This window comes from Alteromonas antoniana, from assembly GCF_019249295.1.
GTDB classification, from domain to species: Bacteria; Pseudomonadota; Gammaproteobacteria; order Enterobacterales; family Alteromonadaceae; genus Alteromonas; species Alteromonas antoniana.
The window spans coordinates 173,015-218,013 of the sequence record NZ_JAESDH010000007.1 but is presented as its reverse complement, the minus strand read 5'-3'; the positions used below and the strand labels follow the sequence as shown (position 1 = coordinate 218,013).

Sequence of the window (44,999 nt, the reverse complement as noted above, 5' to 3'; positions counted from 1 at the left end):
AGACTGATATCGGATTTTGAAGCCTTGAAAAGATCGGTCAACCGATCATCAAAATAATCTTAACTGATCGGCATTAGGACATGGGTCCGGCTTTTTATTTGGTGTTATCGGTTGTTAGTTAGCAACAACACTTTCGTTGGTAATTGGCAACATCATGGCTTCGCTGGCAATATAGCCGGCGACTTCACGCTGCATTTCTTCCGTCGCCGCAGCACTTGGTGCCGGATTCAGGCTTGAAGCATGTGCACCTTCAAGGAACTGCACCCATCCGCTTACCGTCTCACCAGTAGGCTCAACGGTTGAGGAGACTTGCTCAAGACCAAGCACACCAGCAAAACCAGCTTGGCCTGACAGTGGCAACGCCGTTGTCACAGGAATTACCTGGTCAGGCAGGTTCTCACCACCGTCACCAACAACAGTCATCATGTGTACTGGCGTGGTTGCAGCCAAAGTAGTTGCGTAGTTATTAGGATCGCCTGAATCAAGCGCAGTTTGTGCGGCAAAAGCAAACTCATTAAAGATAGCATTCACCTCTGCGGTCTGCTGGGCATCCAGTGCATCGAAAAATGCTGATACTGCTGCCACTAACTGCGCTTCTGTTACATCTGTAGTCTCATACAATTGCATCAGCAACGCCTGGAAATCAGGTGAAGCCTGAGACAGTAACAAGCCTTTGATCAAAGGACCGAAGGTCGGCGATTCAATAAGATACTGCGATAAACCACCACCAGGAGACTCAAGCGATGCTGCATTCACGGCATACATACCGTCCAGTGCACCCAGCTGCTCACCCATCGTTGTGTTTGCCACTGCAGTAAAATCAGCGCCGGTAATAGCACCCAGCGAGACCCCCATAAAGGAAACTCGAGACAGATTAAAGTCCACTGCCTGAGTACTGGTTGCATCAACGACCGCATTAAGACCTAAACGCAAGCCAAGCAAATCCGATACGCTTTGACGCAGGTTATCACGCGCCGTTGGCAGACTACCCAGATTCATATAGTGCGTTGCGCTGACCGTAGTGGCATTGATATCGTCAGTGCCGTCGCCATCCAGATCAAACCCACGGCTACCGTGTAGTGGCTGATCAATAGCGACAGACGCAATACCTGCTAGCGCCAGCGTGCCAGTTATAGCCAGCATGTCTTCTTTTTTGCTGGTGATACCGTGAGCCAGAATCACTACCGGCCAGCCAGCGTCAGGCTTGGTAATAGGGAATCCCAGCCCGGTAGCAACGGCTACGTCCGGAACAGTAATCTGAACATCAAGCGTCTCATCACCCATATTGCCACCCTGAGGTTGCGGGAACGGGTTGAACTTCGTGATGTTTCTGGCACTGTCGAGCATTTCGCCATTTACACGTAAGTCAGCAAGACCAAAGTTAGAGCACATCTCATTATTCGGACCCGGCGTAGCAGCGGCAAGCACCTCATCAGGAGCACCCGCTAACACGATCCCACTGTCACAGGCGGCTTTCCAGAACTGATTGACTGGCGCCAATGGATTCTCGGCGCTGGGTACACCCAGGAAGTAAGGCAAAGACACCGTAGCTTCGTAGCGCTGCGCTGCGCAGAAAGGACCTACCTGGCCTAAAATTCCGGTAGATACCTGAACCGCAAAGCCATTTACGTCGCCCCACATCGATGCCATCGCACCCGATGCCGTGCCCAACAGGCCACCACAAGTTTGTAACGCACTGAAATCCGTCGCTTCAATTAAAGGAATCAATGGTTCAGCTTCAGGAGGAAGACTGGCAATACCCTGCTGAATTGCGCCAGCCAGCGTTGCGTCGTCAACCAAACCCAGGGTTTCCATGACATTCTGAGCACCATCTGCATCTGTCGCCACAATAACCGGAAGTGCTTCGCCCGCATTCGGATCGCCCGCCGCGGCGCGTGCAGCAAACTCACTTACCATGACCTGCTTGATAGTATTTAACGCCACGCCAACAGATTGCGTGGTGAACGCAGAAACGTACGTGATTTCTTCGCGATCGTAGCCTGCATTCAGCAACGGTCCAAGGTAACTGTTAACAATGCCCTGCAACTGTAACTGTGAATCTGAAGACAAAGGCATGGTATTAATGTCCTGACGGACCAAGTCCCACGTTGTAGAACCTTCAACAGACTTTCCAGAGCTGTCTTTCAGCCCGGTCGTCATCACCAGCATGTGGCCCTGACCAGATTTAAGCGGACGCAGTGGTACAACACTGACGGTATCACCGTCGACCAGAGACAGCACAAAATCGACGCCGTATTGCAGTTGGTCGCCAAGCAAACAACCTGCAGAAGGAATTTCAATTGCTGCACACTCTGGCACGCTCTGGTCAAGACCCAGTGTTGCCTCGTAAATATGGATACCGGCTGATAACGTGGAGGCATCCAACGTCACGCCATCGGGCGTACTGACATCAATTGTAAACGGATGCTGCGTTGACCAACCATCAAGCACGTTTAACGCGTTTTGTGGGTCGCCAAAGTCTGTAGGATCCGCTACAGGAATATTCAGTGTGTAATCAAAGAAGCCGTCATCACCTGGCAGCATCAATAAATCGTTAGGTACGTTCAGATTTCCAGCGGCCGGATCAAAGACAATACGAGAAATGGGTGTTTGAACAGGCGTGTCAGCCTGGATATCATCCAGTGTTTCGTTTGAGCCACCACATCCTGCTAGACCCAGCGCCAAGGCAACACTGGAACTGATAAAGAGTTTTCTCATTCTTTCTCCCTACAAAAACTTTGTTGTTATTCTGTGTTTAAAACCCGGACCAGACTGGTTTCCCGGTCAGGCCACATCCCGTTGTTAACACAATGTCAGGATAGTTTTAAACATGTTAGACCAGTTGTATATAGCCCAATCTTATTGACTTTGCTGGAACTTTGCAAAGGTTTGTTAACTATTTGTAAGCGTCTTTTTGCAAACACAGATTATTTTGCCCTTGTGGTTTACTTCATATCACCACCGGGTATCATCAGCGTAATTCACGCAGACATTATGTTTTGCGTACGCTTATCTACTCTTCCACAGATATGGAAACCCGATTACATGAATAACTATCAGGCTCCCCAGGATTTACTTGCAGGTAAAGTTATTTTAATTACTGGTGCTGGTGACGGCATTGGTGCTGAAGCGTCAAGAACCTTCGCTGCGCATGGTGCGGAATGCATCTTGTTAGGCAGAACAGTCAGCAAGCTTGAAAAAGTATACGATGACATCATGGCTGCCGGTGGCAAAGAGCCGTCTATCGTTCCACTGGACCTCAAAGGAGCGACTCCGGAGCATTATAAAGGGATGGCAGACACCATTGCCGACCAGTACGGTAAGCTTGATGGTGTCCTGCACAATGCGTCGGTGCTGGGTCATTTAAGTGTGTTTAAAGATATCCCTGTGGATGAGTGGCAGGAAGTAATGCAAATTAACGTGAATGCTGCCATGTACATGACACAGGCATTGTTGCCGGTGCTCGAAAAGTCCCCTTCAGCGTCGGTAGTCTTCACAACCTCAAGTGTTGGACGCAAAGGCAGAAGTTTCTGGGGTACCTATGCCGTATCGAAATTCGCCACCGAAGGCATGATGGAAGTACTTGCCGATGAATATAAAAATAAGTCAGTTCGTTTCAACTGCATAAACCCGGGTGCTACCCGCACATCAATGCGAGCCAGTGCCTTCCCGGCAGAGAACCCTGAAACGCTGAAAACGCCTTCAGATATTATGCCACTGTATTTGTACTTAATGGGCGACGAAAGTGCTGAGGTGAATGGCGCATCCATGGACTGTCAGCCCAAGTAGCCCGGAACGGAGCCTGACTCTACGGTGTGTCCCCACCGCTAATTTACACCGGCGATAGCATATTGCCGGTTGTGAAGTAACGTGATGTCATACCGGCTTGTCTGAAAACTGCGGACACAAAAAAGGCTGCGTTTGCAGCCTTTTTTTTAATCGGGTACTCAATTGAAACGATTAATCACCGATTTTTGCCCAGGTGTCGCGCAAGCCAACAGTCTGATTGAATACCGGCAGGGTATCCGTGGTATCCGGATCGACACAGAAATACCCCGTTCGCTCAAACTGCCATGCGCCAGTTTCAGGGATATGATTATGTAAGCCGGCTTCCACCCATCCCTTTTTCACCTGGAGAGATTCAGGGTTAATCGCATCGACAAAATCATCCTGTGCAGCAGGATTCGGCACGTTAAACAAACGATCATAGAGTCTGAATTCAGCTGCCTGTGCGGTAGCCGCATCCACCCAGTGTATAACGCCTTTGACTTTACGCCCATCAGCAGGATCTTTGCCCAGCGTGTCCGGATCGTAAGTACAATAAACGGTTGTGACGTTCCCCTGCTCATCTTTTTCAACGCGATTCGCTTTCACCACATAGGCGTTACGCAGGCGCACTTCTTTATCCAGCACCAGACGCTTGAATTTTTTATTGGCAGACTCGCGAAAATCTTCCGCCTCAATCCAGATTTCCCGGCTAAACGATATTGTGCGTGTACCCATCGATTCATCGTTTGGATGATTAGGCGCAGTTAATTGCTCTGACTCACCTTGTGCAAGGTTTTCAATGACCAGTTTGATAGGATCGAGCACCGCCATCGCCCGTGGAGCATTAACGTTCAAATCGTCGCGAATACAGGCTTCCAGCATGGACATTTCGACCATGTTATCCATCTTTGTGACGCCAATCCGCTTGCAGAACTCACGCACGGCCCCCGGGGTATAGCCACGACGGCGCAAACCCGCAACAGTCGGCATACGCGGATCGTCCCACCCACTGACATGGTTTTCATCGACCAGCTGAATCAGGCGACGTTTGCTCAGCACCGTATATTCAAGATTAAGACGTGAGAACTCATACTGACGAGGCGTGCAGTCGATGGAAATATTCTCAATTACCCAGTCATAAAGACGGCGGTTATCCTGAAACTCAAGGGTACATAATGAATGCGTGATCCCCTCAATCGCATCTGAAATACAGTGAGTAAAATCATACATAGGATAGACACACCATTTGTCACCGGTTTGGTGATGGTGCGCGTGTTTAACCCGATAAATTACCGGATCGCGCATGCACATAAACGGCGACGTCATATCGATTTTGGCACGCAAACTACACTGCCCTTCACCGTATTCGCCCGCTGTCATTTTGGCAAATTCACGCTGGTTAGTTTCTATGTCGGTATCACGGTAGGGGCTGTTTTTGCCGGGTTCCGTCAGCGTACCGCGCATCTCGCGCATCTGTTCCTGCGTTGAAAAGTCGACGTATGCCAGGCCTTTATCAATCAGTTCATTGGCGAAGGCATGTAATTGATCGAAATAATTAGAGGAGTAGCGCGCTTCACCGTTCCACTCAAAGCCCAGCCAGTGTACGTCTTCTTTGATAGAGTTCACGAAGCTGATGTCTTCTTTTGCAGGGTTGGTATCATCAAACCGCAAGTTACAGGAGCCCTGGTAATCTTCTGCAATACCAAAATTCAGGCAGATAGACTTCGCGTGACCGATATGCAGAAAGCCGTTTGGCTCTGGCGGGAAACGCGTTTTTATGCTCTCGTGCAGACCTGATGCCAGATCCTTATCGATTATTTGACGAATGAAGTTGGTCGGACGGTGTTCAGTCTCGGCCATTCGCTGTTTCCCCTTATTCTTTGTGTGAGTCGATTAGGCAACGAGTATAACATCAGCCGATCTCTCGCAACCATGTTTTCTTTTCGTCTCAAAAGCTTTTGTCTAAATTTGCAGCAAGATAGCTAGAATTACCGCATTTTATCCCGACTCCAGACTAAAAACACTGACTGTGAAAAAAACTATGGTAACCTCTTTACACATTGACGCATGCTCGTCGTAATAGAAATTGGTGTTCATGAAAGAGAAAGCAACATCGTTTGATATCGCCCACAAAGCGGGCGTATCACAATCTACAGTGTCTCGCGCACTCAGTAACAGCCCGCTGGTTAACAAAGAAACCCGCGAACGTATTCAGCGCATCGCCAGAGAACTGAATTACAAAGTCGATAAAAACGCGAGCAACTTACGTAAACAGAAGAGCAGCACTATAGCCCTGTTGCTCTTTGAAGATCCCACATCTGACGACTCGATGATAAACCCGTTTTTCCTGTCCATGCTGGGAAGTATTACCCGCGCCTGTGCGAGCGCCAGATACGATTTACTGGTGTCCTTCCAGAATTTAGAGGACGACTGGCACGCTGAGTATGAAGACTCCAACAAGGCAGACGGCATTATTTTACTGGGTTATGGTGATTACACCACTTACCGCACGAAACTAAGCCAGCTGGAAGAACAAGGTACCCACTTTGTTCGCTGGGGCGCGCATGATGAGGAGCACCCCGGCATTAGCATCGGTTGTGACAATTATCAGGGGGGCTATGATATTACCCGACACCTGCTCTCTCTCGGCCGCAAACGCTTTGCTTTTGTTGGCGACGCTGGCGGGCATGCACCGGAATTTATGGCGCGACATCAGGGTTACCTCGACGCACTGAGTAAAGCCGGTGTACTAAAGGAAGATACGCCACGTATCGATGCGATTTCCACAGAAGAAGCCGGCGTTGAGGCCATGCAGACACTGTTGAAAATGCAGACGCCTCCCGACGCTGTCGTCTGTGCATCAGACTCTATCGCAATGGGCGTACTAAAAGCCTTGCGTTATTCAGACCTGCGCGTACCTGAAGATATTGCTGTGGTCGGTTATGACAATATTCCGGTATCAGCTTTCACAACACCGAGCCTGACCACCGTTCAGCAAAACACAAAGCTGGCTGGCGAGTTGCTGGTAAATGCGCTGTTGGATGCGATTAACAACAAGCCAGTTGAAGATTATCTTATGCCAGCGGAGTTGATTATCAGGCAATCCTGCGGCAGTGCAGAGTAACCGCTGACGCCGAGTGGTCTGTTCTGAGAACAAATTGACACATATTTATCGCACTTCCAGGTATACAGTGATTGCCATAAACATGAAATAGGGAAGAGGTATGTTCAGGCAATCAGGCTCGCTCTTACTGGCCGCAATGTTACTTAACGCATGCAGCAGCGACGATGAATCCAGTGAGGTAAGACAGTTGAGTATCCAAAGTCACAAAGTAGTTTGTGAAGCTGTTTCACAGCAATTGTGTCTGTCAGCATCCGGCCAAAACGATCTCACGGCGTTTTTTCCTTTTTACGAGGACATCCGTGATTTTCAATTTCAGTGGGGTCATCAATACTCCCTGACGGTAGAAGTGTCCAGAGTAGAAAACCCGCCTGCCGATGGCAGTGATCGCGAATACACCCTACTGTCTGTCGATTCTGAATCTGTCGATACTGCAGGTACTCTGTATTTTTATTCTGATGTTGAGCTATTACAAAACACCTTCACCAAAGATGGCACAGACTACACGTTTTTAGGTCAACCTTTTAGTTGTTTACAGGCGGTTGAGTGTGACAGCCTGGTATCGATGAGCGGCTCAGGCGGTATACTTGATGAGCTGGTTTTTCGTTATCTTGGTGAAGGGAAAATACAACTGGAACGCTGGCTCTGACACGTTACCCCACCATGCGTTCGGGCTCACGTTTTCATGCCTGCTGCCTGCTTTCTTCTTTTTTCACTGCTTACTAAGCGGGCATTGTGAACCGTTTATGGCTTGATAAAACACGGAAAATCGGTGTCGTGTCCTGCCGCTAAAATGCGCGGGCCATCGTCTGAACATCGGTATCAATGCTGATAGCCGCCATGCAAATGACTACCCTTCGGGCTGAACCGAACTACAGCATTGCATAAAAAAGCCACTTACATACTGAAGTGGCTTTTCATTGAGTGTTGTCATGTTGTGGCGCCAGATCCTCTTACCGACATGACCCTGAGCATCATCTCTGGCTATTGTACCTGCATCTGTGCAGTCATCGCGGCAATCAGAGACGGTGCTGTGACCTCCCCCTCACGGACCCACACCTGAACCCCATTAGCGCTAACGGTTGAAGACAGACTATCTCCTTCAGCAATTGTGAGCGATTTACCAGATAACTGTTCCTGCCACTGTCCTTCCTGAAGAAACTGGCTGACTGACATTGTCGCCGGTTCATCTCCCTTGTTCAGCAGTACCAGCGCTGTCTGCGCGGTATTCTCATCCTGCAGTACGCGATAAAATACCGCTTCATTGCCCTGCAATTTGACATTCACCTGCAGTCCGCGCTGCAGTGCAGGCACCTGTTTACGTACATTCGCTATCGCTTTCAGAGACTGGTAAATGTCACTCTGCGGAGCGCTGTCAATGTTGTCCTGTCCCAGATAATTGCGGTTACCCGCATGTTCTGCCGTGCCGCGCATAAACCCAATTTCGGAGCCCTGGTACACCACCGGTATCCCCCTGACGGTAAATAACCAGTTATGCGCATTAATAAAGCCTTCATCTGTCGCATTCATTCTTGGCATATCATGGTTATCGTAGAATGTGGTCAGATCGTACGGGTTATTGTATGGCCCGTGCGTCAAATACAGCACGTCTTCCATTTCTGCAAAATCGGATTCAGCAGGCTTTTCGAATACACTTAACATGGCTTTTTGCATGGGGAAGTCCAGAACGCTGATGCCCCCGTTTTTCGGCAGAGTATGTTGCGCAATGAAATTGGCATCATACTGGAAGCTCTCACCAAACATGTAAAAGCCCGGGTGTTTCGCTCTGATGCGATCTGACGCCTCACGCCAGAAAGCATGGGGGACGTGACGGATAGTATCAATTCTGAAAGCGTCCGCGCCCTGCTCTATCCAGTACAAATAGCTGTTAATCAGATAATCCCTGACATCCGGGTTGGTATCATCTAGGTTAGACAATTTCACCAAATCAGGATAATCGTGAAAAAACGCGTGCAATGGGTTCGTGTCAGGCGAGAGCTCTTCAGGATGCAGATTCTGATGATCTGCCACCAGATTACCGTCTTTATCATAAATTTCACCATATCCGGGCTGATCCTCAGGCATGGTAAAACTTGGCGTGCCGTGATTCGCGACTATGTCGAATACAGACTTCAGACCAAACTCATTTCTCATTTTATCGGTGTATTGCTTAACGGTCAGCGACTCGCTTACCCAGTGCTCATCAGGCTCATAAAAGTTAGTCGCCCAATATCCGTGGTAGCCGGTTTTTCCACCGTCTTTAAACTGGCCACCGTAAGTGATTTGTTCATCCCCGGTAAAGGCCTGATCAGGGTTAGCCACCAATGGCGTTAACCATACCGCGGTAAAGCCCATATCGCTGATATATTCAGCATTGTCTATCACCCCCTGTAAATCGCCACCCATGTAGCCGACATTCGCATACTTACCATCCGGACCGTCCAACCTAAGCTGCCAGGTCGGGTGATCGCCCCCCTGCTCCTCATAGTTATTATTCGGATCGCCATCCACAAAGCGGTCGGTCATAACAAAATATACCGCCTCGGAGGTAAAAGGTTCTGTGGTGCCATAGAACTCAGGTTTCGCCTTAACAATGTCGTCAGTCTGGGTAGCTGCACAACCTGATATCGATATAGCAATTGCCGTCGCAATCGCCGTTCTGCGAATAAAGCGCATTACTTTTCTCCTTCCAAAACCGGGGGTGGCAGCTGTTCAGGCTCTTTCACAAAGAACACCGCCAGTGCTCCGAGCAGCATCGAGACACCTGCCACTACGATGATGTATTTCGCTTCGTTGTCGAATACCGAGCTTAAAATCCAGCCAGCGGTCAGGCCGGATACAATCTGCGGCGCCGCAACCGTAAAGTTAAAAATTCCCATATACACGCCGGTCTTGTTAGGCGGAAGTGCACCCGCCAACATCGCATAAGGCATCGCCAGAATAGCAGCCCAGGCGATACCAATGCCCACCATTGGCAATAACAGGTTAACTGCGCCGGCAGGTACCGTCACTTCTGTAATCAGAAGATTAACGTTGACAGCGTTCAGATCCTGGAACATCAGGAAACTGACATAGCTAATACCACCTAGTGCCAGCGAGCCTGCATAAATGAGTTTACGGCCAAATTTATCCGCCAGACGCGCCAGGAAAACAGAGAATACTGCGGCAAATACCGAATACGCAGCGAACAGGATCCCTACCCAGTCACCGGCTGCACCTTTAGCGGCAACAATGGTTTCGGGAACCATTGGCACGGTGGCAATATAAGCCGGGTCAAACCATTTTTTGTCAACATTCCAGATATGCTGAGTGATGGCTGGAGTGGTGTATACCCACATAATGAATAACGCAAACCATGAGAAAAACTGCACAACTGCCAGTTGCTTCATGGTGGATGGCATCTTTACACACAGATCGATAAAGCCTTTGAAACGCTCAGACAGTGGTGGCTTTTCCTCAACCTGTTCAATCTCTTCTGGTTGCACGCCCTTATACCGGTAGTAGTCTTCCGGGGCGTATTCTTTGGTTCTGATCACGGTCCAAATGACCGTGCCTAACAGTACGGTTGCACCAATATAAAATGCCCACATAACTGATGGCGCGACTTCACCAAGCTGAGCGGTATTCTCAAGGCCGACCACATTGGTCAGTACAAACGGCAAAATCGACCCTATCACCGCACCGATATTGATAAGCAGCGACTGCACCGAATAACCAATGTTACGCTGCTCGGCGGGTACCATGTCGGAAACCAATGAACGGAAAGGTTGGAAACAGACATTAAAAGAGGCATCCATCAATGCCACCATAATGGCACCCATAATCATCGGAGCCATGAACGCCACAAAAATCGGTGCGTTAGGCAGCAACACCATACCGACCACAGCTGCAACGGCACCTGCGAGAATAAAGGGACGGCGACGACCCAGCCGGTTCCAGGTGCGATCAGATGCCGAGCCCACAATGGGCTGAACAATCAGCCCCATGATTGGCGCTACCAGCCAGAACAATGACAGCGAATGCAGATCTGCACCTAAATCCGATAGGATCCGGCTTACATTGGCATTTTGCAGGGCAAAGCCGAACTGCACTCCCAGAAAGCCGAAGCTGACATTCCATATCTGCCAGAAATTTAAACGTGGTTGTTGTGCTTGCATAATTTTCTCTTGTTATTGTTGTCGGTTTTTCCACGGTACAACATAAGGTTAGTCGATAATCCAGACACTGGGGGCGAAGGCAGGCACGGTTAGCGTTTCAGGCATGGCCTGCGTAGCTCCTGAAAGCCGGGTGATGGCAGAGTGCCCCTTCAGCATCGCAGAGAAGCGCGCCAAATCTAACGATGCCGGCTGCTTATTTTTATTCAGTACCACCATTAATTTGGTCTCGGGTGAATCGGCATTATGACGAAAATAGACATATACCCCATCCTGTGGCGTGTAGTGCGTCAGTTTGCCGGAAAACCACTCTGGTTGCTCGTGGCGTAAGTGTAGCAATGTTTTTATCCGCTGCTTCGCCCATTTTTGCTCGTCAGTCAATCCGACACCCGTAAACGCATTTACCTCGTCACCCTGCCAGCCTCCGGGAAAGTCACTGCGGATAATGCCATGATCAGAACTTCCGGTATGACTCATCAGAATTTCTGTGCCATAAAACACCTGCGGGATACCACGCGTGGTCAGCAGGTATGTCATCGCCATATCCCATAGCGCAGGCTGCTCGTTTACCTGCGTAAACACCCTATCCATGTCATGGTTGTCTGCAAACACCACCAGGTTGTACGGATCGCCGTATACAAAATCGGTAGCCAGTATCTCGTACAGACTGCGTAATCCACCTGACCAGCTCTCATCATCTTTAAGTGCCTGTATCAGAGTGGCCTGTAGCGGAAAGTCCATCACACTGGGCAGTGCACTGACATAATCATCATGTCTTCTGGAACCCGCCTGCCAGTAGGACGTGATCAGCGGATTCACCGACCATTCTTCCCCCACAATATTTAAATTGGGATATTCCTGCATGAGCCTGGTAGTCCATGCAGACAGAAACGCTTTATCTGAGTACGAATAGGTATCCACCCGAATGCCGCTTAAATCGGCATATTCCACCCACCATATGGCATTTTGAATAAGATAAGTGGCAAGGTGTGGGATAGACTGATTCAGATCCGGCATGGTAGGAACAAACCAGCCATCGGCAAACGCCGCCGCATCTTCTTTGATACCGTGAGGATCATGAAGCGCCTCGCGGAAATGAGTAGTCTGGACAAAGTTTTGTCCATGATGGATCCAGTCCTCAGACGGCGCATCGCTCATCCAGACATGCTCACTGCCAATATGATTAAGCACCATATCCATGATGATGCCGATACCGGATTTTTTTGCCTCTTCACTGAACGCCCGATACAGAGAGTTTGTTCCAAAGCGCGGATCTATCTGGTAATAATCGGTGGTGGAATAGCCATGATAGGAATAGCTGTCCATGGCGTTTTCCAGCAAAGGCATAGTCCAGATTTGCGTAAATCCCATATTACTGAGATAAGGCAGGTTATCCATCATGCCCTTAATATCGCCGCCATGACGCCCGCCCCGGTTATCTTTTGCTAGCGTATCCACGTAACCTTTGACACTGTCGTTTGCCGGGTCGCCATTGGCAAAACGATCAGGCGTGATTAGATAGATAGCATCTTCAGGACCGAATCCCTTCCGCATTGCTGAATTTTCGCGCCTCTCGTTAATGGTGTACTGAAGTACCTTTTTGTCACCATTAACAGCAATGATATCAAACGATAGCTGTCCGGGGCTGACATCACTCAGGTCCAGTGTAAGAAACACATAGTTGTCACTGTCCAGGGTCTGCGACTTAAGCAGCCGGGCGGTGGGATGAGATAAGGTGATCTCCGCATTGGCAATACCGGGGTCGTGGATCATCAACTCCACGGTAGGTTGCGCCATATTGGCCCACCAGTTGGGAGGAGAAACTTCAGCAGCCTGCAGTGGTAAGCTGGCAATAAGCAGCGATAGTAGCCCTGATTTGTACATTTTCAGATTTCTCCTCTTACGACACCGATAACCGCTTCGCGCCATAGGGTGTTCAGGTAGCAGCAACCAAGCTATAAACAGACAACGCCGCCTGGCACCGATGTTACCGGCAACGATCCGGCGGTTTCACGACGCCAGATACTATAATTCCTGTTACCGGTCATCACGGATATTAACCTTGCCTGAGAACTTTTCTTTTACAGGTGTTAACAGGACGTTAAGATGATAGCTGATACTACCTGTGACGCGCGTGGTAACCAACCTGCTGCATACGTATTCAGCAACAGGTTAGTGTGATATCGGCGGCAATTGCCCATAATGTGCGCACAAAAAAAGAAGAAAACGACGAGATAGTTGCCATGACAAGACGCATTGTGATTGCAGGAGGTGGTTCAGCTGGCTGGATTGCCGCCAGCTTGTTCCAACACCATTTTACAGGCACAGACACGGAGATAACGCTGGTGGAGTCAGACAATGTGCCGGTCATTGGCGTTGGGGAAGGCTCGACACCACACCTGCGACAACTGTTCTCGACGTTAGGCATTGCCGAAGATGACTGGATGCTGCATTGTCATGCGACATATAAAAATGGTATTCGGTTTGAAGGCTGGCAATCGGACCACGCCCCGGGCTATTTTCATCCTTTCCCAAGTGCCCCGGACAGGCATACCGCAGGCGCCTTTTTGCAAGCTTGCGAAAGGCGACGACAACGCATCAATCTTGCCTGTCTTCCGGATGATTACTTTCTGGCTAACTGGCTGACTACCCATCACAAAGCACCTCTACAGCGCACGGGTTCGCTGACCATTCCGCTTAACTATGCCTATCACTTTGATGCCTCCAAGCTAGCCACACTTTTAGCAAACCACACGACAAAACAAGGGCTTAAGCACATTCGGGGAACCGTAAATACGGTTACGCGGCACCAAAGCGGTGATATCGACGCCTTGTTGCTGGACGATGGTCAGCGGATCCCGGGGGATTTCTTTGTCGACTGCACCGGGTTTCGAAGTCTGTTACTGCAACAGACGCTGGAAGTTGGTTTTCTATCCTATGCTGATGCGCTATTTAACGATGCCGCTGTCGCCTGCGCTTCAGTTCGCCATGAAAATCCGGTTCCGGCTACGCGTTCCGTTGCGATGGAGAATGGCTGGCGGTGGGAAATTCCCCTTACTCACCGCACCGGAAACGGCTACGTCTATTCCTCACAATTTGAAAATAAAAATAATGCTGCAGCACGGCTAAGTGAGGTGTTAGGCAATCAGGGCAACGCTGACGATATCAGACACATTCCGATGAAAGTAGGTCGAGCCGCTTCCAGCTGGGCTAAAAACTGCCTCGCCGTCGGGTTGAGTCAGGGGTTTATAGAGCCGCTGGAGGCTACTGCGCTCCATCTGGTTCAGGAAACAACAGAGCAGTTTTTATCTGCCTGGGAAGCGGGTAGCTACACTCCCCTGCATCGGAATGAATTTAACAGCCGGATCGCCGGGCGTTTTGACGGTATTCGCGACTACATCGTCGCACATTATGTCCTGTCTAAGCGGCCCGGAAAATACTGGGATGCGGTTCGAGCTGAGGCAAAACGCTCAGACACGCTGACGGCACTGCTGCAATGCTGGAACGATGGTGGCAACCTTGTTCAGTTCATACAGGATAATCAGATTGGTCACTATTATTCAGCCGTGTCCTGGTATTGCCTGTTAAGCGGATACGATGCCTACCCGGCCATCAGCGCCGCCTTGGATAAAGATGCTTCACTGACAGCGATAACCCCATTGCTTGAAAAATGGGGAGCGACATTCGTGTCACACAGTGAGGCATTGCAGCGTATGGGAACTGCCGGGCCGGTTGCCTGCTGAAATAGTCGCGGTGACAACGCGAAGGGATCGCAACCTGCGCGTGGGCATTCAGTGCGGTCTTTTATGGAAGGGTTCATAGCAAGAACGACGGCTATTTTCTGCAAACCTTGCCGGCAACTATATACTTCAGGTCTCGCTGAGTGACCACAGACTTAATCGCCTCTTCATTACTCCCTCATAGCTAATGCCAATCCGTAGTAATGTGTGCTCACCCAGCGCGTGAATTTTCAACTTTTTACAAGCCAATTTTATGAAGGTTCAGTGGGGCGATATCAAACGAAACTGGCGCAGCGCAAAAGTTTAAAAAGCCGCGGCCGAAGGAAGAAAGAGGAATATCACCTGACGCTGCCGATGGCCTGCGTGCAGTTATTATGACGACAGTGTCAGCTTGCTACCGTCTGACTCATCACCTTCTTGCCACATTTATTAAAGTCTCATCGGGTTATGAAACCAGCAAGGTTCCCGCCAGCGGTAGAGTAAACCGTGGCGGGAACAAATTGCGTTTAAAACTGAACGTTCAGTGATGACGTCCCTGTAATCTTGGCGGCTACCACCCGCAGGACATTTTGTTTTTCATCCCAGCTAACGCCCGCATTACTATCAACCGCAATAGATTGGCCTTCTACCATAACCGATGCCGGACGGCCCGGGATACCGTGTAACACCCACTCGAGGCGACGACTATCCGGCATGCCATCATAACGTCCGTCAAACGCCGTATTTACAGACAATCGGTTATTGTTCAGGATATGCGTAATCGTCCCTCTGACAACCTCACCCTTTTCAATAGAGTCCACCGCTTTGCCATCGTCTTCAAAGTAAGTGTATTCGTATGACTTACCCGGTTCCCCTGCCCACACATGCAGTGAGAGGCGACTGAAATCAGCATCCCGTGTACTTTGCACCACGTCTGTCATAGGCACAACAGCACCCGCTTTGACTAATACAGGAAAGGTCGTATCCGTTACCGGGATAATATTCACCTTACCGCCAGCGATTTTGTTGCCCGTAAAAAAGTGATACCAGTTTCCTGCAGGTGTATCTACTTTCCATTCTGTCACGTCCGGCTCAGTTACCGGCGAAATCAGAAACTGCTCGCCCCAGTAGAAACTGTCCTTGTTCTCAAACCAGTGACTGTCATGATGATAAAATGACAGCGGCCGCACTAACGGCATACCCGTCAGGCTGTTTTCGATTGCCATCGAATAGTTGTAAGGCAGCATTCTGTAACGCAAACGAATGAGTTCTGCGGCCTGACGTTGTGTCTGTTCATCATGGAATACCGGTTCAGGCGCAATATCTTCCTGCGCGTGAGGACGGAACACCGGTTGGAACACACCTAACTGAAGCCAGCGCTGATACAATTGCGGATCAAACACTTCGCCACCAGCAAAACCACCCAGATCGCTGTGAGTATAAGCCAGGCCAAATACACTCATTTGCAGCGCCAGTTCCACCTGGGGTTTCAGTCCCCCCCAGCTTCGGCTGACATCGCCTGTCCAGGGGATCATGCCAAAGCGCTGACTGCCCGCAAATCCACTTCGCATCAGCACAAAAGGGCGCTGTTCCGGTGCCAGCGACAGACTGTGCTCATACACCATTTTGGCCCATTGATGTCCGTAGGCATTATGCAGGGCATCGGCCGTATACAGGCGGCCGTTAAACTCGTGCAATGTATCTGACGGATGCACCTCGGGCTCACCTAGGTCGCCCCACCAGCCTGACACTCCCTGCTGATGAAGCTGAGTATAAAAGCCAGAAAACCAGTCTTTACCCGCCTCACTGAATACGTCTACCAGTGCGGTATTACCAAAGAAAAAATCAAAGGTTTTAACATCACCGGCCAGATTGCCGGCCAACGCGTCGGCGGCAACTGCGTTCTCAAACTGTTTCGATGTAGTTAAGATAAACGGCTCTGTGATGACAATGGTATTGATACCGGAGTCGGCGAAATCCGTCATCATTTTTTCTGGTTCCGGAAAGGCGTTACGATCCCAGCTTAAGTTGCCCATATGTCCTTTGACGTCTTTTCCGAACCAGTAAAGATCCAGTACAACCGCATCCAGCGGGATCTCCGCTTCAGCGAATTTGTTTACGACATCACGGGTTTGCGTTTCATTGCGATAGCCAAAACGGGACGCGAAGTTGCCCAGCGCCCAGCGTGGCGGCAACGGCTGTCTCCCGGTCACCGACACCACATTTTTACTGACGTCTGCCAGATTATCTCCCAGCGTGACGACGTAGGCGCTGCGCCCGGCGCGTGCTTCAAACTGCAGCACATCGCTTTCGTTATGTCCGATATCCAGCGAGCCGGCTGCAGAATTATCAAATATCACGGCATAATTGGCAGACGACATCACGGCAGGGAGTGAATAGTACATCTGGTCGGACTTTGTGGTGTAACCATAATGAGCCCGGTTGTATAACGGCATACGCTGACCGCGCCGATCCATTCCCATGACGCGCTGTCCGCCCCCGTACAGCTTCTCGTCGGGCTTAAGCGCAAACCGAAAACCACGTAAGCTGTCGACATGAAAATAGCCCCGTTCTTCGCTGATTACCGGCTTTTTCCGGTAGGAGTACGCCAGCGAATATGGTGCCAGACTGACCTGAACGCTGACATCGTTATGCTGCACAGTCAGCTGGTTTTCAGACTCATAAACCGTTGGTTCAAGCACGCGGTAGTTTTCAGGGAGTGCAAACGACGGTAATTGCTGCTTATTCGCCTGGTACACCACTTCGACACTGTCATGCTCAAGCATCGAAACGCGCACTTGCTGGCCATCATCCAGCGTCAGATAAACGCGGGAACCCTGAACGTCGAAGGTTTTCAGTGAGGCGGCATAAACGTCTTTGCCAAACCCAACCAGCAGCAAGACGCTAATTACAAAATGAAAAATATTAGCGCGCATTGCCTGCCTCCTCATTGCGGCTCTCAACCAAATCCAGCCAGCGTAATGCACCTTCTACCTCTGCTTGCCAGAACGCTTCGTTGTGGTCCTGCCCTGCTACTATCTTTGAATATAACGCCTCATCCGGATGCTGCTGCGCCTGATGCAGGGATACCATGGCGGTCATCCCATCTGACATTTGTTTACCCTCCTTTTCACCCACGATGAAATACAGCTTATGGGTTTCCGGCAACGGGTGGGTCTCGGTAAACGTAAATGTCTGCTGGCTAAACCAGAACGATGGTGAGAATATTGCGGCTCTGGAGAAAACCTCCGGATGTTTGACAATGGCGTAATGTGCCATCAGTCCTCCCATTGAGCTCCCCATGACTGCCGTGTTCCGGGCCGATGGCAGGGTCCGGAAATGCGTATCAATGTATGGCTTCACGCTGCCAATCAGAAAACCCAGATAGGCATCGCCCTGCGCGCTGCCAAACTCAGGGTTTGTCCACGGGCTCAACTCCCGCATGCGTGATTCACCGCCATGATCTACTGCAACGACAATAGGAACGCGAAGTCCCTGACTGGCAAGGGTATCCAGCGTTTCATCAACACCCCACTCTCCTGCATAGCTGGTGCTTTCGCTAAATACATTTTGCCCGTCGTGCATATAAACCACCGGGTATCGCGTATCGGTCTGTGCGTAATCCGGCGGTAAATATACCCATACACGACGCGGCGTCTCGCCGGGAAAAGTAAAGGGCTCACTCAGTATTTTTACATTCGGTGATACCGTTACGTCTTCTGCAGTGTGATAAACGTCCTGCAGACTGGTGTCTTTCGCTGGCTCAGCATCTGGCTCCGGCTGGCAGGCACAAAGGCATGTCACTGCGAGTATAGAGGTTGCAGCACGTTTCAGAGTCAGGTTAAAACGCATAAACTTTTGACTCCAGTGGCGCAAGACTCACCGCAACGGTGTTATTCTTTGTGTTAAAAGCGGTCTGGTCGTTTTCTTCCAGTTGATTCGTGAACTGTGTCTGTTCATTCAAAGACAGTTGCTCTGATGCGTCATCCCCAAAGGTGACTTCAGCGTTGACAGAGTCTGTCGAAAAGTTGCTCACAATAAGCAATCTGCTGCCATCCTTCTGGCGCACAAAGGCTATTTGCTTTTCGCTGTATTCACTTTGATTTTCAAGACTGGACTGATGCAACGACAGAAATTCGCCCGCCATAGCAGGATGCGTCGCTGACAGGTTCATTACCTTGATGTAAAACTCACGCAGCGCTTTTTCTTCATCGGTTAACTGTCCGCCGTCAAACTCACCGTCATTCATCCAGCGCTGATGAGCAGGCACACCGGCATAATCGAAAATCGTGGTTCGCGTGGGGTCGCCGAAACCGGTTTCTTCACTGCCGTCCTCACCCACATCCTGTCCAAAATACAACATGGTCGGTGAGCGGCTGATAAGTGCAGACACCACCAGTGCAGGTTTGCCTTTATCGGCACTGCCGGCAAAATCCGGGCTGGCAATACGCTGCTCGTCATGGTTTTCCAGAAAGTGCAGCATACTGGGGGCAATATCATCATGGGATTGCTGGATCGCAATCAGATCAGAGACCTTACCGTGCCCCTGCATAATGGCTTTTAACGTATCGTAAAATTCGACTTTGTCATAAAGGAAATCCATCTTTCCTTTTTTCAGGTAAGCGCGATAGAGATCTGGCTGATAGACTTCGGCCAGTAAAAATGCATCCGGATCCTTCTGCTTTATCGCGCTGTTCAGAAACGACCAGAATTCAACGGGCACCATTTCAGCCATATCATAGCGAAACCCATCTACGCCCTTATCAAGCCAGTAAAATGCGATATCTCTGAACTTGTACCAGGAGTCGGGAAGTGATTTATCCTTCCAGAAGTCGGCATGAGCCTGCACACCTTTAGCGGCAAAAGGCTCAGGAAGACGAGGAAAGTCGTAGCTACCGTCGGGTTTTACACCGTAATTGACTTTTACCGTCTCATACCAGTCATTCTGATCGGGCTGCGCGGCACGTGCACCGTTACCAGTCCATTTAGCAGGAAATTCATCAAACTTGCCATCGGCAAGCGGATGCGGCTCACCACCGAGTACCTGATAACCATTTTTTGCCTCAGGTACTCTGAATTTCTCTCCCACCACATAATAAAAGTTGTTATCTCTGGCATACTCAACAGACGTGTCGTCTGACTCACCGAAATCTTCTACCCCCTGAGGCGCGCTGGTTGATTCATAATGACGAGCCACATGGTTAGGTACAATATCAATAATCACTTTCATACCATGCGCATGCGTTCTTTCAATTAACGCCTCAAATTCTTCCAACCGCTTAGCCGGATCATCAGCAAGGTCAGGATTAACGTTGTAGTAATCTTTTACAGCGTACGGGGAGCCCGCGCGGCCTTTTATCACATCCGGATCATCCAGCGTGATACCGTATTCTGTGTAATCGGCGACGACAGCATGATGCGGTACACCGGTATACCAGATGTGAGTTGTGCCCAGGGCTTTTATACCTTCAAGCGCGTTATCCGAAAAATCACTGAACTTGCCTACCCCATTTTGCTCCTGCGTACCCCACGGAACATTATTGGAGTTGGTATTACCGAAAAGCCGCGTAAAAACCTGATATACGACAGGTTTGACTGGTTGGGTCGGGAGTTCTTTTTCATCGGAAGAAGCAGACACTGGTGTGCTCTCCTGTCGTTGTTCAGGTGCCTGAGAGCAGGCAGATAGTGCAACCAATAATGCAGCAGACAAGAGCTGCCTGGAATAATGCGGAGTATTTTTCATCGGTTAATAACATCCTGTGTATTCAGATTCACTAAGAATACAGGTTAAAAAGATGTTACTACAATTACATACGTATTCAGCCGAAGGTAATCGGCCTGTAGTATTCAGTCAGACAACCTGACGATACACAAAAATACCAGTCAGGCCGCTTTGCGCGCTTTACTGCTGTGGGTTTGCGAAGCACGTTTTTGATAGTGAGATAACGCATGCCCGAATTCAGGTACATCATCAAGCTCCAGCATGATTTTTCGCTGAAAACGCTTTAATGCAGGCGAAATTTGCTCAACCAGTTCAACTGGTGAAATCTTATAGGCCGCCCTAGTGCCATGATAATCCACCTCATTGCCAATACGATGAAAGTTGATCCCAATAAATCGCATACTCCTTGCCAGTCTGGGTTCCATCATGACATACACGTAATCTATATCGCGGATCAGGCAGATACTGGTCGCAAAGAAATAAAGTGCCATAGAAATATAGGGGAACGAGCGGCTATTATGTTGTTCAAGGATAGATTTTTTCGGCTTCTGCCCGGTAACCGGTGACAACTTACTGTCGCTTTCCCGTCGCCGAAAACGCTTCGGAATAGCCAGACGAGAGACCTCACAGACGCTGTGTCGCGGGTGTAGTTTAGGATTCTCACTATCCAGGCGAATGGCATCAGGACAATTTTTTTCCAGCGGAAGTTGCTGGCCCGGATGCGCTGGCATCACCAGCCTTATGGTACCGGCACAATCTCCGGTCGCCTTGTGTTTGATATAACAGCTTAGCGAATAGTCATCGAACTCATCAGTTTCCAGACCGGAGGATTTTACAGGTTCGTAACCCAGTTCTTCACAATACACCTGATGGCGGGTTTTGTAACATATACGTCTGGCACTTTCGTCAGCAGCAATGACCAGTGAAAAGTGTTCAAAGAAGTGGGCTGCAACCGCGTCGATAGTTTTGTTCATCTTGCGGCGGATCACAGGACGAATAACGTGCGACACTCCGGGAGCATGTTTTACTTTTTTAAATACGTTGATTAAGCGACGTTTCACCAGTACCCCAAGATTATTGCAGTGTAGATTACGTATTAAGAAGCACTATCCATGTGGGCCCGGAAGCGGATCTGACCAGATCTCCAGGTTAGAGGCTTAACAATGCACGATCTGACTGTTGTTGTAAACTATACGTATGAATTAAAACCAATACGTTTTAAGTAAAATGGGGATCAGGTCTGAGAGAAAAATCATAATTTATTATGAGCAGTTCGGTTATTCTGATCACGTGAGCGACGAATAAAAGCATTTGTTACGTCATAATCTCGCTTGGCCAGCCGATCATAAAGCAGTACATTTGCCGTTGCGGCAAGGTTCATACAGTGGTGAGTCGGAATATAGACAACGTCATCAACTTGCTCAATTAGTGTGTTGCTCAGGCTGCCATCTTCAGGCCCAAATACATAAAACGCATTGTCGGGGTGTTCAAACGCTGGCAGCGGCACGGCATTTTCGACTAATTCAACTGCTACTACCCGGCTCCCTTTCGGCTTGCACTCAAACAAATCCTCAACGCCGATAGTAGGGATGAGTTTATGAAATGCTCTGGTATCGGCGTTAAAATCCTTCGCATAACGATAACGCTGACCGGTATAGAAAACGGCATTTACCCCATAACACCCTGCTGCACGGAGAATGGATGCTACATTGACCGCTGATTTTGGATTGACTAATCCCAGACTGACATGTGAACTCACAGCTATCTCTTTTTTAAAACAAAGTATAGATAAACGTTGCCAGTGACGACTGCTGTGTGGCAATCACTAACGCGCCCAGTAACGCCAGCACCACAATAATGGGCAACAACCACAATTTTTTTCGTACCCGCAAAAATGCCCACAGGTCCTGCATAAACTCTATCATTAGAACGGCTCCTTCAGGTTGCTCTTAGCCGGACTGGTCTTGCGCAACACCCAATATGTTGCGGCATCACGTGCTGGGCCGCGAGTGTACTGTAATTTGCCGATAGATTTCATCAATAATCCGATTGGCACGATCAATAAATAATAGGCTATTGCCATAATCATCCGGGTATTTATGAAATTAAGCACACTTGCGAATACCATCCAGCTCCGGTAGGGCCAATAGAGTAAGCCGGGGCCCATCAATGCCAGAATCAGGAACGTCAATACAACGGGAATGATCCATAGCGACGCGGGTACATCAAAAGCCCATGGCAACAGCAGACAAAAAATCAGCGTCAGCGCCAGCGCCATGCCCAGGCCGAACTGCCGCAGCGCTGGCAGATCCGTTTTTGACACAGTAGGTAACCAGAAATTATCCATTAATCTTTCTCAAAACTTGTTTGTCTGGCTTTTTTCACCATATCGGGATCCACCCCCTCTCTACAGATGAGATAAGGCCCTAACACCAGCATGTCCATTTCCGTTGCAAGGAAGCAGCGAATAGCATCGTCCGGACTGCAGACAGGCGGTTCGCCACGTACATTGAAAGACGTATTTATTAGCATTGGCATACCGGTTTGCTCGTAAAATGCTGTGATCAGGGCATGAAATTCCGGATGGATTGCGCCTTGCACACATTGCACCCTCGCCGTGTTGTCGACATGGGTGACAGCAGGAATACCAGAGCGGATACTGTTAACCTTATCCAGGCCAGATACCTCATCGGAGACAGTCACCAGATGTTCGGGCTTCACCGCATTCACTTCCAGCATGTATGGGTTACCGGATGCGCCGTCGAAGTAACTGGAAAAGTGCTCTGAGAGCACCGCAGGCGCAAAGGGCCGAAACGATTCCCGTTGCTTAATTTTTAAATTCATCGTTCGTTGTAAGGTTGGATTTCGCGGATCGCCCAGAATAGAACGATTTCCCAGCGCCCGGGGACCATACTCGGCTCGTCCCTGAAACCAGCCTACAACCTGACCTTGCGACAGCGCTTGCGACACGGTGTGATAAAGCGCCTTGCGATCGGGCTGTTGCGCATCAACGGACCAGTGTTTTATCGCGGTTTCGATGTCGTGCTGAGAATATTCCGGGCCGAGCATTGACCCACACATCTGGTCATGCGGTGGCTTAACTGCACCGTCATTTTCCAGATACCAGTATGCGAGCGCCGCCCCTAGCGCACCGCCAGCATCGCCAGCCGCGGGCTGGATCCAGATATCGTCAAAAATGCCTGCCTTCCTTAGTCTGCCGTTGACAACGCAATTAAGCGCCACCCCACCTGCCATGCACAGCGCAGGCGCATTGGTAATCTTCCTGGCGTAAAGAGCAATTTTTTCCACCACTTCTTCAATGACCTGCTGAACCGACGCTGCGAGGTCCATGCACCGCTGATCCGGCATTTTATCCTGTGGCCAGGGTTCCCCACCAAACAAAGTATGAAAAGCGCTGCTGGTCATTACCGTGCCGGTTTCATAGTCGAAATACCGCATATCCAACGCAAAACTACCGTCTTCTTTCACATCAATCAGGTGCTGATAGATTTTGTCTACATACACGGCACGCCCGTAGGGAGCCAGTCCCATTAGCTTGTATTCGCCGCTATTGACTTTAAACCCGCAGTAAAAAGTAAATGCGGAGTACAGCAGACCCAGCGAGTGTGGAAACTGTATTTCAGATAGTGCATTAAGTTGGCTGCCTTTTCCTTCCCAAAGCGAGGTTGTCGCCCACTCACCTACACCATCAAGACAGACCACCGCGGCATGCCCGAAAGGTGAAGGATAGAAAGCAGACGCCGCATGACTCTGATGATGCTCCGTGAATCGTAATGCAGGCAACTGGCTTTTCTGAAGCCCGGGGGAAAGAGCCAGCAACTCTTTGCGTAACAGTTGTTTTAAATACAGCTTTTCCTTCAGCCATACCGGCATGGCACGAAGAAAACCGCCGAATCCTCTGGGCGCTGTTGCCAGAAACGTTTCCAGTAAACGCTCAAACTTGAGCAGTGGTTTATCGTAAAACACTACCGCGTCGATATCTTCGAGACGACATTCTGCCTGTGACAGGCAGTATTGTACCGCGTTCGCCGGAAACCCCGGATCATGCTTAACGCGGGTAAAGCGCTCTTCCTGAACCGCAGCCAGAATATGGCCATTTATCAGGATCGCTGCAGCGCTGTCGTGGTAGTAGGCTGAGATCCCCAGTATGAGTGACATGATGGTTGTTATTATTGTGTTAACTCAATGCAATATATGCAGCATACCGCAACCTTTTTTAGAGGAACAGCATTTCGCTTATGCATACGTATCCAGCTTGCCTTAACTACGGTAACTGCTTAAGGTTGTCACGGTGTTTGTTAATTTTTTGTAGCCATGAAAACCAAGAAAACATCAGTATGGTTTACTCTGATAGCACTGCTTCTTCCTGCGGGAGTATTCCTGCTAATTGAAGGGGCGTTACGTATTGCCGATTACGGCAGCACCTATCCTTTGTTCGTTCCCGCGAATGAATCCGGTTACCTGATGCCGAATCCGGCGCTGATAAAACGCTATTTCCACCATGGCGCGACAGCGCCAAAAGTAAGCCCGGACACTTATTATTTTCGGGAAAAGAAGCCCGAGAATGAGCTTCGGCTCGTCATGATGGGAGGATCCACTGCAGCGGGTTTCCCCTATGGCCGGTTCGGTTCTCCCTCGGGGTTACTGGAAGCGCGACTTCAGAACGCTTACCCGGACAAAACCATCCGCGTCATTTCCGTTGCCCTCTCAAGCGTGAACTCGTATACCCTGCGCGATATCAGCGAAGACATTCTATCGATTTCGCCGGACGCTGTTCTTATTTACGCAGGACACAATGAATACCTTGGTGTCATGGGAGTCGGGTCAGTGTATGCCAGTCGCGGAGGACATCTGGCTAATTTATTGTTTCTGAAATTAAGAAACTGGCGAACTTTTCAACTGGCACAGTCGTTATTAGCATCAGATAACCGCAGTGCGCAACATGACAGTGCAGACCGGACTGTGATGTCAAAGATCGCGCAGTCCAGTCAGATCCCCTTTAATTCTGATATTTATCAACAAGGAATCGCGCAGCTTCGCAGTAACCTTGCAGCGGTATTGAGCACCTTCAATGAGGCACACGTTCCCACATTCATCTCTACCATTGCAGCGAACGAAAGCGGGCAGCGGCCTTTCGCATCTGCTCCCGCTTCGGGAATTGAGGATCTCAACGGTTTTCTTAACGGTACTGCTGCGAAAAGGAAAAAATTAAAGCAAGCTGACGCCGCAGTTGCGGCTACGCCTGATTCTGCAGACGCCCATTTTGCGCTAGCAACACTGCTCGCTGGCACTGACGATACACGTGCCAACCGTCATTTTGTCAATGCTATGGATTACGATCAACTGCGTTTCCGGGCGCCTTCTGTATTCAATGGCGTTATCCGTGAACTCGCCCGACAGCATCAGGTGACGCTCGTCGATGCTTATCAAAAAATGATTGCCGCCAGCGAGGGCGGTCACATTGGCTACAACCTGATGCTTGAGCACCTGCACCCTAATGAACGAGGTTATTTTCTGCTTGCCAATGCCTTTTACTATGCGTTGCAGGAAAATCACGTACTGCCTGCGCCTACGATCTTCGTTACCGATAGCGAGGCATGGCTTCAGCGGCCACTGACCCCGGTTGATTCCTTGCTTGGCAAATTAAAAATCGACAGTCTCACTTCTGATTATCCGTTTACTGAGACACCGGTACCGCTAACGCTACCCATTGCCAGAGACAAAGAAACCGCACTTGCTATCGAACGTTTCAGAGGTAAAGGTTTACTCTCACAACTTCCGGATCTCATCACCTACTATCAGCAGCAGGATCGCTGGTCGGATGCAGCAAATGCCGCTTCGGCGCTTGCCAGCGCGTTGCCGTTTAATCCGGAAACGTCGCAACTTGCCGCACAGATTGCATTGCGATCCGGGCAACCGGGCAGAGCCTGGTTTTTCGCCAGACAGGCCATCAGCCTGCAGCCTGATAACATCAGCTATCAGCTGACGTTGGCCGAGAGCCAGTTTAAGGCAGGCCACAAAGAGCGCGCTATTGCGCAGTTACAACAGACCCAGTCACAATTTCCGGACAACCCGAAGCCGGCTTTTTTCCTTAAACAACTTGGAGCCCGGGAATGACACGCTCGTCACGGCGATTTACCTTTTTGCTGATTACTCTGGCCATTCCGGTTGTATTTTTTATCCTGCTGGAAGGAGGTTTACGACTTGCAGGCTTTGGAGGAAAAGCCCCGTTGTTTATTGAAAACCCGGCTCACCCCGATTATTTGTTGCCAAGGCCAAACATTCTCAACCGTTACTTCCCTGATGGACATGCGCCTCGCGTCACTATGGAAACGAATTTTTTCTTAAAAGAAAAGCCCGCGGATGGTCTTCGACTTATTGTGCAGGGAGGCTCAACCGCAGCCGGTTTTCCCTATGGGTTGGGAGCCTCTCTGGCCGGGATGCTGGACAACCGGTTACGACAGACTTATCCGCAGAGATGTTGAAGTGATTAACACCGCAATGTCTGCGGTTAACAGCTATCTGCTAAAAGATGTGGCATCGGAAATTGCTGAACAATCGCCTGATGCTGTCCTGATTTATGCAGGCCACAACGAGTATCTGGGTATTTTTGGCGTCGGTTCACAATTTCAGTTTGGCGGCCCGTTACTTACCCGGCTGTATTTGTCGTTGTATTCACTGGCCACCGTTGATGCGCTTCAGTATCTGTTGCTGTCATTCACTTCCGGGCCGGACGAACTTCAGTCCGCATCGCGTACCTTTATGGCGCAGGTAGCCCAAAATACCTTGATACCGTTTGACTCCGGGGCATACCGGCAGGGGCTCAGGCAATTTGAAGCTAATATGCGTCAGGTGCTGGATACGTACCGCCAAGCCAGTATTCCGGTATACCTGAGCACTATCGCAAGTAATATTGGCGACCAGCCCCCGCTGGGTGCCGGCTCTCCGGCGGCTGCTGAGGCGCTGTCGTTATATCAGCGCGGGCAGCAGGCTATGGCTGCGGGAGAGTATGTGGCAGCGCGTCAGTACCTGGCGAAGGCCAAAGATCTGGATCCTCTTCGCTTTCGGGCCCCGGAAGATATTAACGCGATTATCAGAAAGCTATCCAGGCAGCCCGGCGTAGTACTAGTGGATACGTTATCAGTGATGGAGTCCAGGACCCAAAGTAACATTGTTGGCAACTCGCTGATGCTGGAGCATCTGCACCCTAACCTGCCGGGGTATTTTCTGATTGCCGACAGCTTTTACGACGCGTTGCTCAATAATCAACTGGCCTCAAATCCGCAGCCGGTAACTACAGCAGAGGCCTGGCGAAACCGACCGGTAACCACTGCCGAAGAATATTATGGTTACGCACAAATACAGGCGCTAAAGTCTGATTTCCCATTCCGCCCCTCTCCTGTGCCCATTATGTTATCTGAACCCGCTGACTGGCAGCAGCAGCTGGGCAAAGCCTATTTTGAAAAACGTATCAGCTGGCTTGACATGATGCAGCAATTACACGCAGGGTATGTCAAACGCAAAAACCTTAATCTGGAATTAAAGACTGCAGCCCTTATTGCGCAGGCGTTGCCGCACGACCCCCTTAGCAATGAACAGGCCGGTGACTTACTGTATAAGGCGAGGCGAGATGCCGAAGCACTGCATTTCTATCAACGGGCAAAACGTGCCGGAAGCGCGACCAGTAACCTTGATACCCGGATGGCGATCCTGAAGGATAGACTGAGTAAAAAATAATAATACAGATATGTAGTTCGCAATCCTCACTCGGGATGCATCAAACTACATTGATACCACTACAGGGAAATACCATGATACGTCACTCATTGCTCGCACTATGTACCGGAATCGCACTGTCTTCGTTTTCGACGCTCGCCCAGACAGCAGATAAGCCATTTGACGACGCATCACCGTGGATGGATATTCGTCAGCAACGAATGCAGACCTTGCTTCCCTCAGCCATGTCACGCGCGAAGGCCAGTCACTGGCTGATTGTTTGCCGGGAAAATGACAATGATCCCATTGCGGCGCATGTCGGCTGCGAAAATGCTGGCGGCACTGCCGTCGTGCTGTTTTCGAAACACGCTGACGGAGTGACCTCGATGATGTTTTCTCCCGTCAGCGAATCAACGGCAGTCAAAGAACTGGGTATTTTTGACGACGTGATTGATGTAGGACGTTCCGATTCAGCCATTGAGGTAGCCGCAGCGTGGCTGAACGAGCAAAACGTGACGGCCCTTGCAGTAAATACCTTCAGTACTAACCCACAGGCTGATGGCCTGAGTCACTCACAGTATCTGGCATTGCAAGACGCACTTTCCTCTGACGTGGCAACCCGTCTGACTGCTGCTGAGCCGGTGATTTACGAATGGCTGTCCCGCAAGCTTCCCGCTGAAGTGGATATTATGGCGAAAGCGGCCACCATAACGTCAAACTGGCAATATGAGGCCTATCAGAACGTGGTTCCGGGCAAAACGACAGATAAAGATATCGCGGATTTTCTGAAAAAGAAGATTGCCGATGCTGGTGTTCAGGACGGCTGGGCGCCGGACCAGAACCCGGCTGTAAATTCCGGCCCGGATCGCGGTCACTCTCACCCTACGGATCGCATCATTCAGCCTGGCGACGTCATTCAGATTGATTTTGGCATTCGGGTATTTGACCGATGGGTAACCGATATTCAGCGCTTCGCCTATGTGTTAAAGCCTGGTGAAACCAGAGCGCCAGCCAACATACAGCATGCCTGGGACAGCGCGATTGCAGGCAGTCGCGCCGCCTTCGAAGCAATGCAGCCCGGCGTCACTGGCAATCACGTACACGAAGCCCAGCGTGTCGTCATGGAGCGGGCAGGCTCACTACCGGTAATGTGGAGCACCGGCCATCCTGTGGGTTATGTTGCCCATGATACCGGCCCAAATCTGGGTGTACGGGATACGTCATCAAAACTTCTTGATGACGGTATGACGTTCGCGTTTGACGGTTTTTACAGCTGGTATTATCCAGGTAGCAATCAACAGCAAACCAAAACCATTTCGGTTGAAGAAATGGTGGTGATCACCGAGGATGGCGCACGCTATTTAACGCCACCGCAAAGCGAACTTATCCTGATTTCTTCAGAAGACTAAGAGCACGCTTCTACCGACATGCCACTGACATTTCAGTGGCATGTTATTGACAGCTGCGTCATCCAGTGACGCGAGTTTAGGCGTCGCACCCGGACAGGTAAGTGACAGCTAAGAGTCGTTTCGCATCCTGACACAAGCATGCCCTGACCCAGACGAGGCGCTTTGCCCTGGCATACCTGTATGTCGCTATCAACACTGCGGCTTCTATGCGAGCAGCTCTGTGACCTGCTCTCTTACTATGTCAGCTAATGCGTGTGAGGTTACTAACGCTGACGCGGCCTCGATGTCGGGCGCAAAATAGCGATCTTTGTCGTAAAACGCCACCGCGCTGCGTAACAGCCTGTGCGACTGCACCAGCGGTTTGCTGGTGGTGAGTGGCTTACGAAAGTCGACGCCCTGCCCCGCGGCCAGCCATTCAATGGCTAAGATGCCGGCCACATTCTCAAAGATATCTTTTAAGCGCCGGCCTGCAAAGGTAGCCATCGAGACATGATCCTCCTGATTGGCTGATGTAGGCAAGGAGTCTATTGAGGCCGGATGTGCCAGCGTTTTGTTTTCACTGGCAAGTGCGGCGCAGGTGACCTGCGCAATCATAAACCCCGAATTCACGCCGCCGTTTTCCACCAGAAACGGCGGTAGCCCGCTTAGGTTTGAATCAATCAGCAGCGCCATTCGCCGCTCTGAGAGTGAACCTATCTCAGAGAGTGCGATGGCAATCATATCTGCCGCCATTGCTACCGCTTCAGCATGGAAATTGCCACCGGAGAGGATATCCTGCGAATCGGCAAATACCAGCGGGTTGTCTGACACACCGTTAGCTTCCGTTTCCAGCGTTTGTGCAGCGTACCGGAGTTGTTGCAAACACGCACCGAGCACCTGTGGCTGACAACGCAACGAATAAGGATCCTGCACTTTTTCGCAGCCCTCATGAGAGTGACCAATATCAGATTTATCCAGCAGCGTGCGAAAACAGGCAGCGATATCCGACTGCGCCTGATGGCCACGCACAGCGTGAATACGCGCATCAAATGGCACCCGCGAACCCAGCGCCGCTTCTACGCTCAACGAGCCTATAGCCAGGCTACTGTAAAGGGCATTTTCTGCATAAAACAGCCCTTCTAATGCAAACGCTGTTGACGCCTGTGTACCGTTAAGAAGGGCCAGCCCTTCTTTGGGGGCCAGTGCAATGGGTTCCAGCCCCGCTTTTTTCAGCCCGTCAGCTGCAGGACGACGCACTCCGTCGACAAACACCTCTCCCTCGCCCAACAATACGGCGCTCATATGAGCCAGCGGCGCAAGGTCGCCAGATGCCCCTACCGACCCTTTTTGCGGTATGGCTGGCCAAATCTGTGCGTTATAAAGTGTGATAAGGGCTTCAATGACTTCCAGTCTGATGCCGGAAAAACCCCGTGATAGCGAGTTGATTTTCAGCAGCATTAGCAGGCGAACCGTCGATGCCTGCATGAAGGCACCGATACCGGCCGCATGGGAAAGCACGATGCTGCGCTGTAATAATTCAAGTTCGTCTTCTGCAATCCGGGTGTTTGCCAGCAAACCAAAGCCGGTATTAATGCCGTACACGGTGCGCCCCGCTTTCAGCACATCGGTCACGGTTTGCTGCGCGGCATGAATCGCATCGAACGCATCATCAGCCAGCGCTATGGGCCGGTGCTGACGAAAACACGCGCGACAGTCATCAAGCGATAGCTGCCCCGGTGTCAGGGTAAATACTGAGGTCATTATTTCTGCTCCTTATTTACCATGGGCAGATCCAGATTATGTTTTTTGGCACAATCAATGGCGAGCTTGTAACCTGCATCCGCATGACGCATTACGCCAGTGGCCGGATCGTTATGTAATACCCTGGCAATTCGTTTATCCGCCTCTTCACTACCATCACACACAATGACCACGCCAGAATGCTGGCTAAATCCCATGCCTACGCCGCCACCGTGATGCAGTGACACCCAGGTTGCGCCACCAGCAGTATTTAGCATCGCGTTTAGTAATGGCCAGTCCGACACGGCGTCAGACCCGTCCATCATCGATTCTGTTTCGCGGTTAGGCGACGCCACCGAGCCAGAATCCAGATGATCCCGGCCTATTACCACAGGTGCGCTCAACTCACCTTTTCTGACCATCTCGTTAAAAGCCAGTCCCAGCTTTTGTCGCTCGCCCAGACCAACCCAGCAGATGCGTGCGGGTAAGCCCTGAAACGAAATGCGTTCACGGGCCATGTCCAGCCAGTTATGCAGGTGCGGATTATCAGGGATAAGCGCTTTTACTTTCTCATCGGTTTTATAAATATCCTGCGGATCGCCGGACAGCGCCGCCCAGCGAAAAGGCCCGATCCCCTGACAAAACAGCGGACGAATATAGGCAGGAACAAAGCCGGGAAAATCGAAGGCATTGTGAATTCCCTCCTCCAGCGCCATCTGCCGAATGTTGTTGCCATAATCAAGCGTAGCTGCCCCTTTTTGCTGGAAACCCAGCATGGCAGAAACTTGCAATGCCATAGAAGCTTTTGCAGCGCGGACGACACTGGCTTCATCAGACTCACGCATCGATTTGGCTTGTGTAAGGGTCCAGCCTTTGGGCAGATAGCCATTCAGCGGATCGTGGGCGCTGGTCTGGTCTGTCACCACATCGGGAATGATGCCCTTAGCCAGCATGTCCGGAAACACCTCTGCGGCATTTCCAAGCAGGCCAACGGATACCGGTTTACCCACTTCCCCAGCCTCTTTTATCATCGCCAATGCTTCATCAATAGATGTGGCTTTTTTGTCAACGTAGCCGGTACGCAGACGAAAATCGATACGGGATTCGTCGACTTCAACTGCAATCATGGAGAACCCGGCCATTGTGGCTGCCAGTGGCTGTGCACCGCCCATGCCGCCTAAACCGCCGGTCAGGATCCAGCGGCCTTCGGCCTTTCCGTCGAAATGGGCTTTGGCCACACTGACGAAAGTTTCATACGTGCCCTGTACAATCCCCTGAGAACCGATGTAGATCCATGAGCCGGCGGTCATCTGGCCATACATCATCAATCCTTTGCGGTCGAGCTCATTGAAATGTTCCCAGTTGGCCCAGTGCGGCACCAGATTGGAATTCGCAATGAGTACCCGTGGCGCATTTTCGTGCGTTGGAAAGATACCAACAGGCTTACCGGACTGGACGAGTAACGTTTCATCGTCGCGCAGGCGTTTAAGTGCATCAACGATAGCATCATAAGCGTCCCAGTCCCTGGCGGCACGGCCAATGCCACCGTAAACCACCAGCGACTCCGGATGTTCAGCCACTTCCGGATCCAGGTTATTCATTAACATTCTCAGCGGGGCTTCAGTAAGCCAGCTTTTCGCATTTAACTTGCTTCCCCGCGGTGCACTAATGCGGCGGGTGTCATCATGTCTGTTCAAAACAGTTTCTCCTTACGGATTGGTATTAGGTAAAATCAAGATGTCCACCCAAACGGTATCGTTCACCTGGGTGCGTAAGCGTCGCCACGCTTACGATGCCCCGCGCGCTGTAGGTACGTCGGTTAATTTGCAGGCAGGGAGAGGAGGGCGTGATCATCAGCTTTTCCGCTGTGTCATTCTCTGGCAGCACAGCTGAAACTACATGATCGGCTTCCGTTAATGGCGCAACCTGATTTAAATAATAATTGGGCGTCATAGCCGTGAAGTCTTGTTTCAGGTAATCCGGAGCCCAGTGCGGATTCACCCAACGGTTCTCAAGCTGAACCGGTAACGCATTTTCATAATGAATAAGTGAGGTAAAATAGACCGGGCTGGCCTCTTTAACCCCCAACCATCGGCTTTCAGAGGGCGTTGCTACCCGCTTTTCTCTGGTCACAACACGACACTGGTAATCATGACCCCGGGCAAGGATTTCGTCCTTGATGCCTTTAATCGTCAGCATCGAACTCATCGGCCGGCTATCTGCTACAAAGGTTCCGACGCCCTGGGTTCTTGCGAGGATCCCTTCAGCCACAAGCTCAGACAGCGCTCTGCGAGCGGTCATGCGACTGACTTCAAAGCGCTGCGCCAACTGATTTTCAGACTCCACCTGGTCGCCGGGCGCCAGACGCCCATGCTCAATATCGTCAACCAGCGCCGATTTAATGGCGATAAAACGCGGCTGCATATGCCAGATCCTCCTGATGTTTTGGGAACACTGTACTCGCAACAACTTGTATATACAAGTATAGCCAAGTAGACTAAAAAAACATGCTAACGAACCCGGAGGGATCGATGAACAACCTGCTCATCCGCAATGCCCGGATTGCCTCAATGCAGTCTGGCAGCGAAAAACATTTTGGCTTGCTCGAAGAGACCGATATCCGGGTAACTGACGGGATCATTCAGGAAATCGGGAGCAATCTGTCCGCACAACCAAACGAAACCGTGATTGAGGCCAATGGCGACTGGTGCCTTCCTGGTTTTGTAGACTGTCACACTCACCTGGTTTACGGTGGCGACCGTTCAGAGGAATTTGCACAACGTCTCGATGGCGTCAGCTATGAAGAAATCAGCCGCCGGGGAGGAGGAATTAAGAGTAGTGTCCGCGCAACCAGAAATTCGTCAGCAGAAAAATTAATCACACAGACACTTCGTCGCGCCAGACGATTGCGGGAAGAAGGTGTGACTACACTGGAAATTAAATCCGGGTACGGTCTGGATGAAGACACTGAGCTGAAAATGCTTACTGTTGCCGGCGCAGTTGCAGATAAGCTCGACATCAGTGTGATAAAAACGTATCTGGGCGCACACGCATTACCACCGGACAACGATTTACGTGCCGATGAATATATTGATTTTGTTTGTCAGGTAATGATCCCGAAAGTGGCAAAAGAGAAACTTGCCGATGCGGTAGACGTATTTTGCGAAACCGTTGGGTTTTCTCTTAAACAGACGCGCCGGGTTTTTGAGGCCGCTCGCGATGCAGGGTTGCCGGTGAAAGGTCATGTTGAGCAGTTAAGTGACAGCAAAGGTGCTGTGCTTGCCTGCGAATTTCAAGCCCTCTCTGTGGACCATATCGAATACCTGCAGGAGAGCGATGTCGCCACGTTAGCAGCAGCTGGCACCGTCGCGGTACTCTTACCAGGAGCCTATTATTACTTAAAGGAAACCCAAAAGCCGCCCGTTCAGGCGCTGCGTGAAGCCGGCGTGGATATGGCAGTGGCCACAGACATGAACCCAGGCACCTCACCCGTCGCTTCGCTGCTCACCTGCGCCAATATGGCAAGTTTGTTTTTTGGCCTTACAGTTGAAGAGGCGCTCAGAGGCATAACCATCAACGGCGCGAGAGCGTTAGGTCTTCATGATCGTGGTGAGATTGCCACTGGCAAACGCGCAGATCTCACATTGTGGGATATGCCCTCCCCGGCCTCTCTGATTTATGAGATAAATGGATACCGGCCACACACCATTATTGCCGGGGGCAAACATGTCGCATAACGCTTTGTGGACAGGCAGGACTGACTCAGAGGATGGCTCAGCGGGCTTTCGCTGGCATCAGGTTGTGCGCCCTTGCAGTGCTGCTCAGGATATCGGTAAAGGCGATACTGTACTACTCGGCTATCCTAATGACAGCGGTGTTCAGGCAAACAAAGGTCGGGTTGGCGCATCAGGCGGCCCCAACGCGCTCAGACAAGCAATGGCCAATCTGCCCTGGCAGTTATCAGGCCAGATCTGGGACCAAGGCGATAGCGACGTGGCAGACAGCCTGGACGCTACACAGCGTAATTTCGCCGCACAGATCTCAGACTTGCTCCAGCGCGGCAGCACAGTGCTTGGCTTGGGCGGCGGTCATGATATAGCGTGGGCGAGCTGGCAAGGCCTTCACCACGCAGACAGCACTAAGCGAATAGGCATTATCAATCTGGATGCGCATCTGGATTTGCGCTGCTGTGATGAAGTGACGTCGTCAGGCACGCCTTTCAGGCAAATTGCCGAATACAGTAATGCACGGGGTATCCCTTTTCAATATTGCTGTTTAGGCGTCTCAGAAGCTTCAAATACGCAAGCGCTGTTTAACTATGCCGAACAGTCAGGCACAACGGTATTGCCAGACTATGCCTTTACCGATGCCGCGGCGATAGCAAGCATTGCCCCGATGTTAAGTAACATAGACTCCCTGTACGTGACCATTTGTATGGATGCATTTCCTGCATCGTCTGCACCGGGGGTCAGCGCGCCCGCAGCAATCGGTGTAGAACCTGCTGCGGTGATCCGTTTTCTCAGGAAGCTAAGTGAGGTTGTCAGAGAACATAATATACGCTGGGCACTTAGCGATATTGCAGAACTCAACCCGACTTATGACAAAAGTGGCAAGACCGCACGTCTGGCGGCCAGAATGGCGTTTGAGCTCACACTGGCAATGCAGCGACCATAATTAATACCAATCTGTAATAATGTGGTTCAGGCCGCCTTGCGTTTCAAAACGCCCAGTGCGCGACGGGCGGCATTCACTCCATTTCGATAGCCCAGCGCCAGCTTAACCTTGTCCATCGTCAGCCGCTTCACTTTGAACGCGGCATCAGGGGCAATAACGGTCAGTTTGCAATCCTTTGGTGGATTGCGTAAAAACGCCAGCGTCTCATTATAAACGTCTGGTCTGCGCACCAGTGTCTGCAACAGCATGGGCTGATTACCGTATAGCTTTTCCATTAGCCACCCTGCCTTCATGGTAGGTTTACTAAAACCAAGAGGCTGCGACAGGATCACGGTTATATCCCTTGCCCCCATCTCATACGCTTTTCGCACCGGAATGGCATCAGCAACACCACCATCGGTATAGCGATTATCTCCAATTTTGGGCTGCTCACGATAGGCTGTGGGAATTGCACACGAGGCGACCATCAGTTCATCAATATTGGCCGCTGTCACGCGAGGATATTCACACTCGCCGGTATCCACATTTGTAACACCCACATACAGCGGCATGTCACTTTTTGGCGACGCACAACATTGGGGAAGCGCATCCTTACATTGGTGCCACAGCCAGTGAACATCGGTCATGTGTCCGCCTTTGATAAACCGCAGCGGGCTGAAAAATTCTTTCTTGGTCGCGTAGTCTGTGATTATCGTTTTGCTTAAGCCCGGCGTGCGCGTTACGTATGTAGACAGGTTTGTCGCACCTGCTGATACACCAATGGCAAAATCAAAGTCATAATGGTTTTTCGTCATAAACGTATCCAGTACGCCTGCTGCGAAAATACCACGCATGGCGCCACCTTCTACAACCAATGCTTTTTTCATGACATCTCTCCTTTTGGCCATGTAGTTTTTACTTAATCTGAAACGGACGTTACGGGCTTACATAACGCCACTTACAAACTGCGCACCTTGTTTTCACGTTGCTACAGACAACTAATAGATATCTGTTCATCAATGGCACGACTGGAATACTTATTCAGGTACTGCAAAATCTGGTCCAACCAGACGCGACAATCATCGCGAGGATGAAAGCATTGCGAAAGCGAGATTTATCGATTCATTACATCGACTTTTTTTCAACTTGGGGAACAGGGATATAATTGAGAAGGAGACTTTCACATCAGGCAAAAAAAAGCCGCTCAACAGCGGCTTTTTTGCATTAGTGATGAAAGATTATTTCTCCGTCACTGTCAGTGTGGGACTTCCACCATCCGGTCCTTCTACCTTGAACTCATAGGTACCCGCAGGTACATCTATCAGCAGGTTGTTGTTGCTGGTGGCGATAGATTTCGGGCTGTCTGGCGTCACCGCATTACTGGTTTCACCATCCGGGTTCCCCAGGTTAACCGTCGACCAGTCTTCGGAAGCAACCTTAAACTCTGTAGCCCCGGCACTCAGGTCGATGTCAACGGTATACACACCCGCCCCCTGGTACATGAACGGATTATCAATCCCCCATCCATTCATACCACCGCGAAGGAAGACCGGTGTATTGCCCCAAAACTCCTCTTTAAATACACGCAGTTTTGGCTCTTCCACCGAAGTCACATCAAAAATGAATACATAGGATTCTTCACTTTCGATGTCGATCACCAGGTTGTTGTCAGTAGGTGCCAGGAACGTGTCCTCACCCAGCGTCACCACTCTGTCTGCGTCATCACCTGAGAAGGCCCCCAGGTTCACCGTCGACCAGTCGTCAGTAGCAACTTTGAACTCATAGCTGCCCACCGCCAGGTCAATCGGCGTGGAATAAATGCGTCCACCCTGATGGGTCAGCGCATTGTCTGTACCCCAACCATTGAAGCCACCACGCACGTACACGGTTGTGTCTGCGTACAGGTCCTCATTTTCCACTGTAAGAACAGGCGCTTCTTTATCAGAGGCATCCACGGTGAACAGATACGTCGCATCTGCAGCAGGAGTAAATATCAGGTTGTTATTGCTAACAGCCAGTACCTTCTCTTCTTTCGCGATAACTTCCTGTGGGTCACCATCACGTGCACCGAAGTTCACCCCTGAAGGATCGCCCCAGTCTTCTGCAGCCACTTTGAATTCGTAGGTGGTATCAGCAGTTAGTGCTACCGCAACCTGATACACACCACCACCGGCGTATTCAAACGCATCGCTGGTACCCCAGTCATTCATACCGCCGCGCAGATACACCACCGTATCGCCGTAAGGTACAACATCCGGAGCCCCTGCCGTCGCCAGTGCTGACAAGCCGTAGCCCTGTGCGCCCATTTGTGGCTTCACAAACACTGCCATGGTCAGCGCCGGCACGGTAAAGGTACCGTTACCTTCATCATCGCCGGTACCTTCGGTGAAATAAGCACCACGAACAGTCGGATCTACCGAGTTCATATGTGTCATATGAAGCTCAAACCCTGTTGCCGTGTTCACCATGATGGACTTTTCTTCATAGCCTGTGTTTACCACTACCATGATCGCGTCATTCATCGGATCCAAGTCAGCCAGCATCTGGTCTGAATCCGGAGTGATACCGTCATCGATAGACATGGCAATCAGGCCTTGTTGCTGACGCCGTCCCAGATTATGGAAGCCAACACGGTCAATAATCGCCTGCCCGGTGGTCAGTCTGAACAGCGGGCTTTCCATACGAATGCTCAAATATTCGTTGAAGACGTTTGACGCAAACTCAATGTCTGACATGGATGCAGCACGCTCTGGCGAATAAATAAATTCACCCATTTCCTCCCAGCGCGCTTCGTTGTCCTGTGCCGGTGGCAGACCCACATTCCAGTTGTTGGTTTGATAGGTAAAATCTACGTAGTTAAACCAGTCGCCTGAGTCATAGCTGTTGCGGTCCATAGACTTCGAGCGCAGCATGTCACCGCCCATTTGCAGGAAGGGAATACCCTGCGACATCAGCGGCAGACCAATACCAATGTTCTGTGCACGAACACGTTCCGCCAGCGTCAGATCCATAGGTAAGGTGTAGTTAAACTGATCCCACAGCGTTTCATTATCGTGTTTTGAAACATAGTTGATAATGTCAGCCGGATCAGTGGCATAGCCACCTAAATTGCTGCCCGCACTGTCAACGTCGCCGGACGTATTCAGAATGTAGTTACTTAGCGTACCGGCCATGCCGATTTTCAGACGATCCTGGTCGCTCAGTGCTGCATCACTGTCAGGGTTGAAGATATTGCCCTGGCGGATAGCTTCACGAATACGGTCGTTATAAGTACCGATTTCCGTTCCGGCCATATTCAGCTGGTTCGCCTGCTCATACCCACGGTCGATTTTCGTCCAGCCCTCGCCGTAGAAATAGTTGTCGGGGTCAATGGCCTGTACGGCATCACGCAGACGTACCATGGTGTCCACGGTGGCCTGACTCATAATGTCAAAACGGAAGGCGTCGAACTTATACTGTTCGGTCCACATCATCAGAGAGTCATGCATGAATTTTTCCATCATGACATTGCGCGGCTCGGTATCATCACAGCAGGTTTCGCGAACGATGGCACCAGAGTCAACCTCATAACGGTGGTAGTAGCCCGGGACCACTTTATCCAATACCGATTTCGGGAATACACCCGACGCATTGGTGTGGTTGTACACCACGTCAAGTGCCACACGCAGCCCCATTTCATGCAGTGCCTGGTTCATCGCACGCATTTCGATAATTCGCTCAACCCCTTCTGCACTTGACGCATAACTGCCTTCTGGCGCATTAAAGTGGTGAGGATCATAACCCCAGTTGAAGGTGTCGACACCGCGCAGATCATTGGTCAGTTGCTGCGCTTTGGCGGCCTCTGACAACGGATCGTAGCTGTTGTATACATCAATCAATACGGCACCACTGGCTTCTTCATCGCATACTGCCGCGTTGCGGTTCAGTACGCACAGCTCACCGACGGTGCTGTAAAGATCGATGGTGTTAGCCGGATCTTCATCAATGGTAGCAATATCATTTGCAGGCAATACGTGGAAATAGTTAAGACCCGCATCCACCAGTTTCTGCAAGTGCATTACCGGCGCTGTACCTTCTTCTGTAAACGCCAGGTATTTACCACGGTTGACTTCAGAGGTTGACATGTCACGGGCACTGAAATCACGAATATGCCCTTCGTAAATAACCGCATCTTCCGGGTTCTCAATGGTTGGCACCATATGATCTTCCCAGCCTTCCGGTTTCAGGTCATCATCATTCAGATTCACAAAGCGTGAGAAGCGACCATTAGTGGTCAGAGAAACCGAATACGGGTCGGTCACACGCAGTGTCTCAATGCTATCGGTTATAGGGTGATAGACTGTCACTTCATAACGGTACAGGGTACGGTCCAGGTCCATTGACCCTTCGTAAGACCACACACCGCTGTCTTCATTCAGCGTCATATCATAAGACGCCGCCAGTGCTTTATTGTCGTTGTACGACAGCAAGCGAACATTTTGCGCGGTTGGCGCCCATACCGCCGCGGTAATCCCTGTGTCGGTATACACAGCCCCCAGCATGGCTTCGTCAGCATCGGCTTCGCCCGTGGTGTAGACCTGATCGATGGCATTCGCCATCTGGATACCGGTTGCTGCAACCAGCGTACCTTCAGAGTCATATCCTCCCAGAACCGCCTGGGTTTTCATGACGGCCTTTGCATCGGCGACTTCCCACTCGCCATACCAGGCAGTCATACCAGATAAGTGCGGCGCGATTGCAGCCTGCTCGTCCGTCAGCTCTGCCATTTCCAGCTCGACAGCGGTGCCGTTTAGGCCTTCTTCCAGAGAGGTTTCAAGATCGGCGGCAGCGGAATAATGTAGCTTCACAGTATTCACACCTTCCGGCGTATCCCAAAGCAGCGTATTGGTATCAAGCCAGTGTGCGGCAAGCCCTTCTATATCAACAGGCTGTGGACCTAATGACATAATCGGATACTCAAACACTACCGGCTCACCTGACAATGTAAAGTTCATTCGGGTGTAGGTTTCATCGTCCTGAACCAGTGAGCCTTTGAAATCGCCACCGCCAAGTTCTTTCCCGGAGTCTTCGGTGCCGATATGGATAATGAAGTTGTGACAGCTGCCATAACCTTCCTTCAATTCCAGTACCCAGTATGCACCGTAATTCGGATCGATACCGGTTGGCTGACGACCTGCAGCCCAATCGGTATCCGAATCGGCATAGGCGTCACACTCGTCGTTGTTCCAGGTATGCAGGCGCCAGCCGTCATACGCAGCATCGTTAGACGAGTTGTCCGCATCCACCGCAGCACGGTTGTAATACAGCACAGCCTGGTTATCGCCCGGGAAGAAAACCGGATCAGGCAGTGAAGGATCAGCTCCCACTACGCAGGCATCGTTAGTTTCGTTTGGTACTGTAGGTGGATCACACTCAATTGGCGGCGGGGCCACACACTCAGTCCCACTGGCATCAGGTACATTAGGTGCATCACAGGTCAGCAGGTTGCTGCTACCGGACTCAACGTCCGAGCCGCCACAGCCTGCAAGCACCATTGTTGTCAGCATTAAGGCAAAAAGCCCGAATGCCCGGTTTCTGTTACACATAGGTTGTTGCTCCGGTGTCATTCTTTTCATTGACGTCGTATTCCACGCGGTTTCTATTAAGGTTGTTAGTTTCATAGCGTGTACGTCATCCCCAGGAAGTATTGCGTTCCGAAGAACTGAATCGTTCCTGTTTGTTCAGGTGAAGTGAAATAACTTTTGGTAGGCTCGTCGGTAACGTTGTTTACCTGGAAGAGCACACTCATATTGTCGTTAATCTCGTATGAGGCCTGATAATCAATGACCAGTTCATCATCGAAGTTTACCGTCTGGTCGTTAACCGCAACCTGCTCAGAGACAAACGCATCACGGTAACGGCCTGATACGCGGGTTTCGAAACCCTCGTACTCCCAGAACAGCGTTACTGTTGCCACGTTCTCAGACAATCCAGGCAAGCGACTGGAGAACACGCCGTCACTCAGGGTGCGCTGGATTTCACTTTCGGTGTAAGAGTAACTCGCGCTGATCCCCAAACCTGACCACATACCTGGCAACATGCTGTAAATTTGCGTGTAGGCGACTTCCAGACCACGGATATATCCACCCTCAGCATTGTTGATTGCAGTCTCGTAGCGGCCGTTTTCTGTCGGTACAGAGACAAAGATAGGATCGCCATTGGCATCACGTGCCAGTTCAGGCTCCTGACCTGAGAACTCAGGTTCAAGGAATACCGGTACTTCAATTTCGCTGGGCACGGTAAATCCGTTGCCCTCGAAGTCATAGGGTTCGATGGCAATGTTCTCGATAAACGATTCAATATCTTTATAGAACGCCGCAACGATGAGCGCACCGTCGGTATCCTGGAAGTAGTACTCCCACGACACGTCATACTGAGTCGCGTAGAACGGATCCAGATACGGGCTGTTGCGTGCCGAGCCATTAATTTTCGCTGTGGGGTTAGACAGGGTAACTTCGCCTGAATCGCGATCCATGGTTGCAGCTACCTCTTCCACATTCGTTGATGAGTTGGCTGCAAAGCGGTTTATCGGTGCCCGCCCCATGACTTTCGCAGCAGCTACACGAAGCTGCGTTGCATCGGTTAGTTTAAAGTTCAGGTTGATTGAAGGCAGAATATCTGTGAATTCGTGTGACAAAATTGTCGGACGATAAAAGTTGTTTATCAGGCCGACTTCGTCAGTGATATTTTGCGCACCGGCGCTAGGATCACTCACCTCAACCGACGTGCCCGTTTCAGGATCGGTAACGAATCGTGTTGCCCGCTGCAGTGTGGTCGAACGTTGTTTGGAACGCACATAACGAACCCCCACATTACCGGAAACCGGAATATCGCCAATTTCAGTATTAATATTTGCCATCAGATATGCGGCATTCACGGTTTCGAAAACGTCGCCGCTTTCCTGTACCGACCAAGCGGTTGCCGGGCCTGTGCCAGGACCGTTAATGACACCGGCTGCCCCCGGCCCCCAGGTTTGCGCTGGCTGAGGAATACCGCCAGGGAACCAGGCATTAAGTGCATTGTTCAGATCTACGGATAGATAACTTGGGAAATAGCCGAAATCGCCCGACCAGTTCACTACATCAACCATATCCTGAGTCAGTCGAAGTGGAGGCTGGCTGGCAGAGAAACCACCATCATTACCAAACTCAAAGACTGAACGGTCATTACTGTAATCGCGATCAGAATAACGGTAACCAAACTCCCACGAGGAGAACAGCGGCATATCAACGTAATATTGGAAATCTACCCGATACGCATTCAACTCATCTTCGTTTTCGTAAGGGTAAATCCCGTACTTACTGACCATAACACGGTCGATATCAGAGAATGCATCCGCCTGATTAAATGCCAGGTCAGGCAGGTTTAATCCATTCAACAGATAAGAAATCTGTACATTTTCGTCAAAGGTCGGGCTGGCAGCATCGGCATCTTCAGATACCAGTGACCATAACAAACCATTTCGGAAATTACTTTCTGCTTTAGACAGTGATACGTCAAACTGCGCAGCCAGATTGTCCGTGATTTGCCAGTCGGCCTTAATGCCGTAGCTTTCGACCTGATCGAAATCCTGATTATCATCATTCACCATTTCAACACGGGTAAAACTGCTGTCGGTACGGGTAAACGTGCCACCAATCACGCTGTTATTGACGATAACAGGATTAGTAATACCGGCATTAACACCACCGAGCTTCACACGGTAACCACGGGCAAACGCTTCAGAATCAAATTTGGAAACAAACGCATCCGCTTTCAGCGTAAAGTTTTCTACGGGGGCCCATTCAAACGCAGCCATATAACCGTCGCGGGTTTCTTCACCGCCTTTATGCTGCATCTCAAAGCCTTCGCTGATGAGCTCGCACTCAGGGCACTCGCTGCCAACGTTGTCCATGTCACCTTCGACACCATCGACATCCACCTCACCGTTATAGGCCAGGCCAACAAACTGAGTAGAAACGCTGGGCTGGAACAGGCGGGCGTAACCCAAAGACACGCCAACCGTGTCATCCATAAATTTTCCCTGATACGAGAAGCTGATGCGGTGACCATACTCCTCTGCATCCGGTATTTCGCTGGCGCGGTCGTTGTACATACCACGGATATTTGCACTGAACTTATGCTGTTCTTCGATGGCCAGCGGACTCGCTGTCTGCAGCTCGACCGTACCGGCAACGCCACCTTCAATCAGGGATGCTTTTGGCGATTTATATACCGCAGCCGAGTTTATTAGCTCAGACGGATACTGGTCGAACTCAATCGCGCGGCTACCGCTGGTGGATACCTGTTCCCTTCCATTGAGTGTAGAAAAAACAAAATCGCCAGCAAGACCACGGATATTGATTTCCGCTGCCTGACCGCCTGTACGCACTGCTGAGATACCTGGCAGTCGCGTTAACGCATCTGCCATAGACACATCCGGCAAGCCGCCTAAATCGTCCGCAGAAATCTGCTCTGACACAGTATCGCTAAAACGTTTCTGGTTTAGTGACTGGATGAGGCTGGTACTAAAGCCTCTAACTTCAATACGCTCGATGACCTCTTCATCAGGAGTATTCTCCTCTGATTCAGCCTCCTGGGCATATACAGGCTGCGAGACATACGCAAGCCCACTTGCCATCAAGGCAGCCATGATGGTGCTGGGTCTGAATGTTTTCATGGGTGTCCCATTCCTTTTTTTATAGTTGGCCGTTTCTTCTACCGCTTAATGAACGGCCTATTATGGTTCAACTATGAATACTAGCGCTTAGTATGAAAAAGGAGCAATCGACTGCATACGTATTCAATAACAATATGAAACATTTTATTTACACAAATATGCGCTCGTCTGCTTAGTTTTACTAAAAAACAACAAAATACAGAAAATGTCATACAAAATGCGGCCAAGAGTCACGAAGGTCCGCGCAACAAATTCACAATGCAATAACATTGCTTGGCTAAGGGTAAAGGTTCGAGTGA

Annotated in this window: 29 protein-coding genes; 10 read left to right on the top strand and 19 right to left on the bottom strand. The window is 50.5% G+C overall.

The window, feature by feature from the left end:
- Positions 1 to 114 precede the first annotated feature (114 nt).
- A complete protein-coding gene (locus JKP77_RS08305; protein ID WP_218310719.1) occupies positions 115 to 2,718 on the bottom strand; it encodes a VolA/Pla-1 family phospholipase in 2,604 nt (867 codons plus the stop codon).
- A gap of 327 nt (positions 2,719 to 3,045) precedes the next feature.
- On the opposite strand from JKP77_RS08305, the gene JKP77_RS08300 reads away from it, so the two are divergent.
- Complete coding sequence (locus tag JKP77_RS08300; RefSeq protein ID WP_218310718.1) at positions 3,046 to 3,789, top strand: YciK family oxidoreductase; 744 nt, start codon at positions 3,046 to 3,048, stop codon at positions 3,787 to 3,789.
- A gap of 171 nt (positions 3,790 to 3,960) precedes the next feature.
- Here JKP77_RS08300 and glnS read toward each other — a convergent pair whose 3' ends face one another.
- Positions 3,961 to 5,628, bottom strand: a complete 1,668-nt coding sequence (glnS, locus tag JKP77_RS08295; RefSeq protein ID WP_218310717.1) for a glutamine--tRNA ligase — start codon at positions 5,626 to 5,628, stop codon at positions 3,961 to 3,963.
- 235 nt (positions 5,629 to 5,863) lie between these two features.
- Between glnS and JKP77_RS08290 the strand changes: the two genes are divergently transcribed.
- Both JKP77_RS08290 and JKP77_RS08285 read left to right on the top strand, forming a co-directional pair.
- Complete coding sequence (locus tag JKP77_RS08290) at positions 5,864 to 6,892, top strand: LacI family DNA-binding transcriptional regulator (RefSeq protein ID WP_218310716.1); 1,029 nt, start codon at positions 5,864 to 5,866, stop codon at positions 6,890 to 6,892.
- Between the two features lie 100 nt (positions 6,893 to 6,992).
- A complete protein-coding gene (locus JKP77_RS08285) occupies positions 6,993 to 7,538 on the top strand; it encodes a DUF4377 domain-containing protein (protein ID WP_218310715.1) in 546 nt (181 codons plus the stop codon).
- 335 nt (positions 7,539 to 7,873) lie between these two features.
- Here the strand turns inward: JKP77_RS08285 and JKP77_RS08280 are convergent, their stop codons facing one another.
- Genes JKP77_RS08280 through JKP77_RS08270 form a run of 3 tightly spaced genes read right to left on the bottom strand, consistent with a single transcriptional unit; the run spans position 7,874 to position 12,927 of the window.
- Positions 7,874 to 9,565: an alpha-amylase family glycosyl hydrolase gene (locus tag JKP77_RS08280; protein ID WP_218310714.1), complete on the bottom strand. Its 1,692-nt coding sequence runs from the start codon at positions 9,563 to 9,565 to the stop codon at positions 7,874 to 7,876.
- Complete coding sequence (locus tag JKP77_RS08275; RefSeq protein WP_218310713.1) at positions 9,565 to 11,046, bottom strand: MFS transporter; 1,482 nt, start codon at positions 11,044 to 11,046, stop codon at positions 9,565 to 9,567. Before JKP77_RS08275 ends, JKP77_RS08280 begins: the two co-directional genes overlap by 1 nt.
- A gap of 48 nt (positions 11,047 to 11,094) precedes the next feature.
- Complete coding sequence (locus tag JKP77_RS08270) at positions 11,095 to 12,927, bottom strand: glycoside hydrolase family 13 protein (RefSeq protein WP_246601133.1); 1,833 nt, start codon at positions 12,925 to 12,927, stop codon at positions 11,095 to 11,097.
- 293 nt (positions 12,928 to 13,220) lie between these two features.
- Between JKP77_RS08270 and JKP77_RS08265 the strand changes: the two genes are divergently transcribed.
- Entirely contained in the window at positions 13,221 to 14,786 is a 1,566-nt protein-coding gene (locus JKP77_RS08265) for a tryptophan halogenase family protein (protein ID WP_218310711.1), read from the top strand.
- Positions 14,787 to 15,289: 503 nt separating this feature from the next.
- Here JKP77_RS08265 and JKP77_RS08260 read toward each other — a convergent pair.
- The 8 genes from JKP77_RS08260 to JKP77_RS08225 form a co-directional block, all read right to left on the bottom strand.
- A complete protein-coding gene (locus JKP77_RS08260) occupies positions 15,290 to 17,698 on the bottom strand; it encodes a TIM-barrel domain-containing protein (RefSeq protein ID WP_218310710.1) in 2,409 nt (802 codons plus the stop codon).
- The gene (locus tag JKP77_RS08255) at positions 17,688 to 18,614 is read right to left on the bottom strand and encodes an alpha/beta hydrolase (protein WP_218310709.1); all 927 of its coding nucleotides are present in this window, start codon (positions 18,612 to 18,614) and stop codon (positions 17,688 to 17,690) included. Before JKP77_RS08255 ends, JKP77_RS08260 begins: the two co-directional genes overlap by 11 nt.
- Positions 18,604 to 20,505: an alpha-amylase family protein gene (locus JKP77_RS08250; protein WP_218310708.1), complete on the bottom strand. Its 1,902-nt coding sequence runs from the start codon at positions 20,503 to 20,505 to the stop codon at positions 18,604 to 18,606. Before JKP77_RS08250 ends, JKP77_RS08255 begins: the two co-directional genes overlap by 11 nt.
- Positions 20,506 to 20,645: 140 nt before the next feature.
- Positions 20,646 to 21,545: a PEP-CTERM/exosortase system-associated acyltransferase gene (locus tag JKP77_RS08245; RefSeq protein WP_218310707.1), complete on the bottom strand. Its 900-nt coding sequence runs from the start codon at positions 21,543 to 21,545 to the stop codon at positions 20,646 to 20,648.
- Positions 21,546 to 21,736: 191 nt separating this feature from the next.
- The gene (locus JKP77_RS08240; protein ID WP_338024852.1) at positions 21,737 to 22,243 is read right to left on the bottom strand and encodes an RNA methyltransferase; all 507 of its coding nucleotides are present in this window, start codon (positions 22,241 to 22,243) and stop codon (positions 21,737 to 21,739) included.
- Between the two features lie 13 nt (positions 22,244 to 22,256).
- A complete protein-coding gene (locus JKP77_RS08235; RefSeq protein ID WP_218310706.1) occupies positions 22,257 to 22,409 on the bottom strand; it encodes a DUF5989 family protein in 153 nt (50 codons plus the stop codon).
- Positions 22,409 to 22,831, bottom strand: a complete 423-nt coding sequence (locus JKP77_RS08230) for an SxtJ family membrane protein (RefSeq protein WP_218310705.1) — start codon at positions 22,829 to 22,831, stop codon at positions 22,409 to 22,411. Before JKP77_RS08230 ends, JKP77_RS08235 begins: the two co-directional genes overlap by 1 nt.
- Positions 22,831 to 24,663, bottom strand: coding sequence for a carbamoyltransferase family protein (locus JKP77_RS08225; protein WP_218310704.1), 1,833 nt, complete (start codon positions 24,661 to 24,663; stop codon positions 22,831 to 22,833). Before JKP77_RS08225 ends, JKP77_RS08230 begins: the two co-directional genes overlap by 1 nt.
- 156 nt (positions 24,664 to 24,819) lie before the next feature.
- On the opposite strand from JKP77_RS08225, the gene JKP77_RS08220 reads away from it, so the two are divergent.
- The 4 genes from JKP77_RS08220 to JKP77_RS08205 all read left to right on the top strand — a co-directional run bounded on the left by JKP77_RS08220 (position 24,820) and on the right by JKP77_RS08205 (position 29,630).
- On the top strand, positions 24,820 to 26,622 hold the full coding sequence (locus JKP77_RS08220; protein ID WP_218310703.1) for an SGNH/GDSL hydrolase family protein: 1,803 nt from the start codon (positions 24,820 to 24,822) through the stop codon (positions 26,620 to 26,622).
- Positions 26,619 to 26,990, top strand: a complete 372-nt coding sequence (locus tag JKP77_RS08215) for a hypothetical protein (RefSeq protein ID WP_218310702.1) — start codon at positions 26,619 to 26,621, stop codon at positions 26,988 to 26,990. Before JKP77_RS08220 ends, JKP77_RS08215 begins: the two co-directional genes overlap by 4 nt.
- Positions 26,920 to 28,242 carry a hypothetical protein gene (locus JKP77_RS08210; protein ID WP_218310701.1) on the top strand — a complete coding sequence of 441 codons (1,323 nt, stop codon included), beginning with the start codon at positions 26,920 to 26,922 and terminating at the stop codon, positions 28,240 to 28,242. The genes JKP77_RS08215 and JKP77_RS08210 overlap by 71 nt, the downstream gene beginning before the upstream one ends.
- A 74-nt stretch (positions 28,243 to 28,316) precedes the next feature.
- Positions 28,317 to 29,630: a M24 family metallopeptidase gene (locus tag JKP77_RS08205; protein WP_246601132.1), complete on the top strand. Its 1,314-nt coding sequence runs from the start codon at positions 28,317 to 28,319 to the stop codon at positions 29,628 to 29,630.
- Between the two features lie 204 nt (positions 29,631 to 29,834).
- Here the strand turns inward: JKP77_RS08205 and hutH are convergent, their stop codons facing one another.
- Genes hutH through hutC form a run of 3 tightly spaced genes read right to left on the bottom strand, consistent with a single transcriptional unit; the run spans position 29,835 to position 33,773 of the window.
- Positions 29,835 to 31,370 carry a histidine ammonia-lyase gene (gene hutH / locus JKP77_RS08200; RefSeq protein WP_218310699.1) on the bottom strand — a complete coding sequence of 512 codons (1,536 nt, stop codon included), beginning with the start codon at positions 31,368 to 31,370 and terminating at the stop codon, positions 29,835 to 29,837.
- Positions 31,370 to 33,046: a urocanate hydratase gene (hutU, locus tag JKP77_RS08195; protein WP_218310698.1), complete on the bottom strand. Its 1,677-nt coding sequence runs from the start codon at positions 33,044 to 33,046 to the stop codon at positions 31,370 to 31,372. Before hutU ends, hutH begins: the two co-directional genes overlap by 1 nt.
- 25 nt (positions 33,047 to 33,071) lie before the next feature.
- Positions 33,072 to 33,773: a histidine utilization repressor gene (hutC, locus tag JKP77_RS08190; RefSeq protein ID WP_218310697.1), complete on the bottom strand. Its 702-nt coding sequence runs from the start codon at positions 33,771 to 33,773 to the stop codon at positions 33,072 to 33,074.
- Between the two features lie 107 nt (positions 33,774 to 33,880).
- On the opposite strand from hutC, the gene hutI reads away from it, so the two are divergent.
- Complete coding sequence (gene hutI / locus JKP77_RS08185; RefSeq protein ID WP_218310696.1) at positions 33,881 to 35,086, top strand: imidazolonepropionase; 1,206 nt, start codon at positions 33,881 to 33,883, stop codon at positions 35,084 to 35,086.
- Positions 35,076 to 36,023, top strand: coding sequence for a formimidoylglutamase (gene hutG / locus JKP77_RS08180; protein ID WP_218310695.1), 948 nt, complete (start codon positions 35,076 to 35,078; stop codon positions 36,021 to 36,023). Before hutI ends, hutG begins: the two co-directional genes overlap by 11 nt.
- Positions 36,024 to 36,049: 26 nt before the next feature.
- Here the strand turns inward: hutG and JKP77_RS08175 are convergent, their stop codons facing one another.
- The 3 genes from JKP77_RS08175 to JKP77_RS08165 form a co-directional block, all read right to left on the bottom strand.
- A complete protein-coding gene (locus JKP77_RS08175; RefSeq protein WP_218310694.1) occupies positions 36,050 to 36,889 on the bottom strand; it encodes a patatin-like phospholipase family protein in 840 nt (279 codons plus the stop codon).
- A gap of 351 nt (positions 36,890 to 37,240) precedes the next feature.
- Positions 37,241 to 41,587: an alpha-1,6-glucosidase domain-containing protein gene (locus JKP77_RS08170; protein WP_218310727.1), complete on the bottom strand. Its 4,347-nt coding sequence runs from the start codon at positions 41,585 to 41,587 to the stop codon at positions 37,241 to 37,243.
- 71 nt (positions 41,588 to 41,658) lie between these two features.
- Positions 41,659 to 44,700, bottom strand: coding sequence for a TonB-dependent receptor (locus JKP77_RS08165; protein WP_218310693.1), 3,042 nt, complete (start codon positions 44,698 to 44,700; stop codon positions 41,659 to 41,661).
- Between the last annotated feature and the right edge of the window lie 299 nt (positions 44,701 to 44,999).

Excerpts from the sequence above, each read along its gene's own strand:
- JKP77_RS08255 (WP_218310709.1), bottom strand. The coding sequence starts at position 18,614 with ATGCGTTTTAACCTGACTCTGAAACGTGCTGCAACCTCTATACTCGCA.
- JKP77_RS08285 (WP_218310715.1), top strand. The coding sequence starts at position 6,993 with ATGTTCAGGCAATCAGGCTCGCTCTTACTGGCCGCAATGTTACTTAAC.
- hutH (WP_218310699.1), bottom strand. The coding sequence starts at position 31,370 with ATGACCTCAGTATTTACCCTGACACCGGGGCAGCTATCGCTTGATGAC.
- hutG (WP_218310695.1), top strand. The coding sequence starts at position 35,076 with ATGTCGCATAACGCTTTGTGGACAGGCAGGACTGACTCAGAGGATGGC.
- JKP77_RS08250 (WP_218310708.1), bottom strand. The coding sequence starts at position 20,505 with ATGAAAAATACTCCGCATTATTCCAGGCAGCTCTTGTCTGCTGCATTA.
- JKP77_RS08230 (WP_218310705.1), bottom strand. The coding sequence starts at position 22,831 with ATGGATAATTTCTGGTTACCTACTGTGTCAAAAACGGATCTGCCAGCG.
- hutC (WP_218310697.1), bottom strand. The coding sequence starts at position 33,773 with ATGCAGCCGCGTTTTATCGCCATTAAATCGGCGCTGGTTGACGATATT.
- JKP77_RS08205 (WP_246601132.1), top strand. The coding sequence starts at position 28,317 with ATGATACGTCACTCATTGCTCGCACTATGTACCGGAATCGCACTGTCT.
- glnS (WP_218310717.1), bottom strand. The coding sequence starts at position 5,628 with ATGGCCGAGACTGAACACCGTCCGACCAACTTCATTCGTCAAATAATC.
- JKP77_RS08300 (WP_218310718.1), top strand. The coding sequence starts at position 3,046 with ATGAATAACTATCAGGCTCCCCAGGATTTACTTGCAGGTAAAGTTATT.
- JKP77_RS08165 (WP_218310693.1), bottom strand. The coding sequence starts at position 44,700 with ATGAAAACATTCAGACCCAGCACCATCATGGCTGCCTTGATGGCAAGT.
- JKP77_RS08225 (WP_218310704.1), bottom strand. The coding sequence starts at position 24,663 with ATGTCACTCATACTGGGGATCTCAGCCTACTACCACGACAGCGCTGCA.
- JKP77_RS08235 (WP_218310706.1), bottom strand. The coding sequence starts at position 22,409 with ATGATAGAGTTTATGCAGGACCTGTGGGCATTTTTGCGGGTACGAAAA.
- JKP77_RS08260 (WP_218310710.1), bottom strand. The coding sequence starts at position 17,698 with ATGCGCGCTAATATTTTTCATTTTGTAATTAGCGTCTTGCTGCTGGTT.
- hutI (WP_218310696.1), top strand. The coding sequence starts at position 33,881 with ATGAACAACCTGCTCATCCGCAATGCCCGGATTGCCTCAATGCAGTCT.
- JKP77_RS08280 (WP_218310714.1), bottom strand. The coding sequence starts at position 9,565 with ATGCGCTTTATTCGCAGAACGGCGATTGCGACGGCAATTGCTATATCG.
- JKP77_RS08270 (WP_246601133.1), bottom strand. The coding sequence starts at position 12,927 with ATGTACAAATCAGGGCTACTATCGCTGCTTATTGCCAGCTTACCACTG.
- JKP77_RS08290 (WP_218310716.1), top strand. The coding sequence starts at position 5,864 with ATGAAAGAGAAAGCAACATCGTTTGATATCGCCCACAAAGCGGGCGTA.
- JKP77_RS08210 (WP_218310701.1), top strand. The coding sequence starts at position 26,920 with ATGGGTTGGGAGCCTCTCTGGCCGGGATGCTGGACAACCGGTTACGAC.
- JKP77_RS08175 (WP_218310694.1), bottom strand. The coding sequence starts at position 36,889 with ATGAAAAAAGCATTGGTTGTAGAAGGTGGCGCCATGCGTGGTATTTTC.
- JKP77_RS08215 (WP_218310702.1), top strand. The coding sequence starts at position 26,619 with ATGACACGCTCGTCACGGCGATTTACCTTTTTGCTGATTACTCTGGCC.
- JKP77_RS08275 (WP_218310713.1), bottom strand. The coding sequence starts at position 11,046 with ATGCAAGCACAACAACCACGTTTAAATTTCTGGCAGATATGGAATGTC.
- JKP77_RS08170 (WP_218310727.1), bottom strand. The coding sequence starts at position 41,587 with ATGTGTAACAGAAACCGGGCATTCGGGCTTTTTGCCTTAATGCTGACA.
- JKP77_RS08220 (WP_218310703.1), top strand. The coding sequence starts at position 24,820 with ATGAAAACCAAGAAAACATCAGTATGGTTTACTCTGATAGCACTGCTT.
- JKP77_RS08305 (WP_218310719.1), bottom strand. The coding sequence starts at position 2,718 with ATGAGAAAACTCTTTATCAGTTCCAGTGTTGCCTTGGCGCTGGGTCTA.